We start from the raw sequence: 54,124 nt of genomic DNA, 5'->3' as shown, positions 1-54,124 counted from the left end.
CAGGTCGATCCGCGCAAGGCAGCCGTTGAGGCCGCAATTGCCCGCGCCAAAGCGAAGAAAGCGGCGGCCGCGAAAGCAGCCGCTGCGGACGATATCGAGCAGAGAGTCGAAGAGCACCAGGCGGCCACAACGGCGGAACAGGTCGCGCAGGCGACGACTATCCCTTCGTCAGAACATGACGATCCCCGCAAAGCGGCAGTGGCGGCGGCCATCGCTCGCGTTAAAGCGCGTAAGGCGCAGCATTCTACGCAAGAGGATTAAATGGCTTTTCGCATCGCTAGTTCGCCTTACACCCATAATCGCCGCAGCACCAGCACCATTATGCTGCTGGTGCTGGTGGCTACCCTGCCCGGCATCGCGGCTCAGTGCTGGTTTTTCGGCTGGGGCACCCTCATTCAAATCGCGATTGCCGCGGCGGCGGGCATCGGTGCCGAAGCCGCCATCCTTAAGCTGCGCAAGCAGCCGTTAGGCAAAACGCTGGGCGATAATTCCGCACTGCTGACCGCGCTGCTGCTGGCGATCAGTATTCCGCCGCTGGCGCCGTGGTGGGTGATAATTATCGGCACCCTCTTCGCCGTGGTGATCTCCAAACAGCTGTATGGCGGCCTGGGACAGAATCCTTTCAACCCCGCCATGGTGGGCTATGTGGTGCTGCTGATCTCCTTTCCGGTGCAGATGACCAGCTGGCTACCGCCGGACGCTTTGCAGTCGGTCACGCCCACCTTCTGGGACACGCTGCAGATGATTTTTCACGGGTCGACGCTTGATGGCCACACTATGCAGCAGCTGCAAATCGGCGTAGACGGCGTCAGCCAGGCGACGCCGCTGGATACCTTTAAAACCGGCCTGCGCGCCGGGCACAGCGCGGAGCAGCTGCATGCCCTGCCCATTTACAGCGGCGTTATTGCCGGCCTGGGCTGGCAGTGGGTAAATATCGGCTATCTGGTCGGCGGTCTGTTTCTGCTGCTCACCAACAGCATTCGCTGGCATATCCCGGCCAGTATGCTGCTGTCGCTGGCGCTCTTCTCCACCCTCGGCTGGTTCTTTTCGCCCGAAAGCCTGGTATCGCCTGCGATCCACCTTTTCTCAGGTGCAACCATGCTCGGCGCCTTTTTTATCGCCACCGACCCGGTCACGGCCTCGACCACCAATAAAGGCCGCCTGCTTTACGGCGTGCTGATTGGCCTGCTGGTGTGGCTTATCCGCAGCTTTGGCGGCTATCCTGACGGCGTGGCGTTTGCCGTGCTGCTGGCGAATATCACCGTGCCGCTGATCGACTATTACACGCAGCCGCGCGTTTACGGCCATCGTAAGGAAAAGTAATGCTGGATGCGATTCGTAAAAATGGCGTGACGCTGGCGCTGTTCGCCGCCGTCACTACCGGTCTGACCGCAGTGATCAACAGCGTGACCAAACCGACTATTGACCACCAGACCACGCTACAGCAAAAAAGCCTGCTGGATCAGGTGGTGCCGCCGGAGCTGTATAATAATCCGATTCAGCAGGAGTGTTACAGCGTCACTAATCCGGCGCTGGGCAGCGGTGTACACCGCCTGTACCTGGCGCGCAAAGATGACCGGCCGGTGGCGGCAGCGGTTGAGACTACCGCGCCCGACGGTTATTCTGGTGCCATTCAGATGCTGGTCGGCGCGGACTTCAACGGAAAAGTACTGGGCGTGCGCGTGGTGGAACACCATGAAACGCCGGGCCTGGGGGATAAAATAGAGCTGCGCATCTCCAACTGGATTGAAAGCTTCAGCGGCGTCAGGCTGAGCGGTAAAGATGATAAGCATTTTGCGGTGAAAAAAGACGGCGGCGATTTCGATCAGTTTACCGGCGCCACCATCACACCGCGCGCGGTAGTGAATGCGACAAAACGCACTACGCTATTTGTTGAAACGTTGCCGGGGCAGCTTGCCTCGCTGCCAACCTGTGGAGACTCCAATGAGTGAAGCCAAAACCCTGCTGATCGGCGGGCTGTGGAAAAATAACTCGGCGCTGGTTCAGCTGCTGGGCCTGTGTCCGCTGCTGGCGGTCACCTCTACCGCCACCAATGCGCTGGGCCTCGGCCTGGCCACCACGCTGGTGCTGACCTGCACCAACAGCGCGATTTCCGCCTCGCGCCGCTGGGTGCCGTCCGATATCCGTATTCCGATTTACGTGATGATTATCGCTGCCGTGGTGAGCTGCGTGCAGATGCTGATCAACGCCTATGCCTACGGGCTTTATCAGTCGTTAGGCATCTTTATCCCGCTGATCGTCACCAACTGTATCGTGGTGGGCCGCGCCGAAGCGGTCGCCTCGCGCAGCAGCGTGCCGCTGGCCGCGCTGGACGGCATGGCCATTGGCCTGGGCGCCACCAGCGTGATGTTCGTGCTGGGCTCGCTGCGTGAAATCATCGGTAACGGCACCATTTTCAACGGCGCCGATCAGCTGCTTGGCCCGTGGGCGAAAGTGCTGCGCGTGCAGGTTGTGCATTTTGATTCGCCAATGCTGCTGGCGATGCTGCCGCCGGGCGCGTTTATCGGCCTGGGGATGCTGCTGGCCGCGAAATACCTGATTGATAACAAGATGAAGGCCCGTGCGGCCCGCAGGGCGGCAGAAGCCAGCCTGCCGAAAGGAGCACCGAGCACGCTGTGAACAAGGATAAACGTCAGCAAATTTTAGTGCGGCTGCGTGATAACAATCCGCATCCCACTACGGAACTGGTTTTCACTACGCCTTTTGAACTGCTGATCGCCGTGCTGCTCTCGGCGCAGGCCACCGACGTCAGCGTTAACAAGGCGACCGCAAAGCTCTATCCGGTTGCCAATACGCCCGCCGCCATGCTGGAGCTGGGCGTCGACGGCGTCAAAGCCTATATCAAGACCATCGGCCTGTTTAACAGCAAGGCGGAGAACGTCATTAAAACCTGCCGTATTTTGCTGGAGCAGCACGGCGGCGAAGTGCCGGAAAGCCGCGAGGCGCTGGAAGCGCTGCCGGGCGTGGGCCGCAAAACGGCGAACGTGGTGCTGAATACCGCTTTCGGCTGGCCGACCATTGCCGTGGATACCCATATCTTTCGCGTCTGCAACCGCACGAAATTCGCGCCGGGGAAGAACGTTGAGCAGGTAGAAGAAAAGCTGCTAAAAGTGGTGCCAAAAGAGTTCAAAGTAGACTGTCACCACTGGCTGATCCTGCACGGCCGCTACACCTGCATTGCCCGCAAACCGCGCTGCGGCTCCTGCCTGATTGAGGATCTTTGCGAGTACGGCGAGAAAACCGATATCTGATCCTTTTGCCGGATAAAATACCCGGCAATTTACTGAGATTAAGGAGAAAAAGGTATGCTGTTTAAAGTGGAAATGACCATTGCTATCCCCGACTCGCTGCCGGCCGAGCGCGTTACGGAAATCAAAGCGCAGGAAAAAGCCTATGCGCAACAGCTGCAGCGCTCCGGTAAATGGCGTCACGTCTGGCGCGTGGCCGGCCAGTTCAAAAACGTCAGCATTTTCGATGTGGAAAGCCATGACGAGCTGCACGAGCTGCTTACCGGCCTGCCGCTCTACCCTTATATGACCATGGCTATTGAGCCGCTGTGCCGCCATCCGTCCTCCATTCGGGATGACGACAGCTAATCATCCCGCGTCGTCAGGGAAGACGACCGCCAACGCCCCGCTCATAATCCCCTGGCGCCTGTCAGCCAGCACGACCGCAAACGTCCTACATAACCAGGCATCAGCATTCTGCTGCCAGACGAATAAGACGACCGCCAACGACGTGATTTCGTCTCCGGCCATCTTCTTGCCGCCTGCTTTAGCGCTTCTCCTCGTTTGCCCAATTTCCGCTCTCTGACGGTTGGGCAGTTGTTATTATCGCTAAAGCGGTTTAGCTTTAAGCTTACATTCACAGGAGGCGTAATGAACAGAGTCTGGGTTTTAGGCGATGCGGTAGTCGATCTGCTGCCGGAGGAAAATAATCATTTGCAACAGTGCCCTGGCGGCGCGCCCGCCAACGTGGCGGTAGGCGTGGCTCGTCTGGGCGGCGACAGCGGCTTTATCGGCCGCGTAGGCGACGATCCCTTTGGCGCATTTTTGCAGGACGTCCTGCGTCAGGAAAAGGTTAACACGGATTTTATGCGCCAGCTGCCGCAACAGCGTACCTCTACCGTGGTGGTGGGTCTGGATAATCAGGGCGAACGAACCTTCACTTTTATGGTGCGCCCGGCGGCCGATCTTTTCTTAACGCCGGACGACCTGCCCGATTTTGCGGCAGGCCAGGCGCTACACTTCTGCTCAATAGCCCTCAGCGCCGAACCGTCACGCAGCGCGGTGTTCGCCGCCGTTGAGCGTATTCACGCCGCCGGAGGCTGGGTCAGCTTCGATCCCAATCTGCGAGAAGATTTCTGGCACGACCATCAGGAAATGTGTCAGGTGGTCGAGCGGGCTTTCGTGCTGGCGGATGTGGTTAAACTGTCGCTGGATGAGCTACAGCTGCTGACCGGCGAGCAGGAAACCGAGGCCGCGCTGGCCTTGTTCACCGCCCGCTTCCGTCCCGCCCTGCTGCTGATTACCCTGGGCGAAGAAGGCGTTATCGTCTGGCATGAAGGCGAACAGCGTCGGTTTAGCGCCTCGAAGGTGCAGCCTGTTGATACCACGGGCGCAGGCGACGCTTTTGTTGCAGGTTTGCTGGCAGGACTGATGCGCGAAGCGGATCCTTTACGCCCTCGCGATCTTGAGGCGGCCGTCGGGCTGGCTCAGCAGTGCGGCGCGCTGGCCACCACCGCTAAAGGGGCAATGACCGCGCTGCCCTATGCGAGCCAGCTGCAAAATGCCAGGCCCGTCACAATAACGAAATCGTAACAACAAAATCCTTTGTCACGCTGGTCGCTGTTCTCTACTCTCCTTATCGAACCGGTTTAGCTAAACGGTAAATTCTCTGGAGAATGGCGGATGTTAAAAATAAACCCTGTTGCGCTGGCGGTCACGGCAGCGCTGTTTCTTCCTCAAACAAGCCAGGCCGACAGCGATCTCAGCGCCGTTGAACGACGCCTTAACCAGCTGGAGGCGAGGCTGCAAAAAGCGGAGCGGCGTGCCGATGAGGCTGAACGCCGCGCCCGCCTGGCCGAACAGCGTCTGGCGCAGACCGCTCCGGCAGCCGCCATTCCCGCGACGGCATCCGATGCGCACACGCCTCAGACCCCACCCGCTATTCGTCAAGGCTCGGCGCAGGCGCCTGCCGTCGTAGCTGGCCCGCAGCCGCCGGTTGCGCCGTCGCCTGCCGACCAGCCGCAGGCGGTCAGACCGGCGGAGAAAACGCTGGCGGACGGTTTCGAGTTTCATGCCTATGCCCGCTCAGGCCTGATTATGAACGATTCAGCTTCTTCGACCAAAAGCGGCCCTTACCTGACGCCAGCAGGCGAAACCGGCGGCGCGGTCGGCCGTCTGGGCAACGAAAACAACACCTATGTTGAAATTAACATGGAGCACAAAACGCAGCTGGCTAACGGCGCGACCACCCGCTTTAAGGTCATGCTGGCGGACGGCCAGAGCGACTATAACGACTGGACGGCGGACAGCAGCGATCTCAATATCCGCCAGGCCTTTGTTGAACTGGGCAGCCTGCCGACCTTTAAAGGCATGTTTGCTGACAGCACGCTGTGGGCCGGGAAACGCTTCGATCGCGACAATTTCGATATTCACTGGCTGGATTCTGACGTGGTGTTTCTGGCCGGAACGGGCGGCGGGATTTATGACGTGCGCTGGGCGGACGGCGTGAAAAGCAACCTTTCCGTCTACGGCCGCAACTTTGGCGATATCGAAACTATCGATAACACCATTCAGAACTACATTGTGACCGCCAACACTTTCAGCGGGCCGCTGCAGTTTATGCTCAGCGGCCTGCGCGCCAAAGATAACGATGAGCGCGTCAACACCGCCGTGCGTAGCGATAACGCAGGCGACAGCGGCGTTCACGCCATGCTCGCCTGGCACGGCGACAGCTTTTACGGCCTGCGCGACGGCCAGTCGAAAACGGCGCTGCTTTACGGGCACGGCTTAGGCGCCGAGGTAAAAGGCATCGGCTCCGACGGCAACCTGACCGACAGCGCCAGCACCTGGCGTCTGGCCTCTTACGGCATGACCCCGCTAAACCAAACCTGGAGCCTGGCCCCGGCCCTGCTCGCGCAGCAGAGCAAAGATCGCTACGTTGCCGGCGACAGCTACCGCTGGGTGACCGCTAACGCCCGCCTGCTTCAGAGCATCAACGAAAACTTTATGCTGGCTTACGAGGGCAGCTATCAGTACATGGATCTCGATCCTCAGGGATTCAAAAGCCGTCAGAACGTCAGCGGCGGCTTCTACAAGCTGACTTTTGCGCCCACCTTTAAGCCTGGCGATATCGGCAACTTCCTCAGCCGTCCGGAAATTCGCTTCTTTGCCAGCTGGATGGACTGGGATAACGCGTTAGATCGCTACGCCAGCGACGACGCTTTTGGTACCAGCGGCTTTACCGCCGGCGGTGAATGGAACTTCGGCGTCCAGATGGAAACCTGGTTCTGATCGACCACTTTCAGGGGAAACACATGAATTTTGAACAGATTGCCCGCCAGCTGCTGCCGCTGCTCGGCGGCCGGGAAAACATCGCTTCTGCCGCCCACTGCGCCACCCGCTTAAGGCTGGTGCTGGTAGACGACAGCCTGGCGGATAAAAAAGCGATCGGCGAGCTGGAAGGCGTAAAAGGCTGCTTCCAGAACGCCGGACAGATGCAGGTGATTTTCGGCAGCGGCATTGTGAATAAGGTGCACGCCGCCTTTATCCAGACCGCCGGGATTGGCGAATCAAGCAAAAGCGAGGCGGCTTCCGTCGCGGCCCGCAAGCTCAATCCCGCCCAGCGCATCGCGCGGCTGCTTTCCAATATTTTTGTGCCGATTATCCCGGCCATCGTCGCCTCCGGCGTGCTGATGGGCCTGCTCGGCATGATGAAAACCTACGGCTGGGTCGATGCAGGCAGCGCGCTGTTCATTATGCTGGATATGTTCAGCTCCGCCGCGTTTATTATTTTGCCGATCCTGATTGGCTTTACCGCCGCCCGCGAATTCGGCGGCAACCCTTACCTGGGCGCGACGCTCGGCGGCATCCTCACCCATCCGGCGCTGACCAACGCCTGGGGCGTGGCGGGCGGCGTACAGACCATGAACTTCTTTGGCCTGGATATCGCGATGGTCGGTTATCAGGGCACGGTGTTCCCGGTGCTGCTGGCGGTATGGTTTATGAGCCTGGTTGAGAAGCGGCTGCGGAAAATCATTCCCAACGCGCTGGATATTATCCTGACGCCGTTTTTAACGGTAATTATCGCCGGTTTCGTCGCCATGCTGGTGATTGGCCCGGCAGGCCGCGCGCTGGGCGACGGCATTTCGCTGGTGCTGAGCACGCTGATCGCCCACGCGGGCTGGCTGGCCGGGCTGCTGTTCGGCGGGCTTTACTCAGTGATTGTTATTTCCGGCGTGCATCACAGCTTCCACGCTATCGAAGCGGGCCTGTTGGGCAATCCCGCCATCGGCGTCAACTTTTTGCTGCCGATCTGGTCGATGGCTAACATCGCGCAGGCGGGTGCCTGTCTGGCCGTTTGGTTTAAAACCCGCGACGTGAAGATCCGCAGCATCGTGCTTCCCTCCGCGCTCTCCGGGCTGTTAGGCATTACGGAAGCGGCTATTTTTGGCGTGAACCTGCGCTTTATGAAGCCCTTTATCGCCGGGATCGTCGGCGGCGCGGTCGGCGGCGCTTTTGTGGTGCTGATGCACGTGGGCATGACCGCCGTCGGCCTGACCGCGCTGCCTGGCATGGCTATCGTGCAGGCCAGCTCGCTGGTTTCTTATATCATCGGCATGGCGCTGGCCTTCGGCACCGCTTTTATTCTTTCCCTGCTGCTGAAATACAACGTTGAGGACAAAGCATGAGCGAAGCACAGCTGATCAATCGCGCGCTTAAGGCGGTGATGAACAGGAACGCCAGCGAAGATCCGCATCGTCCCGCCTGGCACCTTTCGCCGCAGACCGGCCTGATGAACGATCCCAACGGCTTTATTCAGTTTCAGGGTGAATGGCATCTTTTTTATCAGTGGAATCCGCTGGCCTGCGCGCACGGCGCCAAATATTGGGGCCACTGGCGCTCGGCTAACCTGCTGGACTGGCAGCATGAGCCGCTGGCGCTGGTCCCGGCCGAAACGTATGAAAGCCACGGCTGCTATTCCGGTTCGGCTGTCGATCACGACGGCACGCTGACCCTGTTTTATACCGGCAACGTGAAATTTTCCGGGGGCCGCACCGCCTGGCAGTGCATGGCAACGGTGAACGATGCGGGCGATGTGACCAAAACCGGCCCGGTTATCGGGCTGCCGCCGGGCTACACCGGCCACGTGCGCGACCCGAAAGTCTGGCACCATCAGGATAGCTGGTATATGGTGCTCGGCGCGCAGGATTTGAAAGAACAAGGGAAAGTGCTGCTTTATCGCAGCGAATCGCTGCATGAATGGACGCTGCTGGGTGAAATTGCCGGATCGCAGCTTAATGGCCTGGGCGACTTTGGCTATATGTGGGAATGCCCTGACCTGTTCGCGCTGGGCGATCGCGATGTGCTGCTGGTTTGCCCGCAGGGCCTGCCCGCGCAGCAGAGAAAATGGCTCAACGCCCACCAGAGCGGCTATTTTATCGGCAGGCTGGATTACGCGGCGGCCCGCTTCCCGCACGGCGAGTTCTGCGAGCTGGACCACGGCTTTGAATTTTATGCGCCGCAAACCACGCTCAGCGATGACGGGCGCAGAGTGCTTATCGGCTGGATGGGCGTGCCGGACGCCGAAGAACTGTTGCAGCCGACCGTAGCCCGCGGCTGGATACATATTATGACCTGCCCGCGCGAGCTGACGCTGGAGCAGGATCGGCTGATGCAGCGTCCGGCGCGCGAGTTACAGCAGCTGCGCCAGCAGCGGTCGCGCTATCAGCAGCGGGCCGCCTCTTTGCCGACGCTGCCGGTTGAACGCGCCGAGCTGGTTATTGGTTCGAGGGGTAGCTGGTCGGCCTGCTTCGGCGAGGCGCTGACGCTGGTTTGCAACGAGGACGGCCTGACGCTGAGCCGCCGCAATCTGCGCAGCGGCGAGACAGAACATCGCTACTGGACGGGCGCGGTTTCTCACCTGCAAATTCTCTGCGATCGCTCCAGCATTGAGATTTTTATCAACGACGGCGAAGGTGTGATGTCGGCGCGCTATTTCCCGAATGCCGTGCCGGAAGTGGTGTGGCAAGGCGAAGCCAGCCTGACCGTCGATTACTGGCAACTCCGTTCAGGCATGGTAGTATAATGCGCTGACTCCCCTGATACGAATGCCTGTGAATAAGCCGAAACGCGTGACCATCAACGATATCGCCAGCCTGGCTGGCGTGTCCAAATCCACCGCCAGCCTGGTGCTGAACGGCCGTGGCAAAGAGCTGCGCGTGGCCGAAGCGACCCGCCAGCGGGTGATGGAGATCGCGCAGATGACGCACTATCAGCCCAGTATTCACGCGCGGGCGCTGAACAACTCGCGCAGCCATACCATCGGGCTGGTGGTGCCGGAAATGACCAACCACGGCTTCGCCACCTTTTCTCACGCGCTGGAAACGCTGTGCCGCGACGCCGGTTTACAGCTCTTAATCGCCTGCACCGACGAAAACAGCAGCCAGGAAACGCTGGCGGTCAACAATCTGATCCAGCGTCAGGTCGACGGGCTGATCGTCGCCTCCAGCCAGCTGAACGACAGCGAGTATCAGCAGCTCAGCCGCCAGCTGCCGGTGCTGCTGTTTGACCGTCATCTGGGCGACTCCACGCTACCGCTGGTGATCTCTGAGTCGATTATCTCTACGGCGACGCTGGTCGAGCCGATCGCCAGGGAAGTTGAGGAATTTTACTTTTTTGGCGGCCAGCCGCGCATTTCGCCGACGCGCGATCGCCTGGCCGGTTTTCGTCAGGGGCTGGAACAGGCCGGTCTGGCGGTGCAACCGGAATGGATCCTGCACGGCCATTACAACGCCAGCTCGGGCTACGAGATGTTTGCCGAGCTGGTTATGCGGCTGGGCCGCGTGCCGCAGGCGCTGTTCTGCGCCGCCTGCGGGCTGCAGGAAGGGGTGCTGCGCTACCTGAGCCAGCATCATTTACTGTCGGCGCCCGTCAGGCTGTGCAGCTTTGACGATCACTACCTTTACGACGCGCTGTCGGTAAAAATCGATACCGTGATGCAGGATAACCGCCAGCTGGCCTGGCGCTGTTTTGAAACGCTGACCGGCCTGATTGACGGCAAGCTGACGGAAACGCCGCACATTTATCTGCCCGCCCGGGTAAGAAGGCGAACGCCATAGGTGCTGCTTCGGATGCTCAGGCAAGCTACGGATGCACCAGTGCGATATTTTTTTCCCTGAAGGCCGCCAGCGTATCCGCCGGCAGATCCGCCTCGACCACCAGCTGCGTAAGCGCCTCGCAGGCCACCACGGTATAACGCGCTACGCCGGGAATTTTTTCTCTGGTCATGGCGACGATAATCTCATCGCTGCGGCCCGTTAGCGCTTTTTTAAACTCCACGTCTTCATAATCAAATCCCGTTAAGCCCTCTTCGCTGTCCAGCGCGCAGCCGCCCAGAAAAAGCTGGTCGAAACGAATGTCGCGGATCTGGGAGAAGGCGGTGATGCCCAGGCTACCGCCCGTTGCCGTGTGCAGCCGACCGCCGATAACGATCGTCTCGCAGCGCGGCAGCTTCATCAGCTCCACCGCGATAATGGGCGAATGGGTGACCACCGTCAGCGCCATTTCCGGCGGCAGCGCGCGGGCAAAAGCCAGGTTGGTAGAGCCTGCGTCGATAAATATCACGCTTTGCGGCTTAACCAGACGGCTACACGCCAGCCCCAGACGCGCTTTTTCCGCACCGTTTTTTTCCGTCCTCGCCAGCAGATCGCCCTGCGAGGCAAGCACGCTGACCGCGCCGCCATACACCTTTTTGCAAATCCCTTCGCGCGCCAGCTCCTGCAGATCCCGGCGTACGGTATGTTCGGAAACGCCCAGCTGTTCGGCCAGCGTCGCGCAGACTACCCGTCCCTTCTCTTGCAACTCCTGGCGGATCAGGGACTGCCGCTGTTGCGGGAAAGCTGCATAATCGAGCATAAAACCTCTTAAACGAGCTTTAAAAAACGCACAATACGGCATACACTATCATCCGTTCAGAGGTTGTCAACTTTCCCTCGTCCCGAAGGAGTCGCCGCATGAAGCTTCCTGATATCGCTTTTCTGCATGAACTGGCCGACGCAGCCGACCAGCAAACGCTGCCGCGCTTTCGCAGCAGTGAAAACCTTGCCATCAGCACTAAACCTAAAGAGGGTTTTCGTTTCGACCCGGTTACCCTTGCCGATCGCGAAGCGGAAAAAGCCATGCGGGATCTTATCGCGCAGCGCTATCCCACGCATGCCGTGATGGGTGAAGAATTTGGCCTCAAAGCGGGCGACAAGCGCGCGCCTTGTTGGGTGCTGGATCCCATAGACGGCACGCGGCCTTTTCTTTGTGGTCTGCCGGTATGGGGCACGTTAATCGGCCTGCTGCATCACGACCGCGCGGTGATGGGAATGATGAGCCAGCCCTTTACCGGCGAACGCTTTTATGCCGACGGCTCGCAGTCATGGGCTGAAGGCCCTTATGGCAAAGTTCGCCTGCAAACCCGCCGGGATACCCCGCTGGATCAGGCTATTTTACATACCACCTCGCCGGAATCGCTGGGGCAGACGTCGTTGAAGTTTGACGCGCTGGATAAGGCCGTGCTGATGACCCGTTACGGCGGCGAATGTTATGCCATGGCGATGCTGGCCGCCGGTAAAATCGATGTTTGCGTTGAGTTCGCCCTTCAGCCTTATGACATTGTGGCGCTGATCCCGCTGATTGAGCTGGCAGGCGGCGTAGTGACTACCCCGGATGGCGGTCGGCCTGAACAGGGCGGCCAGGTTATCGCCAGCGGCTGCCCTCGCCTGCACTCGCAAATTTTGTCTATCTTAAACTGACGCTTAATTTAACCCGGAGTATCACCGCTCATGCCTGACCATGTCGACACGCTGCACCAGTCCGCCGCAGAAACGCCCGCAAGACGCGAGCAGAACGCCACGCGAGCCATGTTTTTTGTGGCGGGTTTCGCCACCGCTGGCTGGTCCGCGCTGGTGCCCTTCGCCAAAATGAATACCGGCGTCAACGACGGCACGCTGGGAATGCTGCTGCTCTGCCTGGGCGTGGGGGCGCTGGTGGCGATGCCGCTGACAGGCCATCTCACCACGCGTTTTGGCTGCCGGGCGGTGATGACCGTTGCCACGCTGGCCTTCTGCCTGATGCTGCCCTTGCTCTCGGTGATCCCCAGCCCTGTACTGCTGGCGCTGGCGCTGCTGGTGTTCGGCATGGGCGTGGGCACCACCGACTGCGCGATGAACGTGCAGGCGATCCTGGTGGAAAAAGCGGCGCCTAAGCCGATGATGTCCGGCTTCCACGGCTTTTACAGCCTGGGCGGCATTGCGGGCGCGGGTGCGGTCAGCGGCCTGATGGCGAGTGGACTGTCGCCCTTTGCCGCCAGCCTGGCGGCCGCCGTGGTTTCGCTGCTGCTGCTGGGTTACAGCTTTCGCGGCCTGCTGACCTACGCTAACCCGCCGGAAGGCCCGGCCTTCGCCCTGCCGCACGGCGCCGTGCTGACCATTGGCGCGATCTGTTTTGCCGTGTTCCTGGCAGAAGGCACGGTGCTGGACTGGAGTGCGGTATTCCTGACCGAACACCGCGATATGCCGGATACGCTGGGCGGCTTAGGCTTTGCCTGCTTTGCTACCGCGATGACCGTGGGCAGGCTGACCGGCGACCGCATCGTGGCGCGTTTCGGCCGCGAAAAAGTGGTGATCCTGGGCGCGCTGACCGCCGCCGTCGGGCTGGCGCTGCCGGTGATCGTCCCCTCCTGGCACGTTGCGCTGGTGGGCTATATGCTGATCGGCATCGGCTGCGCCAATATCGTGCCGGTGATGTTCACCGCTATCGGCAGGCAAAAAAGCATGCCGCAGGCCGCCGCCGTCCCGGCCGTCACCACGCTGGGCTATATCGGCGTGCTGGCCGGGCCTGCCACCATTGGCTTTGTCGCTCACCTTAGCTCGCTGCCGGTAGCCTTTATCATGGTTACGGTGCTGATGCTGCTGGTGGTGGCGCTTTCCCGCCGCGTGCGCATGTAGCAGCTATGCTGTCTGTGCCTCTCGCTAAGCCCGCGACGGTAAAGCGCAGCCGCGAGTGGAACAGCGTTAACGGTGCCTTCCGTTCAGCCCGCGACGGCGAAACGCAGCCCCGTCACGGCGTAAACGGCGCGGCACCAACCAGCTGACGGGCCACCGCTTCGGCATGTTCCGCCACCTGCGGCAGGCCCATCAGTTCGCCAAAGCGTCCGCGCGCCGCTGGCCCGACCACGTGCAGGTGCGCATTGGCCGTGCCCTGACGATTCAGGGTGCGCGACTGCGCGTCGACCAGGATGCCCAGCGCCAGCGGATCGGCCTGGATTATGCCCTCTTCCGCCAGCTGGCTAAGCAGCCTGTCACTGGTCAGCAGCGCATTATGTGCCGGGCCGGTGGTGACGATCAGTTTGTCTGCGATAAGACAGACTTCCGCGCCTTTGCGCGGCCCCAACCTCAGCGCGATTTGTTCTCCCTGCGCCCCAACCCCGGCCAGCCTTGCTGCCAGCACGCGCAGCTGGCCGCTGCGTTGCCAGGTTTGCAAGGCCTGGCTGACCTGCGGCGCAATGCGGTAGCGATGCACATCCCACCAGGATCGTAAATGACGCAGAAAGCGGCGCTGCTCCCTTAGCGGCAATTGCTGCCAGATCTGCTGCGCGTGCGCGCGAATGTCGTCCAGCACCAGCTGCCAGGGCTGGCCTTCTGCCGCAGCCTGAGCCACTTCCTGACGCACCCGCCGCAGCCAGCCGCGCGCGGTGGCGGGCGCCTGCCGATAATCAAGCAATCGGGGCGCATAGTCGCCGCTGACGTTGTCGCGCGGCAGCTGGCCCCGCCTTGAAAAGGCCGTGACCGGGCCACGGTGCCCCCGCGCGGCAAGCGAAGCGACCATATCGGCCATGGTCAGGCCCGTGCCCATAATGACCACCCGCTCGTTTACGCCGACCGCTGCCAGCGCCTGCGGATGCCAGGGATTGGCGATCAGCCCCGGATGCCCGCCCAGCGCCTGCTGTACGCTTTGCGGCACGGCGGGCGGCGGATGGCTGATGGCCAGCACCACCTCATCCGCCCGAAATGTTTTGCCGGAAGCCGTAGTAACCAGCCCGTCACGCAGCGCCACGGCCCGGTCCTGACAGTGCGTCAGCCTGACGCAGGATTGGGCCGCCAGGCGAAACTGGTCCGCCACGTAAGCGCCGAACCAGCCACGCTGCGGATAGACTTTGCCGTCATGCCAGTGAGCGGCAGGATCCTGTCGGTCAGCGCCGGACTGCTGATACCAGCGCGCAAAATCCCCTTCTTCCGCTGCGGAGAGCTGCATTCGGGCGGCGGGGACATTGATACGGTGCGCCGGATCCGGGGTGCTGTAAGCGACACCCTGTCCCGGCTGCGCGCGCGGTTCAATCACCGTTACCGCTAAGCCCGCCTCGCCCAGGCGGGCAAGATGGATAGCCAGCGTTGTGCCGGTAAAGCCGCCGCCAATAATTACAATATGTCGCTCAGCCATGCGCTGTCCCGGTCAAAGAGGTTTCAGGGGCTGCCTTCGCTAACGTTATGGCTTTGCCCACCAGTACGGGCAGACATTGCCGATATAAGAAGAAAAGGCCTGCATGGAGCACACTATAGACAGGATAACCAACCACGACCAGAAAGCACGCGGCGCGGCGGTCGTCTGGTTCTATGATGAAAAGCGGAGAGTAAGGCCGTGCAAACAGCTACGTGTTCAGGGCCGTCAGGCGTTCAGGCAGGCAGTCAGGTACTCAGATACTCAGGCAGTCAGGCAGTCAGGCAATCAGGCAATCAGGCAATCAGGCAATCAGGCAATCAGGCAATCAGGCAATCAGGCAATCAGGCAATCAGGCAATTTTGCCGAAGGCTGGCTGATACAAAAATGCACGCAACGGGCTGCATAGCCGTTACGTGCATTTTTTATTAAGGTACGGCAGACAGCGCCCCGCAGGCTGGTTTGCCAGCTTTCGGGACGCGGCAGCTATCAGGCCACGCCTTCTTCCTGTGCCTGCTCAGCCTCGGCTTTTTCGCGCGCCAGGCGATAGTAATCCGCTTTGGAAGCGGCCAGCGGGGTACGGCCCCGGATCAGATCGGCCATTTTCTCGGCGATCATCACGGTGGGCGCATTCAGGTTGCCGGTGGTGATCTGCGGCATAATCGAAGCATCCACCACGCGCAGCTTCTGCATCCCGTGCACGCGGCCTTCCGCATCCACTACCGCCATCTCGTCATTGCCCATTGCGCAGCTGCCGCAAGGGTGATAGGCCGTTTCGGCATGATCGCGGATAAAGGCGTCAATCTGCTCGTCGGTCTGCACCGACGCGCCCGGCTGGATCTCTTCGCCGCAGTATTCAGCCAGCGCGGGCTGACGCATGATTTCACGCGTGTGGCGCACCGCGCTGCGGAACTCTTCCCAGTCGCGATCTTCCGACATGTAGTTAAAGAAGATCGACGGCGCGGCGTAAGGGTGTTTTGAGGTCAGCCTGACGCGACCACGGCTCATCGAGCGCATCGGGCCAACGTGCGCCTGGAAGCCGTGCTCTTGCACCGGGCTGCTGCCGTTGTAGTTAATGGCGACCGGCAGGAAGTGATACTGCAGATCCGGCCAGTCCGGCTTGTCGTCGCTGCGGATAAAGCCGCCCGCTTCAAACTGGTTGCTGGCGCCGATACCCGTGCCGCTGAACAGCCATTCCGCGCCGATTGCCGGCTGGTTCCACCAGTGCAGCGACGGATAGAGGCTGACCGGCTTTTTGCAGCGGAACTGCATATAAACTTCCAGATGATCCTGTAAGTTGCGGCCTACGCCCGGCAGCGCGTGAACCACCGGGATATCCAGCTCGCGCAGCCACTCTTCCGGGCCGACGCCGGAACGCTGCAGGATCTGCGGCGAGGCGATAGCGCCCGCGCACAACAGCACTTCACGCGTGGCGGTAGCCTGCTCTTGTTTGCCGTTGCGCAGCCAGCAAACGCCGACGGCGGTTTTGCCCTCAAACAGAATACGGTCGGTCTGCGCATGGGTAACAATCGTCAGGTTTGAACGCTGCTTCGCCACGTCCAGATAGCCGCGCGCGGTGCTGGAGCGACGGCCCTGCGGCGTAACGGTGCGATCCATCGGGCCGAAGCCGTCCTGACGGTAGCCGTTCATATCGTCGGTTTCATGATGACCGGCCTGCACCGCCGCATCGATAAAGGCGCGGAACAGCGGATTATTGTCTTTTTTCGGCGTGGTGACGCTCAGGTAGCCGTCACCGCCGTGGTAATCGTTTTCACCGATATCGCGCTTCTCCGCCTTGCGGAAATAAGGCAGGCAGTTCAGATATGACCAGTTCTCCAGGCCCTTTTTGCTGGCCCAGTTGTCATAATCCATCGCGTTGCCGCGCACATAGCACATGCCGTTGATCAGTGAGGAGCCGCCAAGCCCTTTCCCGCGTCCACACTCCATGCGGCGGTTATTCATTTTCGGCTCAGGATCGGTTTCATAAGCCCAGTTATAGCGTTTTCCCTGCAGCGGATAAGCCAAAGCGGCTGGCATTTGGGTACGGAAATCCCAGCGGTGATCCTTGCCGCCTGCTTCCAGTAAAAGTACCGATACGTCAGCATCCTCAGTCAGTCGCGTGGCCAGGACGTTGCCAGCCGAGCCGGCGCCGATAATGATATAATCAAATTTCTGCATTAAACCTCCAAAACGCTGCGGCCTGCGCCGCAGCAAAAAAGTGTTATAAGCGCAAAACCGCCATCAAAACGCGGACGGATAGTCGCCCATTTCAATCAGTACGGATTTGGTGCGGGTATAGTGATGGAGCGTTTCCAGACCGTTCTCACGCCCCACGCCGGACTGCTTATAGCCGCCGACCGGCATTGGCGCAGGCGATTCGCCCCAGCTGTTCACCCAGCAGATGCCCGCTTCCAGCTGATGAATAACGCGGTGCGCGCGATTCAACGAGGTGGTGAACACGCCTGCGGCCAGGCCGTATTCGGTGTTGTTGGCGCGATCGATAACTTCCTGCTCGTCATCAAAGACCAGCACGCTCATAACCGGCCCGAAGATCTCTTCCTGCACGATACGCATTTCGTCGGTGCAGTCGGTGAAGACGGTAGGCTCCACGTAACAGCCTTTCGCCATGTCGCCTTCGGTGATACGGGAACCGCCTGCCAGCACCCGCGCGCCTTCCTGCTTGCCGATTTCCATATAGCTAACCACTTTCTGGCAGTGCTCTTCGCTGACCAGCGGGCCGAAGTTGGTTTCCGGCTTAGTCGGATCGCCGCACTTGATGCCGCGCATTTTTTCCAGCAGACGCTTTTCAAACTCCGCCTTTAAAGAGCGATGAATAAACACGCGCGTGCCGTTGGTGCAGACCTGGCCGGTGCTGTAGAAGTTGGCCATCATGGCGCCGTCTACGGCACGTTCCAGCTCAGCGTCTTCAAAGATAATCAGCGGCGATTTACCGCCCAGCTCCATCGTGACCGACTTGAGGTTAGCCAGCGCCGCATCCGCCATTACGCGTTTGCCGGTGTTGACTTCGCCGGTAAAGGAGACTTTGGCAATTTTCGGATGCTGGCTCAGGCCCTGGCCGACGCTTCCGGCGCCCTGCACCACGTTAAAGACGCCGTCCGGCAGACCAGCCTCGGTGAAGATTTTTGCCAGCTCCAGCGCGGTAAGCGGCGTGACTTCGCTGGGTTTGAAAATCATGGCGTTGCCGGTAGCCAGCGCGGGCGCGCTTTTCCACATGGCGATCTGAATCGGATAGTTCCAGGCGCCAATACCGGCGCAAACGCCCAGCGGCTCGCGGCGAGTGTAGACCAGCGCGCTGTCGCGCAGCGGGATGGATTCGCCTTCAACCGCTACGGCCAGGCCCGCGTAGTATTCCAGCACGTCCGCGCCGGTTACGATGTCCACCGCTTCCGTTTCGCTCAGGGGTTTACCGGTGTCGGCCGTTTCCAGCGCGGCCAGCTCATCGTTGCGCTCGCGCAAGAGCGCCACGGCTTTTAACAGTACGCGGCTACGTTCAACCGGCGTATAGCTACGCCAGATACGCTGACCGGCTTCGGCGGAGGCGACCGCGCGATCGATATCCTGCTGGCTGGCCGAGGTGATTTCCGCCAGCACTTCGCCATTAGCGGGGTTGATGGTGGTGAATGTTTCGCCTTGACCCGCTTCTTCGCGGCCATTGATGTAAAGTCCACGGCGTTGCATATCGGCCATGTCTCCTCCTTTAAGGGTTAGGTTGCCGGGCCGGAAAGCCACAGCGCAAGATTTTGATAGCAAAGCTGACGCGCATCGAGCAGGCCCTGCGCCATCGGCTGGGGCGCCAGCGTCATGCGCAGCCACAGGCCGTCGATCAGCGCCGCCATGCTGGCGCCCGCCGCCCGCGCCGCATCTATCGGCAGCGCTCTGGCGAACTGCGCCGTCAGGTTGGAATGCAGTCGCCGGTCGTTGATTCGCTGCAAACGCTGCAAATCGGGCTGATGCAGGCTGCTGCTCCAGAACGCCAGCCAGGTTTTCAGCACCGGCCCGGCAATCTGCGAATCGTCGAAGTTGCCATCGATAATCGCGCGGATCTGCGCCTGCGGATCGTCGGCCGCGACGCTGCGGTGATGCTCGACCGCCCTGTAGAGATCCAGCAGGATCTGACGCATACAGGCATCCAGCAGGCCGTTTTTATCGCCGAAGTAGTGGCTGACGATCCCCGTGGAGACGCCCGCCTCTCTGGCTATCAGCGCCAGGCTGGCGTCGGCCAGGCCGACCCGGTCTATCACCGTCAGCGTCGCATGAATTAACTGCGCCTGGCGGATGGCTTTCATTCCAACTTTTGGCATCGCTTAATCGGTTTCAGCTATTGAATAAGAGAGATTATAGACTTTTTATATTGAACGTTCAATCAAGAAAAAAATGACAGGCGTGGGGGTGTGAAGAAAGTTAACGAAACAGCAACGCGTGGAATCAGGTTAACCTTCTGTATTTATGCTATTTATTTGCGGATGACGTGTTAATAAATAAGCGAGCAACAACGGGCGCAAATGCGTTGTAAAGAAGCCTTTCTGATGACCTTATGCAACGGTCTGGCCAGGATTTAAGCGCGGTCTGGCAGGCTGGTGTACCGGCTTAACGCCTGCCAAACGCAGTCGGGCGGCCTGTGCTGGCGAACCAGCGTCGGTAAACATGCCAACGGAGCTGGTCGCCCGAGCCCCGGCTTTACCGGGGACGAGCTGTCAGCGCGGATTTTTGGCCGTCAGGCCATCCAGCTTTATAGCTAATTGTTCAAGCACAAAGCCCGCCGGATCCTCAAATCCGCCGTTCTGGGCGACCACCTGCAAACCTTCCAGCAGCAGCGTAATCTCTTTTGCCAGCGCCTCTGGCTCGCCCGCGCCTGCCTGGCGACACAAGGCCGCCAGCCGCTGAAACTGTCGCTGTTTGTGGGCAAAAATAAGCGCTCTGACCTCCGCGAATTGCCCGGTGGTTTCCGCCAGGGTATTGGTAAACGGGCAGCCCCGCTGCAGCGTGCCGGTAAGATTATCTGCCAGGAACCGCCCGAACCCCATAATCTGGGCGGCGGAGTCGTCCGGAAACCGTTCGGCAAGCCGATCGAATACCTGACTGTAATCCTCAACCAGTAACTGTATCCATTCCAGCACCAGCGCTTCTTTGGAAGCAAAATGTCGATAAAGCGTCATCTTGGTGGACTGCGCTTTTTCGGTAATAGCGTCCACGGTCACGCGAGTGATGCCGTCCTGATAAAAAAGCGTTTCCGCCGCCTGGAGCAGGCGATCGCGCGGGGGAAGGCGTGGCTGTGAGAGTCTGGGCATAATTCCTCGTTGCAACGATACTGGATAGTATTATACGATACCAATCGGTATCATAAGATACTAACCAGTATACACCTTCAGGGTGTTGTCGTCTTCTCAGCCACGAATCGGATTTTTATGAATCTTTCAGACTATACATCTTGCGACGCTGTGGGCCTCGCAGCGCTGATTACCCAGGGCGAAGTCAGGCCTGAAGAAGTCAAAGAGGCGGCGAATAAAGCCATAGAAAAAGTGAACGGCGAGGTCAGCGCCGTGATTGAACTCTGGCAGGATGAACACAGCAATCTGCAAGGCCCGTTATACGGCGTGCCGATGCTGGTGAAGGATCTCGGCGTGTCCGTTAGCGGCCGCCGTAATGAGCTGGGGAGTCGGCTGGCGGCGGGATACGTCTCCGCGCAGGATTCTGTCCTTACGCAAAAAATGCGCCAGGCCGGGCTGGTAATGCTGGGCCGAACCACCACGCCGGAGCTGGCCACCAGCACCACCACGGAACCCAGCTTTAACGGCGGCACCCGCAATCCCTGGAATAAGCGCTACAGCGCCGGGGGATCGAGCGGCGGCTCTGCGGCGGCGGTGGCGTCAGGAATGGTGCCCGCCGCCCATGCCACCGACGGCGGCGGCTCGATCCGCGTACCGGCTGCAGTCAACGGGCTGTTCGGCCTGAAGCCCAGCCGTGGCCGCATCAGTATGGGCCCGGAAGTGGATGAAGTCTGGTCGGGCCTTGCCGTGCATGGCTTCGTCAGCCGTACGGTGCGCGACAGCGCGGCTCTGCTGGATGCCGTGCAGGGCAATACGCCCGGCGATCCTTTTATCATTGCCGCTGCGCATCAGACGCTGAGGGAGTGCGCCGCGCAGGAGCCGGGCAAGCTCAAAATCGGCGTGATGACGCATCCTTTAAATGGCCAGCGCAGCGAACCGGAAGTGGTTGCCGCGCTGGAACAGACTATTGGACAGCTTATTGCGCTGGGACATCAGGTAGAGGAAGCCGCGCCCGATATCGGCAGCTGGGACGCTTTTGTAGAAATGAATACGCGGTTCTGGGCATCGAATACCGCGGCCTGGATCGACGCGCTGGCCGCCATGATGAACAGGCCGATTAACGCCGACACGCTTGAGCCTGCAAACCTGGCGCTGTGGCGGCTTGGCCACGAGCTGACCGCAGTGGATATGATTGGCGCAATGCATATGCGCAACGCCGTGACCCAAAAAATGGGTCTGTTTTATCAGCAGTACGATATGTTGCTGACGCCTGCCCTGCCCGCTTTGCCCGTAGAACTGGGCCGCTACAATCTTCATCAGGGCAATCTGGACGGGCGCGGCTGGATGCATCAAGTTTTTGACCAGTCTCCTTTTACCGCCCTGGCTAACGTTTGCGGCACCCCGGCCATGTCGGTGCCGCTGGGGTTCAGCCCGGCGAACCATCTGCCGATCGGTATGCAGTTTTTAGCAGGATTTAATCAGGAGCCGGTATTGTTGCAGCTGGCGGGCCAGCTGGAGCGGGCCTGTCCCTGGGGCGATCGCAAACCCGCCGTCTGGGCCGGTCATTAATCTGCACTGACCGCTTTCTGCTTGTGCAATATGAATAAACAATTAAGGAGGCAGGCCCGCTTTTGACAGAGGCGGGCCTATGCGAAGGGCAAGGAATTTAACGCCAGAACGTTTATCTTACAGCACTTCAATCACCTCAAATTCTTCTGCTATCAGCTCCATATCGTCAGAAAAATGCCCTTCGCGGGTGAAAAACCGCTGATGCTCTTTCTGCCAGTATTCAAGGCTTAAATCGCCTTCACCTTCTTTGCGGGCAAACGCCTCCGTAACATCACAAAAACGCACCAGCCGCATTGAAACCAGTCTGGTCACGCAGACCGGGACGTTCTGACCATCAAGGATGATGTTATAGCTCCCAATCTTCGGGGCAGGCTCTTCCTGCTGGTAAGAGGCAAGAGATCCGCAGGAGGCCGTTTTGATCCCTTTTTTAATCAGGTCAGCAAGCTGGCTGGCCAGTTCCGGACTGTCGCCCATTTGCCAGGCATCTGCGCCTGGATACTTCGCTTTTAATACCTCAACTGTAGCTATTTACAGCCCTTTTTAATCGTCGATGAAAAACGTCATACAGGGTTTTAGCATGAACTGTCCGGACATTAACAGTGAGGCTTTCCCTCTGGTATTGTGGTCCGCTGTTCGCTCACAGTAGACTTTAGCCTGTATATGTCCGCTTTATGCCAACAGCGGACGTTGAGTTGAGTTTTGAGCAAATAAAGCTCAGTAGATCTATGGTGACTTCGCCATACAAAAATACATTAACCGAGAAAATGACAGGCTGGTTTAGCCGGACGGCCTGGCATTAAAGAGTGCTTATTTGCCTAATCGATAACGGGCAATTTTAGTATTGCGAAATGCACTCACCCATAACTCATTGCCGACTTCAAGCCCGGTTGTTGCAGCAGCGTAATTTTCCATCTTTGCATCATCAACCAGAACCCCAAGAGTCGCCAGGGTATCAGGGTCAACTTCAATGATTTTAAAAGGTACTGGACAAATATCTTTTTCAGAAGCAACACAATTAAAAATGCTGCCAGCTGACTGAAGTTGACCTGCAACTATCAGTTTCCCCTTACTGGACCAGCTTAGATTATCAGGCTTCATACCTATATTTACCTGTTGGGGCTTACTCTTCCCTGAAGAGGTAGGTAACCGCAATATACTCTCGTTTCCCCAGCCGGCAATGTAATAAAACTTGCCATCAGAACTTATCTCAAGGCCGTTGTTCAGCGAGAGTTCACTATTAGCAACCCTCCTGAAACCATTTTGCTTATTCCATTCCAACAGATAACCTGTATTGACCTTATTCTCCAGTTGTTGCATAAATTTTTTATTGTCTGTTTCAAAAGAGATCGTCACCGCCATACCATCGTCACCGAGCGGAATAACAGCATTGGGAAAAGCTTTATCAGGCATGACCACACATCCACTCCACGTCAAAGCAGGTTCAGATGTTGAAAGATCAACATTAAAGAATTCAATCGACATTCGTTTCCCCCGATTGACTGCCATAAGCTGTAGAGCACCATCATTTGTATTTCGTATGGCAAGTCCACTCATCGCCAGGTCGCTCAGATTGAGAGGTTTGCAGGCAGGATCGCCAGTCGAGGAGAGAGGTGCGACCTTAGCGTTTGCCAGCTGAGCGACGCCAGTTACTGTATTAATGAGATAGAAATAGCCAGGCTTAGATTTTCCCGGCGTTTTGTCTGTTGATGCAACCACCCATGTAGTCGCTGGAATGACAACCATATCTTCGGGATTGACTGTATTTTCGATATAGCCGATAAATTCCTGAGCATGCAATGTTTCTGTATTGATAGCCATACAAAAGGCAAGTGTAATGCTAACGAACTTACTTATTTTCAGAAATGTCATGATTTTTTTTCAGTTAATGGTCAGAGAGAACATTCTAGATAGCTAACTGAAGTTGATATAGGGGCCTAAAATCATTACATTGATGACTGAAATTCCAGTGAGACAGCATTATGGATCTAGGTGCGATAGCTGCTTTTGTATCTGCAGCGGAAGGTGGCAACTTTACCGCTGCGGCGACAGCGCTGGGTATTAGTGCTTCAGGGGTAAGTAAAGCGGTTTCACGCCTGGAAAATGAATTGCACGTCAGGCTCTTTAACCGCTCAACACGCAGTCTAAGTCTGACTGCTGATGGGGTTGTGCTATACCAACGATGTAAGCAAATACTGATTGATCTGAATGACGCTAAGCTCGCGATGTCTCATGCGCAGGATGTCCCCAAAGGCCGTCTGTACGTCAGCATTCCTGCAGCTTTTGGACGTTCGCATATGATACCAGCGATTTCTGCTTTTATGCGGCATTACCCGCTGATTGAGGTAGATGCTAGCGTAACCGACCGTTTTGTCGATATGGTGGAAGAAGGCTTCGACGCTGTTGTACGTATTGGGGATTTGCCTGACACGCGAATGATTGCCCGATCTCTGGGGGTAACCCGTTTCGTGGTAGCCGCCTCCCCTCATTATTTTCAGCGACAGCCTCGCCCTGAAAAGCCTGAAGATTTACGCGATCATAACTGTGTATCTTTTATTTCTCCTCAGACAAAAAGAATTACCGAATGGGTCTTTTTTAGTAATGATAAAAAAATTGTACATACCCCTGCAGGAACATTATCGCTGGATGATGGCGAAGCAATGGTAGATGCCGCAATTAACCATTCAGGGATAATTTACTGCCAGGATTATATGATTGAAAATGCGGTAAAAGACGGAAAACTGCAAAGGGTGCTTAAGGATTTTATAACGCCAGAAAAACCGGTAGTGGTTATGTATCCGCAAAATCGTCATTTATCACTCAAAGTACGTGTATTCGTTGACTTTATGGTTAATCATTTTTCCTGACGACACCAATCTAATGATCTTCGTTCAGATTCACATGCCCTTAAATTATCATATCCAAATCTACCTTCTTAAGGGGAAATAAAAATAATGCGAAATGCTATCATTAACTTTCACTTTCACGGCCCTTGCAACTGGGGCACTTGCCCTTGCACTCTAAACCGACGAGCGGGAGCAAGGCGTACATAGCAGATATAAAGCTGTCATGCAGGTCTGGTCGGTCCCATTATCCAGCAAACAATAAAATATGTGCTGCTTCAGCATATGCTTCCTGGCCGCGTTATCAAATCCTCTTCAAAGCTTACGCTTATAGCGGATAAAGTCCGCTTCGTGCCATAAGCGGACGTTGGCTTATGCCAGTTAATAGAGCCAGGTCACTTCATCAGCCGGAAAAATACTAATTATCAGTTTCGGTTAGTAACGGATTTTTCAACGAGTACCGTCGTGGCGAACAACCATTGAGTCGTCGAAACGCCGTACTGAACGCAGCTTCTGATTCATAACCTAGTGAGTGCGCGATTGCAGAGACAGATTCAGTGCCACTGGTGAGCCGGTGGCATGCAATCATCATCCGCCATCGTGTCAGATATTCGATTGGCGACGCGCCGGATAGACTTTTAAACCTGAGAGCGAACTTGGATCGAGACATCCCGGCCTCCTGCGCAAGTGCCGGCAAGGTCCATCGTCTGCCCGGGCTGGCATGAATTGCGCCAATGGCAGCCGCGATCCGCTTATCACCAAGTGCAAACAGCCAGCCGACGCCTTTTCCCAAGCCGTGATCCAGATAAAGCCGCAGCGCCTGGACCAGCATCAGATGCGCGAGATGCTGCACGATAAGCCTGGCGCCCGGCTGTACTCCGAACAGTTCCTGGCGCATACGATCGAGGGCCCATCGCAGACCCGCCTTGTCGTCTTCATCGCGGAGCCGAATGATGGCAGGCATTGAGCCGAGAAGCATATCGACATGGTCGCCGGCAAAGCCGAAATGGCCGCCGAGCATTGTCGTTTCTCCCCCGCCGTTCACCGTTGCGATCCCGCCGTTCCAGTCTTCTTCAGGTATGGTGGCAATGCCGATCGGCTCGAAGGCGAGGTCTCGGGCAATCAGGAACCGACGTCCGTTGGGCAGCAGGACGCAATCACCCGCCTTAAGCTTTATCGGATCCTGCCCATCATCGATGGCCAGCCAGGCGCTACCCGATACCAGCGCAAAATACTTGAGGCCAGAATGCTTCCCAAACTGAAGCGCCCATTCCCCCCCGAAGTCAAATCCACCCGCGATGTAGGTTTTCGGCGTCAATAGCGAGATGATATCGGATAAAGGATCAGCAATCATGGGGACAATCTCGAAAGTAATAGGGATATTCAAACATAGTTTGTTTCGACTTCCATGGTTATCCTTATTTCGAAGCAGACGCACCGGCTGCTCCCCGTCAAAGGATATTTTCATGATCAAAGTCGTTATCGCTTTCAGGCGTCGGCAAGGTATGAGCATAGAGGAATTCAGGAATTATCGTCGCGACGTTCATGCTCCACTGCTTTTTGCCATTCCTGAAGCAAAGAAGATCCGCCGCTTTGTTATTTCATACCCCATGGATTATGCGTCTTCAGAGCTACCCCGGTTTGACGCCATGGTGGAGGCATGGTTCGACAACGCTGAAGAGATGGATAAACTCTTTCTGTCAGACAACTTTGCAACCAGGGTGGATCCGGACCACGTAAACTTTATCGACCTGAGCTCCGTAGTCCGGCTCGTGACCGAAGAACTCATCGTCGTTGAATAACGACCCCGCCGGGGACGCAGCACGAAAAGCGTGGTCTGGAACGGCGATCTCCCCGCCCTTATCAGGGATAAATCATGTCCGCCTCGTGCCAAAAGCAGCTATCGGTGCTTTAGGTTAGAACCGAAGTGGAACGCCTCATAGCTGTTTGGCCTTCCACCTCATCGGGCCTGGCTGCCTACCCTTCCTGGCGATCTGCGTCATATGCCACGGCTTTCATTGCTTGCAGCGCGTGCAGACGCATTTTTAACGCGGCTTCAATATTGTCGTAGGCTGTGCTGCCCAGCGGCAGACGTAATGGAGGGCTGGCAGCATCTGCCGCCGCGATCATAGCCGTCACGCATTTTTCAGCATCGCCTTTAATCACAAACTCTCCGGACATCAGTGCCGCCCGCAGTTTCCCCGCTGCCGTATCACGGTAGGCCGGTAAGGCATCAGCAATATCCAGCCCCGCACCAAACCGCGTCGCCGTCGGCCCCGGCTCGACCAGCAAAAAGTCAATGCCAAACGCCGCTACTTCCTGCCGCACCGCTTCGACAAAACCTTCAATTCCCCATTTAGTGGCATGATACAAACTGAAATCAGGATAGGCGACCTGGCCGCCTTCCGACGACACCTGCACAATGCGCCCGCCACCCTGCTGCCGCAAAAAGGGAATCGCCGCGCGGATAAGCTGAATCGACCCGGTAAGATTGGTGGCAATCTGTCGCTCAATTTGCCTATCGCTTAGCTCTTCCGCTGCGCCAAACAGGCCGTAAGCCGCGTTGCTGACCATAATATCAATGCTTCCCGCCTGAGCGAACGCCGCCTCAACGGTGGGTTTTATCGTCGCTGCCATACTGAGATCAAGCACCGTTACCTGCAAACGATCGCCGTATATTGCTGACAGACCGTCTAATACTGCTCGATCGCGGACGCTGGCAAATACTCTGTCGCCTCGGGCCAGCAGCGTTTCACACATCAGGCGGCCCAGGCCGCTGGATGCACCGGTTATTAGCCAGGTTTTCATTAGGGTCTTCTCCATTCAGTGAACCGAAGGACAGCATAAACCGAATAATTGGTGGCATAATCTCCGCAAATCAGCATGAGGTGGTGGGAAATATTCAACAATGAAACGACCTTCCTGGAATGAATTGCAGGCGGTGAAAACCATTGCCGGGCAGCGCAGTTTTCGTCGCGCTGCTGAGGTGCTGGGACTTAAACGCTCGACGCTTAGCCATACTGTCAAAGGACTGGAGGCAACACTTGGCGTGCAGCTGTTCCATCGCACAACGCGCAGCGTTGCGCTGACAGAAGCGGGTGAAATACTGATCGCGCGCCTGGCACCGTTACTGGCGGAAATGGATGACCTGCTGAACGACGTTACCGCCAGCGGTCAGCAGCCTTATGGCACGCTGCGCATCAGTGCCAGCGATGCAGCGATTAGCCTTCTGCTGGAAAAGGTGCTGCCGACATTTATCCAGCAAAAGCCGGGGATTGAAATTGATTTAGTGGCGCAGGGGCAACTCATAGACATCGTGGCGCAAGGGTTTGATGCGGGCATTCGGCTGATTGAAGATGTGCCTAAAGACATGGTTGCCATTGCTCTGAGCGGGCCGCTGCGCTTTATTACCGTGGCCTCGCCCGGTTACTTAGCCGGGCGGCCCAAAATCATGCATCCGCAGGATCTGATGCAGCATACCTGTTTGCGCCAGCGCTTGCCGGGCGGTAAACGGTATCACTGGGAATATCAGCAGCATGAGCAGCAGTTTGCGCTGGATGTGCCGGGCAGCCTGACCCTCGACAGCAGCGCTTTAATGGTGGAAGCGGCTGTCGCCGGGCTGGGTGTGGCCTATGTCCCCGAGCGCTACGCCCGACAGTGGCTGGACACGCAGCGGCTGGTGACGTTGTTGGACGACTGGACCATTGCGTCACAGGGCATCGCGCTCTACTTTCCGCAACATCGCCATATGTCTGTCGCATTACGCCTGTTTATCGACACGGTAAAAGCCGTTATGCGCGACCGGGCATAGCCTAATCGATTTATTTTATTCAGAAAAAAGGCCAGGCACGGGCCAGAGAATAAGAAAGGTGGGTTGAGTAATCGAATTACTCATTTAACGGCCGGTAGAACCACCTTAATTTATGCCTCTGGCCCGTGAATTCAGGGAAATATTTTTTTGCCTGTTCAGATATGATTTTTCATATCTGATGAGTTGGGATGCGGGCAATGACCTTAATTTCAAAGTCGAATCCCGCAAGCCATGTCACGCCAACGGCAGTCCAGTTTGGATAAGGGGGATGGGGAAAAATCGATTTCTTCACCTGCATAATTGTCGAAAACTGATTTTCCGGATCGGTATGATAAGTCGTGACATCAATCAGATCGTCAAAAGTACACCCCGCTGCGGCAAGCGTGGCTGCTAAATTATCAAACGCAAGCTGCACCTGCGCGGCGAAATCAGGCTCCGGCGTACCGTCTGCGCGGCTGCCGACCTGGCCGGAAACAAACAGCATATCACCAGAACGGATTGCGGCAGAATAACCATGTTCCTCATAAAGAGCATGTCGACTAGCTGGGAAAACCGGTTCACGATGGGCGATGGCCATACGATTTCCTTTGATTAGGTCGGGTTGGAATGCGGGATGCGCAGCGCACAGGAATGATTTAATATACGCTGCGTATGTACAATTAATCACACATACGCAGCGTATGTCAAATAACATACGCCGCGTATAGCATAAGGATATCGTATGGCCACCAAGAGCCGCGCCGAACTGATGAAAGAAAACCGCATAAAACTGATTGCGGCGGCACGAAAAGCATTTGCAGAAAAAGGGTTCGCAGGCGCATCAATGGATGAGCTTACTGCCAGCGTGGGCCTGACGCGTGGCGCGCTTTACCCCAATTTTGGCGATAAAAAGGGGCTGCTTGCGGCGGTTGTCGAACAGTTAGATGGTGAAATGGCGCAACGTGCTAAAGCTGCGGCGGCTACGGCTGGCAATGACTGGGAAAAGTTAATAGCTGAGGGCATCGCCTATATCGAAATGGCGATGGACGCAGAAGTACGGCGCATCGTGCTGCTTGATGGTCCGGCCTTTCTTGGCAACCCTTCTCAGTGGCCTGGTCAAAATAGCTGCCTGGAATCCACTCGCCAGAGCATTATAAAAATGAGCGCAAGCGGCGTCATAAAACCCGTCGATGCCGATGCCGCCGCACATCTTTTAAATGGTGCCGCGCTCAATGCGGCCTTGTGGATAGCAGCCAGCGACGATCCGCAGCAGGCGCTGCCAAAAGTTATTGAGGTATTCAGACTACTGGCAAGCAGCTTACTCACCCGCTCGGGCAAAGAGGAGTCTGATTAGAACGCTACTGCCGGTTCAGGCTTTTGCATGCAGAAAGATAGCCGCAGGAGCAAAGCGATAATTTCTCCTGCAGCCCAGAGGTGATATTGAAGCAAACTTCCCGCTTCAGACACTCGCACCCAGCGCTTTATCAACGGCAGCTTCGCAGTGGATCAGCGTGGTATCGAAGACAGGGACGGAAACGTTATCCCTGTTAAGCAACATGCCGACTTCGGTACAGCCAAGGATCACACAGTCAGCGCCGTTGTCAGCTAAACGCTGTGCGATATTTTCATAAACAGCGCGACTGGCCGGGTTTATAACGTCCTGGCACAGCTCCTGATAAATGATGCGATGAACCTCAGCCCGATCGGCATCATTCGGTATAACGGGCTGAAGTTTTACCGCCCTGAGCCGATCAAGATAAAAAGCTTGTTCCATCGTAAATGCGGTTGCCATCAGGCCTGGCGCTTTAAGGCCCGCTGCAAGGATCCGAGCCGCCGTTGCATCAGCAATGTGCAGCAGCGGAATGGAAACGCCGCTCATCATTTGGTCCGCCAGTTTATGCATGGTATTTGTCGCCAGTACGATAAAGTCGGCCCCGCCGCGCGCCAGCGCCAGCGCCTCCTTATTTAAAAGGGTTGCGGCGTCGTCCCATTTTCCGCTGGCCTGCAAATGTTCAATGTTGGCAAAATCCAGCGAACGGATGAGCAGCTCGGGCGAGTGTAAACCGCCCAGACGCTGACGAACCAACTCACACATTTTCCGATAATAAATTTGTGTTGAGGCTGCTGACATCCCTCCCAGGATCCCAATCGTTTGCATTGCGTTTCCTTAAATTTTTTTACCTGTTCAGGGTGGTTACTCCAGCTTATCGCTGATAGCGGCGACGTACGCCAGTTGGTATCTGCTTTGGAACTAAAGCAGGCCTGAGCACGTAAGCCCATCGTTTACTGCCATAGCCTTGGGATCCTTATTTTATTTAAGCCGTAATCCGGGTGATACCAAAACGCAGTAAAGCAATAGCATACTTACCTGAAAATGTATGTCGCCCGGGCCTGTGGCAAATAATCATGCAGGTCTGCCAGAGCGCCTTTCCCGGCATCCTTTTTAAGGCTCAGGCCTTTTCGCCCGGAGCCTGCCCGATATTAAGGGGAAAGTGGCGCACTTTTAGTACGCCACCCGACAGTTATAACAGCGGCAGTTCCAGAAGCTGCCCTCCCTCTTCCGCAAGCCGCGTTAAATAGTGCGACGCTTCCAGAATCTGATAAGGAAAGTAGAGACCCGGCGCCACCGGTGGTTTGCCATCCAGCCCGATCAGTCGTTCAAGAAGCAGGGCAATGCTCATGCCTGTCAACGGTGCTGCTCCCCCCGGATGAACGACCGCATTGCGGGTACGAAGAGCCTGCCCGGCCTGATCCAGGCCTGAAATCTCAATAATGATTTCGGTGGAGAATGTTCCTCCTTTGCGCCGGCTTGAGCTGATACCCATGCCGAGATCGAACAGGACGCTGTGCGCACCCGTAGCAGTTGCCAGCCCAACCACGTCAATCGACGAGAAGCCCGTGGCGGGGATTTTGGTGCCGTCGAGCGCTGAGAAGGTGCCCTTAGCCTCATCGCCCTCGCGCCACAGATAGACGCCGGCCCGCCGCGTGAGCGCTGCGGGCAACAGGTGGTGCAGATGGTCGAAATCAGCGGCGACCGCAGGCCCGCCAACATCCTGTTCATCGACTAACGCCCCAATGCGGATTTCATGAACCTGGCCAAACGCTATGCTCAGATGAAGCGCAGGCACCGTCGTGGCACCGACCAGCCACTCATAGCCGAGCACCACTGCCGACGCGCCCGGAGCGTGCATAAAGCTTGCGATTTCCGGAGCAATCTCGAACACGCCAGAAGAAATACTCAGATGGGGTACGCCTCGTGACTGAGCAAAGCGGAGTGCAGCAAGCGTATGGTCTTTATAGAGGACGACCACCGCACTGATTTTTCGCTCGCCGAGGCCAAGGTCTGCACGGGCAGTGTCAATCGCTATACCTTCCGCACCTCCCATTTTTGCGGCGGCGTGCTGCGCCCTGGCAAGGTCGCGCCCCCCTATCAGCAAGGGAAGATCGGGATAAGCAGCGCGTATTGCCCGGGCAGTCTGACCACCAATAGATCCGGAGCCGCCCAGCAGTAAGACAGGAGCAAATGACATAAGCGAGGTTCCTTGTGTGTGATAAGCTACTATTGGTAGGAAAGATAGCACTCCACAGCAACATAAGCTACTTTTAGTAGGTTTAATGAGAAAGAGAGAATGAAAGAACACAAGGCTCCGGCTACCGGGTCGCCTGCCCGGCGCCTGTCGAAGGCAGAACGGCGACAACAGCTTCTCGATACCGCGCTTCTGATCGTGCGCGAGGAAAATGCGGATCGCCTCACGCTGGGCCATCTGGCCGTGCGTGCAGGCGTCTCGAAACCTGTGGTTTACGATCATTTCGCGACTCGTTCGACGTTACTGATCCAGCTGTACAGGTGGATAGATATGGAACGGGTAAGGACGTTTACTGAGGCCATGAGCGCGACTTCCCGAAGCCAGCAGGAAACGGTACAGATGCTGGCGAGCGCCTATATACACTGCGCCGCAGACAAAACGGACGAGTTTCACGCAGTGGGAGCGGCGCTGGCGGGGAGTGAAGAAAAGGCGGTCGTTTTCCAGGAACTTCTGGACAATTGTGTCGCCATGTTCGCGTCAGTTCTGACACCCCATGTCAATATGACGCCCCAATCACTACAGCAATGCTGCATCGGCCTGGTCGGCGCGGGAGAAGCGCTGTCCGTGGCCCTTACCCGTGGGCGACTGAAGGAAACGGAAGCGGTTACAGCCTTCGCCTCGCTGATTGGCGGACTCATACAGACGGGCGAAAGCTGAAGGTCTGCGCAGATAACAGGCCAGGATATCAGCTTTTCGTCTGTAGCGAACACCGGCCGGTCTCGGAACATCATGCAGCGCATTCCGGTTCTGCTGTCCAGGTTCATGCCAGTATCTCAGGACAGGTGCCCGGTTCTCGCCCTGTCCTGCCTCATCAGGTTTGCCGTTTTGGGAAATGATGGCGGCCACGCGCCCCGGATGCGCGACAGCAAGACGCCAGCCTACCCGGGTGCCGTAGTCGTGAACCCTTATAAATTGCTCCGCCTGCCTGTGCTTTTAGCTGCCGGGCGCTCCTCAGTAAGTAGAATTCCTTCTGATTTCCTTATAAATTCTCTATGGAAAAGTAGAACAGTAAATTCTCACGTTGTTTCCTGATAAGCGCACATATCTGTCAAAAGTAAATGAACATAATATAATAGAAAAAATTATTAAATAATGACGTATAATTAACAATGCATTTAAAAGAGCACTAACTCATGAAAAAATGACTCAGCCATTTCGAGGGAATAAGTGTGCATGTTACCCGTCTTGCATGTGCTCGCTGGACAGCTGCGAAAGCAGGAAAAATCAGGAGCGAGGCCGCTGGGACGTTTTGCTCGCGAGGTGTTACTGTACAGTTTAGAATGCAGATGGATTGGTACCAGGCTGACTCTCGCGCTTAATAAGGAAGGGAAAATAAAGACGGAAACACACTGCCTTTACCCCTATTATAAAGGTAACTTTATGAAACCCAGAAAAAATATTTTTTTTGAAGGCAACATTATCGATAACCGGAAGTTAGGTGGGGAAAATCAGCCTTTCTTCATCCACAGGGTTGTGTTTACTAATGGGAAGTATGCGATAGTTCGGGCTGCATCTGGTGTGTGCTTCAGGCCTGGAGAAAATATTCAACGAAACGATTCCGAATGGCTTTACAACCATGAAAAAATCCGTCTACTCTCTTTCGAATACCTCGAAGAAAAGGAGTCTGTCAGGCAACTGCTTGAATATTGTTAATATAATCGCAAATCTTTCGCCAGGGAAGTTTATTTATTTACTACTGCTACCTCAGGCATTACTGCTTTTACTTTTATTTTTCCTCATCATATAGCCTGCTTTGTTTTTAACACCCCTCCAGAAAAACCACCAATTGCAGCTAAAAAATCTAACGGCCACAGGAGTTTCACGGGCAAGTGCACTATAAATATCAATAACCTGCCTGCCGTTAACCAGAAGTCAGCACGTTAAGATAGGGATTTAACCTGCCTCACCAAAGTTAGTAATGCTTAGCCAGATAACATCACAATCAGGAGATGAATTCAGCGTGGATGTTCTGTTTTAAGGTAAGTCTGCCCTCTTTCAAAGCTGTCATCTCTCCGCGCAATTTTCTGCTCTGTGCCAAAAGTGGACGTTACTCATATTATTGTGTGTCAACCGGTCAATCCGTTCCGAAAATATTTTACTACAAACCCATAAACCTTTATTAGATGTATAAAAAAACCACCAGAGATGGTAGAGTACATCTCATTCATTTTTAAGGCCAAACATCATGTCCTACTTCAATCGAATTATGGACCAAATCACCGAAATAACGTCTTCGTCTACATGTCCTGTATGTCAAAGAAAGTCCCAGCAGTCGATTAAAAAAATAGGCAAAAAGCAAACATTGCTCTGCCCACACTGCAAATCGATATTTGTAAACCCTGACTGATTAACCTGATGATAAAGAATTAAGCCAGGTGGCTTGTTAACACTGCCTGAGCCGATTAATAAGCTCCTGGCGGCAGCTTATTGTGATTATATGGGTTAGAAACCTCTTCAGAGTAAACCTGATTTGTCTGAAGACTTGTGACGCCAGCTGAGACGTCTGTGAGGATGTTAATTTACGCCGGGCATCGGCATCCGTTTACTTTGCGCTGCGTTTACGAAATACAGAACGTTATCAATTCTTTCGTAGCGTTAATCAATCAGCATGCAGGCTTCAGTTCACGGAAAAGTTAACGATTCCTCATCAGGCCACAGTCCGGCCAGTCACCATGAAAAAAAACGTCTATAATTTAGCCATTAATGCTGGCGTGAGGCGCATTTCTTGCAAGGTTAATCACCCTGTCTCTTCCTGGCTATGCAAGGAAGTTGATAAGGAGCACGCCCAGGGTCGTCTGTCCTGCCTGTGATTTGAGTTCAGACCAGCCAGCCTCAAAAGTGCGTCTGAAACAGGCGATGCTTTGTCCTGGGTGTAAAGCCCTGTTTGTCTCACCACGCCAGCCCCTGACTTTGGATCCTGACGCTGCAGTAGGCTGCAGTGAATACCTTGACCAGCAGCTGAAAAATCCCTGATGCCTTATGCACATCCTGAGAGAACGTTTCTGAACTGATTTCTCGACTGCTCCTGCGCGTTAACGTCGCACCAGAGCAATATTATGAATATGAATCCTATGGCATGGTTTCGCCGCTCCCGTCCCCTGACAAAGGCGCCCGGGTACGCTGCGTTTTCTTCGAATGACCCGGCAGCGGAAAACAGTCCGCGCCTGGAGCTGTTCTCGGCCTCTCAGCTTGAGCGTTACGGTCAAACCCTGGCTCACGCTCATAAATTGTCTGCGGATAAAATGCCGTACTATCTGCTCAGACGACTCGGTGACAATGAGGCCGTAATTACCCAAAACTGTTACGCGCTTAACGAGTATAAGAAGTCGAGCATCATGCCTGCAGGCGAGTGGCTGCTGGACAACTACTACCTGATTGAAGAGCAAATTCGCAACGTACGTCAGCATTTACCCCCAAGCTTTGGTAAGGGCCTTCCCTCACTCACCTCGCCGCACCTTTGTCCGCGTATCTATGATATTGCCACGGAGGTCGTTGTGCATGGCGACGGGCGTTGGGATATCGCCAGTCTTACCAGCTTTATTACTGCCTATCAGCAGGTTACGCCGCTGACGTTAGGCGAAGTCTGGGCATTGCCCGGCATGTTACGCCTGGCGCTGATTGAAAATCTCCGTCAGGTCAGTATTGAGGTGGTAGAGGCTCAGCATGAACGTGACCTTGCTGATATATGGGTAACACGGATGACTGAATGCGCAGAAAATGCGCCAGCTGACCTAATCATGGTTATCGCCGACATGGCGCGCTCCCGGCCGCCATTAAGCAGTGCTTTTGTCGCAGAAATGGTTCGTCGGCTGCAAGGACATGGTAATGCGCTGGCATTACCCCTGAGCTGGGTAGAACAACGCCTTGCCGAACAAGGCCTCACTACCCAGGTGCTAATACATCGCTTTAACCAGCAGCTTGCGACCAGTCAACTTTCCGTCAGCAACAGCATTGCCGGATTACGTTTGCTTAATGAAACCAACTGGCCCGATTTCGCTGAGGATATCAGCGTGGTTGAGCAAACGTTACGTCGCGATCCGGCAGGAATATATTCCTGCATGCATTTTGATACCCGCGATCATTATCGCCATGTGATTGAGATTCTGGCCCGGGAAAGTCAGCTCAGTGAGCCGGAAGTGGCGAAACGCATACTGGCGCTTGCGGAAACAACAGCACCCGGCGTGCCACATCGTCACATTGGTTACTATCTGATGGGAGAAGGACGTCGTCAGCTGGAACGCCATCTGTCAGTGAATATCTCCGGCCTCAAACGTCTGCGACACAATTTCAACAGGTTTCCCCTGTTGTCCTGGCTGGGGAGCATGAGCCTGCTAACCACGGCGACAACGGCTGCAATATTATATGACACAGCGAATCCGGTAATGGCCTGGTGGTTGATACCGCTGGCCCTGCCCCTGATTGTGGCGGTGAGTCAGCTGGTCAGCGATATGTTGAGTGAAGCGACGACCCGCTTTCGTTCTCCCCGGCCGCTGCCAAGAATGGATTTTTCTGACGGTATTCCGGTTGCTTCTTCAACCCTGGTTGCAATCCCCTGCATGCTGACAAGTTGCGAAAGCTTCAGCAAACTCCTTACCAGTCTTGAAGTGTGCTGGCTTGGCAATCAAGATGATAACCTCTGTTTCGCGCTGATTACCGATTTTGCTGACGCAGCGACGGAAAGTACGGAAGAACAACGTACGCTGTTAAGTCAGGCAATGTCGGCAATGCACGTGCTTAACCAGCGCTATCCCTGTCGCCGTCAGCGCTTTTATTTGCTTCACCGGTCGCCTGAATGGAACGCTTCTCAGGGGATCTGGATGGGTTATGAACGTAAACGAGGCAAGCTGGCGCTACTGAACAGTTGGTTACGTCATCCAGAAACGCAGTTTTCCAGCGTTGCAGACATACCCGCCAATTGCTTACCTGCAGACATCAGGTATGTCATCACGCTGGACAGTGACACGCTCCTGCCGCGTGATACCGCGCACAAACTGGTCGCAACAATGGCACATCCACTTAACAGACCTGAATACGATCCGCTGCGTCAGAGGGTAGTCAAAGGCTACGGTATTTTACAGCCGGGGCTGGCTGAAGAGATGCCCCGAGACGGTCAGGGGCGTTATGCGGCCATGCGCAGCAGCGTACCGGGTAATAACCCTTATTCAATGATGTCTTCAGATATCTATCAGGATCTTTTTGAAGAGGGATCCTTTGTCGGAAAGGGAATTTATGACGTTGATATTTTTGTGCAGGCCACCGCCAACACCTGCCCGGAAAATCTGGTTCTCAGTCATGACCTTCTTGAAGGATGCTATGCACGCGCCGGGCTGCTGAGCGAGGTCTTACTCTACGAGCAGTACCCGAACAACTACCTGTCCGACGTCGCGCGCCGTACGCGCTGGATCCGTGGCGACTGGCAACTGCTTAACTGGCTTAAGTTCCGCGTCAGAAAAGCGGATGGCAGACAGGATAAAAACCCGTTATCGGCTCTCTCTCGCTGGAAACTGTTTGATAACCTGCGCCGCAGTCTGGTCGCCCCCGCCTTACTGGTGCTGCTATTTAGCTCACTGTTGTTGGTGCCTAATCCAGGGTACTGGCTGGGCGTGCTAATCCTCATCTGGTTGCTGCCTGCCGCGTTCTGTATCACTCTCGATCTGGTCAACAAACCGCTTCGCCGCCCTCTGAGGCAACACCTGGCGCTGGTTACGGCCGGTGCGCTGAAGCGAATTTCGCGAACCGGACTCAACTTTGTTTTATTGCCGCATGAGGCGAGCTATTCACTGTATGCGATCGCCGTTACGCTCTGGCGCCTTGGCATCAGCCAGCGCAATCTCACCCAATGGACCAGCCACATTCCGGACAGTCTTCAGACCAGCGCTTCTGTGTTTCGTTTTTATCGGGCGATGTGGCTGAATGTAGCTTGTGGTGTGGCATTCACCGCGCTGACTCTGCTACTGGCACCACAATGGCTGGCGATAGCTCTGATCATTAGCCTGGCGTGGTGCCTGGCACCGCTGTTGCTGAGTTGGTTGAGCCGCCCGCCAGCGAGCAAGACTTTCCTGCCCAGCCCACAACAGAAACAACTACTGCGTCAGACCAGCAGAGAAATCTGGGCTTTTTTTGAGACATTTGTTACAGCCCAGGAAAACTGGCTTCCCCCCGACAATTATCAGGAAATCCCTGAACCGAAAATAGCTCACCGCACGTCACCCACTAACATCGGCCTTTCCCTGCTGGCTAACCTTACGGCATGGGATTTTGGCTACCTTCCTGCCGGGTCAGTATTGCAGCGCATCACACAAACGCTCGATACTCTGGATAAGATGGAGCACTACCGTGGACATTTATATAACTGGTATGACACCCGCACGCTTGCTCCGCTTAGCCCGCGTTATGTTTCCAGCGTCGACAGCGGCAACATGGCTGGTCATTTACTGACGCTACGCGAAGGACTGTCAGCCATGCGTCATCAGCCCGTCGTCAACGTTGCGCACGTACTGGAGGGGCTGAACGATACCCTGCATGTCCTGGAGAAACACTGGGGTTATAACGCGCCAGCCAGTCTGTATCTGCTGCGTATGCAGTTTATCAGTGCAGCGTCGTTACCCTCAGGACAAATGCCGGATGCCCTCCAAAAAATGCAGGCATACTGCAACGATCTGATCCAGCGATCTAAAGATCAAAGCAGTATTGTAGCGTGCTGGACAGCACGTCTGGACAGTCAGCTGCAGCAGCTCAACGATGAATGGTCGACGCTGCTTGGCTGGTTACCCGTGCAGCATAATGCCCAGCTGCTGCCTACCCTGAGTGAGATCGCAGGCGCGCAATGCATTGAGGAAGTTATCCCTCCGCCAGCCGTGATAGCCCAGGCCCGTCTGCGGCTGGCCATTATCAGTGAACTCGAACAACGGCTGGCTGATAATGCGCGAATGGATTTTGCGTTTCTCTACAATGATGCCACCAGCATGCTGAGTGTGGGTTACAACTGCGATACCAACACCCTGGACAAAAGCCACTACGATCTGCTTCCCTCTGAAATCCGTCTGACCAGCTTTGTCGCTATTGCAATGAATCAGCTACCGCTTAAAAGCTGGTATGCACTTGGCCGACTGTTTACCACTATAAATCGTGAAACCGCCCTGATGTCCTGGAGCGGTTCAATGTTTGAATATCTGATGCCGAATTTGGTGATGCCGACCTGGCGCGGCAGTCTGCTGGATGAAATGAGCAAATCCGCGGTAATAAGACAGATACACTGGGGCAAAGAGCGTGGTGTGCCATGGGGCGTGTCCGAGTCTGGCTATTATGCTTTTGATGTTCAAAACAATTATCAGTACCAGGCTTTTGGCGTACCCGGTCTGGGTCTGCGGCGCGGGCTTGCCGACGATATGGTGGTAGCCCCGTATGCCACGCTCCTGGCGCTGCTGGTTTCACCGCAAAAGGCCTGCGAAAATCTGCTCAGGCTGGAGAAGAATGGCGCGCACGGCGAGTATGGTTTTTATGAAGCGCTGGACTATACGCCATCGCGGCTGGCAACCGGGCAGCTTTTTTTGGTGGTGCAATCCTGGATGGCGCACCATCAGGGCATGGGGTTCCAGGCGCTGGGACATCTGCTGCTTGATGCACCTATGACCGGGCGGTTCATGTCGAGCCCCGCATTCAGATCAGCCAGCCTGCTTTTACAGGAACGCGTTCCCGATGCGGTCGATCTCTACAGCCCGCGCCGCCATTTTGAGTCCCACGAAGGCAGAGTGAAGCCTGTGCGCTATGAGCCGCGAATTTTCACCCATGCGGATAGTCCAACGCCCGAAATACAGTTATTGTCCAACGGACATTACCATCTGATGATAACGCCCGGCGGCGGGGGTTACAGTCGCTGGAAAAACATCGCGCTGACACGCTGGCGCAGCGATACCACCCGGGATAACTGGGGAACATTCTGTTATATCCGCGATCCGCTCACTGACGAAGTGTGGAGTAATACCTGGCAACCTACGGGTGGCGGCAGCGCGGACATCAGCGACGAAATCATCTTTACTGATGCGGGTGCCGAATTCAGACGCGTGCTCGGCTCGCTCAGCGTTAAAACCCAGGTCGTGGTCTCCCCGGAAGATGACATCGAACTACGTCGTGTCACCCTGACGCATCACGGCCGAACACCGCGGGCGTTATCGCTGATGACCTATGCCGAAGTGGTGCTTGCCCCGGATGCGAGCGACCAGTCACATCCGGCGTTCAGCAACCTGTTTATCCAGACTGAAACCGATCCCACGCGAGATGCCATCCTGTGCCACCGGCGTTCACGCTCGCCGGATGAGCAGAGCCCGTACCTGTTTCATATGATGGTAGTTCATGGTGATTATTCAGAGAACGTTTCATTCGAAACCGACAGAGCCAGGTTTATTGGCCGCGGAAAAAGCCCGGCTGACGCCCAGGCGGCCAACACGGACGGGCCGCTTAGCAACACCTCCGGCGCCGTGCTGGATCCGATACTGTCAATACGTCACGCTTTTACACTCCAGCCCGGACAGCCGGTCACCATTGATATCGTTTATGGCATCAGCGAAAACCGTCAGCAAAGCCTCAAACTGATGGAAAAATACCGCGATCATCCTATCGCCGATCGCGTTTTTGAACTTGCCTGGTCCCACAGTCTGGTGGTGTTACGGCAGATGAACGCCAGTGAAGACGACGCGACGCTGTTTAACCGTCTCGCCAGCACCATACTTTATCCCTGCCAGGAATTACGCGGTGACGAACAGGCCATCAGCCGTAACCGGCGCGGTCAGTCTGGCCTGTGGGGCTGGGGTATTTCAGGTGATTTGCCGCTTGTGCTGATCAGCATCACCAGTGAGGAGAGAATCGCCTCTGTGACCACACTGATTCAGGCACATCGATACTGGCGACTGAAAGGGCTGGAGGTGGATCTGGTTATTCTGAATAACAGCCCCGGTGGCTATCAGCATGTGCTGCAGACGCAGATTATGGATTTAATCTATGCGGGTTCAGAAGCCAGCCTGTTAGATGAACCTGGCGGGATTTTTGTCCGTAACGGCGATCATTTGTCCGCCGAAGACAAGCAGTTGCTGATAAGCGTGGCTTGCCTGAGCCTGGACGATCGCGCTGACGGCATCAACGAACAGCTTAACCAGCGTCTTCATACAACAAAAAAAATTGTCAGGCCTTTTGTGCCGTCGGTGACAGCTGAGGAAAGTAACCATACCGACTGGATACCGGATACTGACCTGTTAAGCCATTTCAACGGGTACGGCGGATTTTCTCAGGATGGCCGTGAATATCAGATCCTCTTAAGAGAAAATGCCCCGACGCCGGCACCCTGGTCAAATGTGCTGGCAAACGAGGAGTTTGGCAGCGTGATTTCTGAAGCGGGTCAGGCTTACAGCTGGTTTGAAAATGCACACGAATACCGTTTAACGCCCTGGGAAAATGATCCGGTGAGTGACCGAAGCGGTGAAGCTTTCTATCTGCGCGATGAAGAAAGTGGCGCATGCTGGTCACCCATGGCCTTGCCCATGCGCGGTCACGGGGATTATCTCACCCGCCATGGTTTTGGTTACAGCGTGTTTGCCCACCGTGAATATGGCCTGGACAGTGAAATGACGGTACTGGTGGACGGACAGGCTCCGGTTAAGCTGACAATCCTGAAGCTTACTAACCACTCAGGCCGTACACGTAAATTATCTGTCACCGCCTATGTGGAATGGACACTAGGGGCAACGCGCACTCACTCTGCCGCGCATATCATCACGCATTCGCCCAGCCTTCCTGATGGTAGTGCGGTAATGGCAAATAACTTTTACGGTTCTAACGGCGGTGAACGCACTGCCTTTTTTGCCGTTAACGATCCTCAGAGTACGGTAACGGGCGACCGCCGCGAGTTTATAGGGCGTAATGGCTCACTGCGCGCCCCGGCCGCCATGAAGCTTCGTAGACTCTCGGGCAAAACGGGGGCCGGACTTGATCCCTGTGCCGCACTACAGTCGATAACCTCCATTATTGACGGTGACGAGAAAACCTTTGTTTTTGTCCTCGGCGTGGCGGGTAACCCGACACTGGCTCAGGAGAGGGTTGCCCGTTTTCTGAGTGAGCATAACGCGCGCCAGGCGCTGGACCAGGTTCATCATTTCTGGCACAACGTTCTCGATAAAGTCGTGGTGCGGACACCTGACAGCAGCGTTGATTTGCTGGTGAACGGCTGGCTGCTGTACCAGACATTAGCATGCCGTATTATGGCGCGCAGCGGGTATTACCAGTCTGGCGGGGCATTTGGTTTCCGCGACCAGCTGCAGGATACGCTGGCGCTGAGCAACGTTGCACCGGAGCGGCTGCGCAGTCAGATTGTGCTGTGTGCCTCACGACAGTTTATTGAAGGGGATGTTCAGCACTGGTGGCATCCTCCACATGGAAATGGCGTGCGCACCCGCTGTTCGGATGACTACCTGTGGCTCCCGCTTGCGGTCTGTCACTATGTGGACACAACGGGGGATACCGGGGTGCTCGAGCAGCATATTCCCTATCTTGAAGGACGTCCGCTTATGCCCGGCGAAGAATCTGTCTACGATACGCCGGTTATCAGCCACATTGAAGAGACGCTGTGGCAGCACTGTGTAAAAGCTATTAAGCGGGGACTACACTTCGGCCAGCATGGCCTGCCGCTGATGGGGGCTGGCGACTGGAATGACGGGATGAATCTGGTCGGCATTAAAGGCAAGGGTGAAAGCGTCTGGCTCGGTTTTTTCCTCTACGATATTTTGCAGCGTTTCGCAGCGCTGGCTGAACAGCGCCAGGATACATGCGTGGCGACATTATGTCAGTCAGAAGCGCTGCGCCTGAAAGAAAATCTTGCCTCTTCGGCCTGGGATGGTGCGTGGTACCTGCGCGGCTATTTTGACGATGGTACGCCGCTGGGTTCAGAGGCATCGCAGGAGTGCAGGATCGATGCGATTGCACAAAGCTGGTCCGTTCTGTCCGGCGCAGCTGATCCTGTGCGCAGTGCCCAGGCGATGCAGTCACTGGACAGCTATCTGGTGGATAACGATGCGGGACTGATCAAGCTGCTAACGCCCCCGTTTAATGGTCACGGTACTAACCCGGGTTACATACAGGGTTATCTACCAGGCGTGCGGGAAAACGGGGGCCAGTACACGCATGGTGCCATCTGGGCGGTAATGGCGTTTGCCAGGATGGGGCAGAAAGCACGAGCGTGGCAACTGTGGTCAATGATCAATCCGGTAAACCACGCGCTTCAGGCTGAGGGCGTCAATACCTATAAAGCAGAGCCTTATGTCATGAGTGCAGATGTGTACAGCGTTACGCCCCATACCGGACGCGCCGGGTGGAGCTGGTACACCGGGTCCGCTGGCTGGGCCTACCGTCTGGTCACTGAAGAGTTACTCGGGATAAAACGTTACGGTGAAACGCTGGTTATTCGCACACAATTACCTGATGACTGGCCTTCCTTTAGCATGACCTATCAACACGGGCAGAGTCAGTATTGCATCAGTATTGCACGTGGTGAAAGTCCGTATCAGGTCACAATGGATGGTATTCAGTTGCCGGACGACAGAATTCTTTTAGTTGATGACGGACAAAACCACAGGATTGATATTATTCAGCAATAAGAAAAGGAGGCGATGAGCATAAAGTAGAAATAACAGGTGTGGATGACACACTGCAACGTTAAGTTGGTAGCCGTGTGCAAAAGATATGTTGTTATGCGAAGTCCGCTTTTCGCTCATAGCGCACCTTGTCCCGCACACATGTCCGCTTTGTGCCAGAAGCAGACCTTTCATACTTCATGGTATATTCAGGCAAATAAGCCTTAATGCGATGAAACAAATATTGACGCTTGCTGTACAGGCGGAACGGCGAAGTAACGCTGCATGCGTTTAATCTCCTCTGCGGGTGGCAGACCAAACAGGCGTTTAAACTCGCGATTAAATTGCGACGGACTTTCATAGCCGACGGCGTAACTCGCGGCGGCGGCAGTGATCTGCTGACGTACCATTAACATCCGCGCCTGGTGCAGGCGTACCGATTTTACATACTGCATCGGCGGCATCCGGGTTATTGCTTTAAAATGGCCGTGAAACGTCGGCACACTCATTCCGGCTTCCATCGCCAGTTGCGTCAGCGTTAGCGGCTCAGGGTAAGTGGCATGGATGCGCTGTAGCACTTTACCGATTTTGCCGAACTGCCCTTGCAAGGTCAGCGCGGCGCGCATTGCATTTCCCTGTGCGCCCGTTAATACGCGGAAATAGAGCTCACGTACCCGCGCAGGACCGAGGATCGCCGATTCAAGCGGATTGTTCAGGACTTCAAGCAAGCGCAGCACGGCCGTTTTTACCGCGTCGTCCATTGGGCTCGACATCATGCTTTGCGGCGCGGCTGGAGGATGTCGGGCGTCATGCTGTTCAATCTGCAACATCAGTTCAGCGGCCAACTGAAAATCCAGATGCATATAAATCGCCAGTAACGGATGTTCTGCGGAAGCGTCGGTTTCCATCACAAACGGCACCGGCACCGAAACCGCCAGGTAGTGCTGTTCATCATATAAATAGGTCTGCTGACCAAAATAGCCGCGTTTGCTACCCTGGCAGACAATCACAATCCCCGGATCGTAAAGCACAGGCGTTCTGGCAAGTGGGCGATCGGCACGCAAAATTCGCACATCAGGCAACGCAGTAAGGTTGTACCCCTCCTGCGCCGCAAGTGCTTTAACTAAGGTAATCATCCCGGGCATCACAGCACCTCATAAAATCAGGCAAGAAAAAGAGAAGATACGGCCTAAAAATGTGGCAGAACGTAGAATACCATGCAAACTTCACTGTTCATGGGAGTTCTTTTTATGACATCTGCAAAAACGATTTTAATCACCGGCGTCAGCAGTGGCTTTGGCCGTGCACTGGCGCAGGAAGCCCTCGCCACAGGCCATCGGGTCATCGGTACCGTGCGCAGCCGCGAAGCACAGCAGGCTTTCGAGGCACTTAATTCGCAGCGGGCTTTCGGCCGTCTGCTTGATATCACGGACTTTGAGCGTATTGATGAGGTGGTTGCGGAGATTGAGTCTACCGTCGGTCCGGTTGATGTGCTGGTGAACAATGCCGGTTACGGCCATGAAGGCATAATGGAAGAATCGTCGCTCGCAGAGATGCGCCGCCAGTTTGAAGTCAATGTGTTTGGCGCAGTGGCGATGATCAAAGCCATGCTACCGGGCATGCGCCAGCGCCGTCACGGCCATATTATTAATATCACCTCGATGGGCAGTTTCATTACCATGCCCGGCATCAGTTATTACTGCGGCAGCAAATTTGCACTAGAAGGAATATCAGAAACGTTAAGCAAAGAACTTGCCCTGTTCAACATATATGTGACCGCCGTGGCACCTGGCTCGTTTCGCACCGACTGGGCCGGACGATCGATGGTACGCAGCGCTCGCAGCATCTCGGACTACGACGCTTTATTTGATCCGATTCGTCAGGCACGTGAGGAAAAAAGCGGTAACCAACCCGGCGATCCCGTTAAGGCCGCACACGCCATGCTGGCAATAATTGAGAGTCAGAACCCACCAACGCATTTATTGTTAGGCAGTGATGCATTAAGTTTAGTGCGACAAAAGCTCGCGGCATTAGGTAAGGAAATAGAACAATGGGAAGAAATAACACGTTCAACGGACGGCTGATCAGCTGCTGAGACAGAGAGCATACTGGATAATGGATTATGGTGGGTCGCACAAGCGCTCATTTCGCTCGGGCATCGTGCTGATGCCCTTGCAGTTCAGCTTTTTTACTTTCAGAGCTTCCAGGCTTGCGGTGAAATCAATTTCCGCTCTTCGCTCATAGCAGACATTAATCTGAAGTTAATCCGCTTTGTGCCAAAAGCGGACGTTTGTGAATCGAGATGGTGTGATAGATGTTGTGTTTAATTCCGGGGACAGCTAACCAGTGTTAATGGCAGCGTATGCTGTCAGTTGATAAAAACTTCTGCCACCATGAAAATCCACATCAAAGTACCCACCATCAAAAATAACTTTAATGTATTATCGCTCAAAGGAAAATGATAGGTCGCAGCCACGCCTTTTTTTCGGGCGACAAGAAGTAAAACCGGCGGGAGTAACACTGCCCATATAACAAGTGCTATGCCAGCATAGGAAATGGCAAGCAGAAAACCATCAGGCTTGATAATACAAAACAGAGCCGGAGGTAAATACGTCAAAAGAACAGGTAACATTTCATTTTTCTTTACCATCCGGTTTTTCAATAAGTCACGAAAGTAATCACACAAACCTAACGAAGCTGAGAGCAAAGAAGATAATATGGCAAACATTGCGAAAAAAACCAGTATCACTTCCATTGATGCTACCGCTTTCGCGCCTTCAATCATTCTGATGAAAGGACCTATATTACCGCCGGAACGCTTGATTTCTGCAAAGGTGGCCTTATCAACCACACCCATAGATAGGGTTAACCAGTAATAGTAGATGAATGCCGAAATAAATACCCCTGCACATAAGCTTCCAACAACCTTTTTATAATTAGTCCGACCATAAATTTTGATGAGCGAGGGAATACTTCCATGAAACCCAAAGGATATAATGCAGACTGGAATGATTAAAATAAACGAAGAGACGCCATTTAATTCGGGGTTGTCAGTTAAATATTGAAGTTTGACACTTTCAAGCAAACTACCGGTGGCTAGGAAAAAAGTTATAAATTTTGCTGCAACGAAAAATGAAATAACGTAATTTGCTGTCGACCCACCCATGTAAATCAGAGATGAAACCAGAAAAGTGATTAACAAAACAGACCATGTCGCTCCATTAATGCCAAATAATTTATTAATCACCCCGGAAAAGGCAGACGATGCGCCAGAGATATAAGCATAAGTGATTACATAGAGAACAAACAGAAAGCTTGCATTAACGATCACGCTGATCCTGTGGCCCAGAAGATCCTTTGTAAAAGTATGAAAGCTTGTCCCGGAAGGAAATCGCAAATTTACATCAACCAGCATTAATCCGGTTAGAAGCATGAAAAATGCTGAGATCGATAGCGTGATTACCCCTTTTGTAAACCATACATTTTCAAGAGCCAGAGGAAGCGCAAACATGCCTCCACCCACTATCGTTGCAACCACTAAGGTTGTTCCATGGCTGAGCCCGGCAATATTTTTCATCATATTCCATTTCTCATAATGCCCGGCAAAGGCCGGGCAAAAGACAGACTACATTACTTCGTTATAGGCTAGTTTAAAACAGTTGTGAAAACGATCGATATGTTCTTTTTCATGTAATGCTGAAATAGCACACCTCAGTATGGCATTCCCCTCTGCGACCGTAGGGAACATCGCCACAGTAGTAGCGAATCCATGTTGGTGCATCTTCTTACACATCGTGATTGCGGTATCTTCATTACCGATGAGAATACCTCGTATCGGCATTCTTGTCCCTCTGTTGATGACGTCAGTATCAGCAAATTTTTCATCAAAATATGCGATAACGTCCTGCAACTGCACCTGTCTCCTGGCAACGGTGCCATCAAGGTGTAGGTCAGCAGCGGCCAGGCATGCCGCCATTCCCGGCAAGCTAGGAGGACCGCCAAATGCGTACGTGGTCCCGTAGGTTTTAATGAATTTAATCGTTTCCTCGAAGTTGCATGCAATAAATCCTCCATGCGAACCAAAAGCTTTAGACAGCGATCCCGCAATAATAATCCTGTCGTCCAGCTTATTGTCGAGGCATTCCATTACATAACCGGAGCCGTTTTCACCGAAGATAGAGGTTCCATGAGCGTCATCAATATAAGCATAACCATTATACTGACTAATTAACTTCGTCAGAAACTTAACCGGCGCCACGCCGCCCATAGAGCCTACACTGTCAGAGATAGATATCGGCGTAAGGCCATTATCATAGGCAAACTTAAATGCCTCTTCAATTTTTTTGTGATCCTGGAAATCTATACGCGCCACATCGCCAAATTGCTGCAACAGCCCCCGATTAATTTGCAAGGTAGCGTGCGCTGTTTTTTCAAGTATGAAATAAGGTTTATTGCTAAAAGTGTATTTTGGCAATGCCCCTGATGCCAGTAATGGCAAAACCGCGATATGACATGGCGTCACCGCATTGAAAGTAAGGGTGCATGCACCTTTCATGATGGCGCTTAGTTTACTTTCAATATCCCTAAAAATGTCTGGCTTAATTCGCGTTCTTGCCACCGAAAGTTGTACGCCAAAACGCTCCATTGCTTCATATACAGCCACTTTAAGTTTTTTGTGCGTTTCGATACCAAGATAAGAGCAGGACACAAACTCGATCATTTCCCTTCCATCATCGAGTCTGATTTTTTTTCCCTCTCTTTCAGTGACAATCAACTCATTGATGTTTTCCGAAAAAACACGTGTTTGATATTTTACAGATTTCTCAATTTTGTTTCTTTGCCAGTTCTGCACTTCGCTCTCCTTAAATAGCTAACTACCAGTAATGACAAAATCGCCAAGGATAATCCACTTAACCCCATCACTTTTTCAAATCCAATCCCTAAAGAAGTAGATTTTGTTACACAATAACTAATAACACCTGCACAGACAGTTTGCGTAAATCCGGTCAATGATGAAGCTACTCCCGTTTTATTACCTTTAATCTGCAATGCGGTGAAATGAGCGACTGGGTAATATGCACCTAATGTAAAATTGAACACAATGGCAGAGAGTAAATATAAAACTGGATCAGGATTTCCGATAATCAAAGGAACTAATGACAGTGCATTGATTCCAAAAAGTAAAAATGGATTTGTGAATGCGTTAAGCTTTGAAGCCTGATTTCCTGCTATGAAAAAAAGAACAGAAAGTGAAAAGACCAGTGAGTATTGAAAAGGCGTAAACTTTAAATTTTCAATAAAAATTACAGGCGTCAACGTAATAAAACAAAAAAGCGAACTCAGAATCAAGGAAACCAAAGCTGTCCCCGAAAAAAATTCGGTTGTCATAAAGCTGCCGTTATATTCTTCAGGCTTCTCTCCTGAACCAGGTAAACTTTTCGGAGCAAGAATGACCGTGATTATTCCAAAAATGAACATCGTTAAAAATATGTAGTTCCAGCTTACATAACCCAGCATTGCTCCGCCCGCGAGCGGTGCGAGCAGAGGAACTATAGCACTGGCAGAGGAAATGTCAGATAGGGCTTTTTTTAAGCTTTCAGCTGGAAAACTATCTTTTGCGATAGCTCTGGATAATACCGGTCCTGCGCCAGCACCCACGGCCTGTATAAATCTTCCTGCCATAAGTAAATAGATATTTTCAGCCATATAGCACAGCAGGCTACCTGCTGAAAAAACGATAAAACCTGCCGTTATCGTTTTTATTTTTCCTAACCTTTCACTTACAAAGCCTACACATAACTGGCTGATAGCATAAATGATAAGAAACCCGCTGACCGAAAGCTGAATAAGCGAATAATCAACCTGAAAAACTTTTTGCAGATCTGGCAGAGCCGGAACAATCATGTCGGTAGCCAGAGCTGACACAGATGCAGCCATTACAAGATATAAATACACTCGGTTCATAATCAAAATTAGCTTAAGCTCTAAAGAGCAACCAAGCTATCAAAACAACTTATAAATATCAATTTATCTTATGTAATCATAGTGCTATACAGCGTTCAGCTAAAAAAAACCTCCTTTAAATAAAAATAATATTAAAATCAATAACATATTAATTAACTGTACGATTAATGATCAGCTATTTAAGGTATTCTGTTCACGAAAAAAACAATTTAATTCCGGTTAGAAATCTATTTGTAAAATAATGATTACACAGATAGTGCTACTGAAAGGAAAGAATTAAGAATCATTCACCGCAAACCCAGCAATAACGATAGATGATAAAATCGTGATCGGTTTTTAACCACATGACAGATAGGAATCTGCTAAAAAAGTGATTTGTTAACTTTACACTTTTATGTGACATTTTTATAACAAATGAAGATGGAACTGTTGACTGGTAGCGCCTCATATATTAAATGAGGTTATCTGATGCGGTGCGCCTGAATGATGAGGCAGGTCGTTTCGCCGGCATCGCGCTGGCTATGGTAAGGGTTGACTACTTCCGGCAGTTCTACAGTTACTATACGCTGCATGAACGCGACGTCCTGGCGCTGATACTGGTTGACACCTCCGTGTTGTATATACGCCCTTTTCCGGACACGGCCATTAACCGCAGCCTTTCCTCCAGCCCGCTGTTCACAACGGTCCTGAAAACGTCAGCCAGTGGCAGCGCTACGTGGCGTTCAGCACTGGACGGCGTCGAGCGGGTATATGGCTACGCCCGTCTTGAGCAGTATCCCCTGATAGTCACGGCGGGATATGACCGTGATGCAATCAGGACGGCGTGGTTCTCTGCCAACGCTGCCGACGTTGTGCTGAACCTCGTGTTGCTTGTAATGATTACCGGCATGGGTATGTTTGTGCTCCGGCAGGTAAAGGCTAACGTCAGAAACCAGCTTGAACTTTCTGACGGCCAGGCAGACCAGGCTGACCGTCTTAAGCAGCAGGCTGACAGGGCGCTTTATAAGGCGAAAAGCAACGACCGTAACCGCATTCATGACATGAGTTAAAATGGTTTTCCGGGTAAGGGCATGCTGTCCGGCGCTGGGAAGATTTGTCCCCACTTATTGAGACCTGTCTTTCATTATTGCCGATTCTGTTCGCATACTTATCGCTGGTAAATGCGCTACCGGCACAGAGCTGACTGCTGCATAAGACGATGTCCGCTTTCTGCCAGAAGCGGAAGTAGCGCATGAACTGTTATGGTAAATTTGAACGTCCGGCTTAATCACTTGAGGATAAGCAGAATGCTTCTGGAGAAGCTCAGATTGCTTGAGTGCAGCCTTCACGGCGACAGGCGCAATGATCCGGAGTGGCTGGAACTGATTCTTCATCCTGAATTCCGTGAAATCACCCGGTCAGGTGTGACGGTCGACCGGTCAGAGACCATTGCGTCGCTTCTAAGTGAAAAGGCTGCACCGTATATTCTCAGCAGCGATTTCCGTCTTACGGAGATGGGCTGCGGTTACGCTCTGCTTCGCTATCGGACGTTTTACGCTGATGGCAGCCATCATGCATTACGTTCCTCTTGCTGGATTTGTTCGGATGAGGGCCAGTGGACCCTGTTTTTTCACCAGGGAACGCCAGCTGCAGGCAATGCCGGGGTTCAGGGTTGAGTTGCACACTTAGGACAGAGAGAATGTGTTTATGCGGAAGATTATTGTTGTGCCATACGATGATAGATGGCCTGAGATGTTTGAAGCTGAAAGTTTACTGATAAAAACATTGCTCGGTGGAATGGCTAAGGATATCCATCATATTGGAAGCACGTCAGTTCCTGGTCTCTCAGCAAAGCCCGTAATTGATATGCTACTTGAAGTTTCCGACATCAATGAACTGGATAAGTACCATTCAGCAATGGCCCACGCCGGGTATGTTGCTCGCGGTGAGAACGGGATTGCGGGGCGCAGATATTTCATTAAAGGTGGTGATCAGCGTAGTCATCAAGTCCATGCGTTTGCAGTCGGAGATATGCAGGTATTGAGACATCTTGCTTTCCGTGATTATCTTCGAAGAAACAACGACATTGCAGAAGAGTATGCTGAGATAAAACACGCAGCTGTATTACTCAGCAGGAACGATGCTCATCGCTATAGCGCCCTCAAAGCGAAATTTATAGAGCGTCATCAACAACTAGCGCTAGCTGTCTGAGAACGATTGAGATTGAGTTCGTTGCCGGGAGGGTATGTTCAATAACGATGAATTCACTGAGTAGTCATCAGTCAACGTCTGCTGTGATCCTACCCACGTAATGTGGACACGGCCCTAAGCGAGGTTTTGGTTTTCAAACTGTTCCGGGCTAAGACCGCCACAGGCACTGTAACGACGCCAGCGATTGTAATCGCACTCGATATAATTAAACACTGCCGTTCGCATTATTTCCCGGCTGGCAAAGTTCTCTCCGTGGATACATTCCACCTTCAGTGAGTGAAAGAAGCTTTCCGCACAGGCATTGTCGTAACAACAGCCTTTAGCGCTCATACTGCCCTGCAGATTATGCCGTTTCAGTAAGCTCTGGTAATTCGTTGAACAGTACTGACCACCCCGGTCTGTGTGCACGATGACATTTTCCGGGCGTTTACGCCGCCATAACGCCATCTGCAGTGCATCGCAGGCAAGCTGTGCCGTCATCCGTGAGGACATCGACCAGCCAATGACTGACCGCGACCACAGGTCAATCACCACCGCCAGATACAGCCAGCCTTCACCGGTGCGCAGATACGTGATGTCACCCACCCACTTCTGATTCGGGCCGCTGGCGTAAAAGTCCTGATTCAACAGATTCTCGGATACTGGCAGACCATGCTCACGGTAACTGACCGGGCTGAACCGGCGCGAGGCTTTCGCCCGCAGCCCCTGACGACGCAGACTGGCGGCGATAGTCTTGATGTTGTACTCCGGCAGTTCATCAGCAAGACGAGGTGCTCCATAACGCTGTTTTGCCCTGGCAAAGGTCTGTCGAACCGCATCATCGCAGACAAGTCGGAACTGTTGACGTCGGTTTATCTGGTGACGACGCTGACGCCAGGCATACCAGCCACTGCGGGCGACCTGCAGTACCCGGCACATGGCTTTAATACTGAACTCAGCCTGATGCTTTTCGATAAAGACATACTTCATTTCAGGCGTCTGGCGAAGTATGTCGCGGCCTTTTGGAGAATGGCCAGCTCCTCGCCCCGTTCAGCCAGTTGGCGTTTGAGGCGGGCATTCTCAGCGGCGAGTTCGCTCTCACGTTCAGAGGACGTTGCCTGTTGCTGCCGCTTGCTACGCCAGGTGTAAATTTGCGACTCATAAAGGCTGAGTTCGCGGGCGGCTGCGGCCACACCAATGCGCTCGGCCAGTTTCATGGCTTCGTTGCGGAATTCAGGTGTATGTTGCTTGCGTGGCTTTTTGGTGGTTGATACTGATTTTGTCATGTGAGTCACCTCTTGCTTGAGAGTTTACTCACTTAGTCGCGTGTCCACTATTGCTGGGTAAGATCATAGCGTTTTTTCATGATGACAAGCACTATTTTTAGTAGGGACGATTCATTATTTATTCATTTTTTTTCAGCTATCTGTTTGGCCTTAATCTTAAGGTGGACACACTGCAAGTGATGAAAGCTGGTGCCTGGTCAGTTTTTTGTAATAAATTCACCAACTCCATATCTTTTCATTCAGTAAAATTGAACAAAAAGACCAATAATTTACATTATGTTACTTTTATTGACTTAAAATAAACTTAATAATGACATACCTTACAAAGCATTGATGACCGCCGCTTTTCCGGAAAATTAATTATATATCAGAGAGAAAATGATTAACCCTTTTCTTTTGCAGAAAAAAAACCTTAAAAAAGTAATAAAAATTTTTATTTCCGTTAGTAGCATTTTTATAAGTTCGGGCGTTTTACCGGCCAGTCAAAAGATAGACATCCAGGATGAACGGGTTTTGAATAATCCTCCTGAAATAGTTAAGAAAGGGGATGTTCTTTACTTTGACGGCCAAATAACAAATGAGGCCTATGTATTATTCTTAAAAGAAATCGGCAACTCCAGAATCAAAACCGTCTCTGTTAACAGCATTGGTGGAGATGTGGAAAATGCTTTATCCATAGCCAGTTACATTAAAAAAAATAATATGGATATAGAAGTTCGCAGCGTCTGTGCCTCTGCGTGTGCTAACTATCTATTTGTGGCAGGTAACCGTAAATTAATTAATAATGATTCATACATCCTGTGGCACGGTGGCGCCAACGGACCAGAGCAAGAAGTTGAAATTTCTGGGGATATAACCCGCGCAGAATTTTTCAGGCTTGAATCCGTTCAACAGATAAAGAAAAAGGAAGCACTCTTTTACAAGGAGGCAGGGGTAAGAAATGAGATATGTTATTGCCCACAGCTAAAAAATAACTATCACGATACTTTCCCGGAAAAATGGTTTTCATATTCTCCGGAAGATATGAACAGATTTGGCATAAAGAATATCTCTTTTGCCACTACACCTTCTCAATGGCTTATGTCAATGAGAAAAAAACACGTCATCTTTGCCCATTATTGTAATCAGGAGTGAATCGCCACGGATAATCTAGACACTTCCGAGCCGTTGATAATACTGGTTTTCATATTCTGTCGGTGACATTTGATCGCTAGAACCATGCCGACGCTTACTGTTATAAAACATTTCGATGTAATCAAAAATATCGCTGCGGGCTTCTTCCCG

General features: G+C 54.0%; 46 protein-coding genes and 2 pseudogenes. 29 read left to right on the top strand and 19 right to left on the bottom strand.

Translation table 11 applies throughout. The annotated features are described in order from the left end of the window. From AB3U87_RS20275 to AB3U87_RS20220, 12 genes and pseudogenes are all read left to right on the top strand, one after another. Nucleotides 1–261: pseudogene (locus AB3U87_RS20275) on the top strand (electron transport complex subunit RsxC); the annotation flags it as partial. Then, nucleotides 262–1,323 carry an electron transport complex subunit RsxD gene (gene rsxD / locus AB3U87_RS20270; RefSeq protein ID WP_253454361.1) on the top strand — a complete coding sequence of 354 codons (1,062 nt, stop codon included), beginning with the start codon at nucleotides 262–264 and terminating at the stop codon, nucleotides 1,321–1,323. It begins immediately after the preceding pseudogene. After that, nucleotides 1,323–1,952, top strand: a complete 630-nt coding sequence (gene rsxG / locus AB3U87_RS20265) for an electron transport complex subunit RsxG (protein ID WP_301253434.1) — start codon at nucleotides 1,323–1,325, stop codon at nucleotides 1,950–1,952. Before rsxD ends, rsxG begins: the two co-directional genes overlap by 1 nt. Then, entirely contained in the window at nucleotides 1,945–2,640 is a 696-nt protein-coding gene (locus tag AB3U87_RS20260) for an electron transport complex subunit E (RefSeq protein WP_253454363.1), read from the top strand. Before rsxG ends, AB3U87_RS20260 begins: the two co-directional genes overlap by 8 nt. Further along, nucleotides 2,637–3,272 carry an endonuclease III gene (gene nth, locus AB3U87_RS20255; RefSeq protein WP_253454364.1) on the top strand — a complete coding sequence of 212 codons (636 nt, stop codon included), beginning with the start codon at nucleotides 2,637–2,639 and terminating at the stop codon, nucleotides 3,270–3,272. Before AB3U87_RS20260 ends, nth begins: the two co-directional genes overlap by 4 nt. Before the next feature lie 54 nt (nucleotides 3,273–3,326). Beyond that, nucleotides 3,327–3,617, top strand: coding sequence for a muconolactone Delta-isomerase (gene catC, locus AB3U87_RS20250; RefSeq protein WP_253454365.1), 291 nt, complete (start codon nucleotides 3,327–3,329; stop codon nucleotides 3,615–3,617). Nucleotides 3,618–3,899: 282 nt separating this feature from the next. Beyond that, nucleotides 3,900–4,841: an aminoimidazole riboside kinase gene (locus AB3U87_RS20245; RefSeq protein WP_394150286.1), complete on the top strand. Its 942-nt coding sequence runs from the start codon at nucleotides 3,900–3,902 to the stop codon at nucleotides 4,839–4,841. A gap of 90 nt (nucleotides 4,842–4,931) precedes the next feature. After that, nucleotides 4,932–6,539 (top strand): carbohydrate porin, encoded by a 1,608-nt coding sequence (locus AB3U87_RS20240; RefSeq protein WP_253454367.1) that lies wholly within the window; start codon nucleotides 4,932–4,934, stop codon nucleotides 6,537–6,539. 23 nt (nucleotides 6,540–6,562) lie between these two features. Then, a complete protein-coding gene (locus AB3U87_RS20235) occupies nucleotides 6,563–7,936 on the top strand; it encodes a sucrose-specific PTS transporter subunit IIBC (protein ID WP_253454368.1) in 1,374 nt (457 codons plus the stop codon). Next, nucleotides 7,933–9,333, top strand: coding sequence for a sucrose-6-phosphate hydrolase (locus AB3U87_RS20230; RefSeq protein ID WP_394150284.1), 1,401 nt, complete (start codon nucleotides 7,933–7,935; stop codon nucleotides 9,331–9,333). Before AB3U87_RS20235 ends, AB3U87_RS20230 begins: the two co-directional genes overlap by 4 nt. Nucleotides 9,334–9,361: 28 nt before the next feature. Continuing rightward, complete coding sequence (locus AB3U87_RS20225) at nucleotides 9,362–10,366, top strand: LacI family DNA-binding transcriptional regulator (RefSeq protein WP_301253439.1); 1,005 nt, start codon at nucleotides 9,362–9,364, stop codon at nucleotides 10,364–10,366. Next, nucleotides 10,363–10,410 (top strand): annotated as a pseudogene (locus AB3U87_RS20220) (hypothetical protein); the annotation flags it as partial. The gene AB3U87_RS20225 and the pseudogene AB3U87_RS20220, both read left to right, overlap by 4 nt. Here the strand turns inward: AB3U87_RS20220 and AB3U87_RS20215 are convergent. Continuing rightward, nucleotides 10,392–11,162, bottom strand: coding sequence for a DeoR/GlpR family DNA-binding transcription regulator (locus tag AB3U87_RS20215; RefSeq protein ID WP_253454371.1), 771 nt, complete (start codon nucleotides 11,160–11,162; stop codon nucleotides 10,392–10,394). The pseudogene AB3U87_RS20220 and the gene AB3U87_RS20215 sit on opposite strands and share 19 nt — an antisense overlap. A gap of 98 nt (nucleotides 11,163–11,260) precedes the next feature. On the opposite strand from AB3U87_RS20215, the gene AB3U87_RS20210 reads away from it, so the two are divergent. Next, entirely contained in the window at nucleotides 11,261–12,046 is a 786-nt protein-coding gene (locus AB3U87_RS20210) for an inositol monophosphatase family protein (RefSeq protein WP_394150281.1), read from the top strand. 30 nt (nucleotides 12,047–12,076) lie between these two features. Next, nucleotides 12,077–13,240, top strand: a complete 1,164-nt coding sequence (locus AB3U87_RS20205) for an MFS transporter (RefSeq protein WP_370733985.1) — start codon at nucleotides 12,077–12,079, stop codon at nucleotides 13,238–13,240. 112 nt (nucleotides 13,241–13,352) lie between these two features. Here AB3U87_RS20205 and AB3U87_RS20200 read toward each other — a convergent pair whose 3' ends face one another. From AB3U87_RS20200 to AB3U87_RS20180, 5 genes are all read right to left on the bottom strand, one after another. Continuing rightward, the gene (locus AB3U87_RS20200; RefSeq protein WP_394150279.1) at nucleotides 13,353–14,732 is read right to left on the bottom strand and encodes an FAD/NAD(P)-binding protein; all 1,380 of its coding nucleotides are present in this window, start codon (nucleotides 14,730–14,732) and stop codon (nucleotides 13,353–13,355) included. Nucleotides 14,733–15,218: 486 nt separating this feature from the next. Continuing rightward, nucleotides 15,219–16,907: a choline dehydrogenase gene (gene betA / locus AB3U87_RS20195; protein ID WP_394150277.1), complete on the bottom strand. Its 1,689-nt coding sequence runs from the start codon at nucleotides 16,905–16,907 to the stop codon at nucleotides 15,219–15,221. A 63-nt stretch (nucleotides 16,908–16,970) separates the two neighbouring features. Next, entirely contained in the window at nucleotides 16,971–18,428 is a 1,458-nt protein-coding gene (gene betB, locus AB3U87_RS20190; RefSeq protein WP_253460990.1) for a betaine-aldehyde dehydrogenase, read from the bottom strand. A gap of 26 nt (nucleotides 18,429–18,454) precedes the next feature. After that, complete coding sequence (gene betI, locus AB3U87_RS20185) at nucleotides 18,455–19,051, bottom strand: transcriptional regulator BetI (RefSeq protein ID WP_253454376.1); 597 nt, start codon at nucleotides 19,049–19,051, stop codon at nucleotides 18,455–18,457. Between the two features lie 393 nt (nucleotides 19,052–19,444). Further along, on the bottom strand, nucleotides 19,445–20,038 hold the full coding sequence (locus AB3U87_RS20180) for a TetR/AcrR family transcriptional regulator (protein ID WP_394150275.1): 594 nt from the start codon (nucleotides 20,036–20,038) through the stop codon (nucleotides 19,445–19,447). 150 nt (nucleotides 20,039–20,188) lie between these two features. Here AB3U87_RS20180 and AB3U87_RS20175 point away from each other — a divergent pair, with 150 nt between their 5' ends. Beyond that, entirely contained in the window at nucleotides 20,189–21,586 is a 1,398-nt protein-coding gene (locus AB3U87_RS20175; protein WP_253454378.1) for an amidase, read from the top strand. Between the two features lie 117 nt (nucleotides 21,587–21,703). Here AB3U87_RS20175 and AB3U87_RS20170 read toward each other — a convergent pair whose 3' ends face one another. After that, nucleotides 21,704–22,060, bottom strand: coding sequence for an ASCH domain-containing protein (locus tag AB3U87_RS20170; protein ID WP_301289494.1), 357 nt, complete (start codon nucleotides 22,058–22,060; stop codon nucleotides 21,704–21,706). A 333-nt stretch (nucleotides 22,061–22,393) separates the two neighbouring features. Beyond that, on the bottom strand, nucleotides 22,394–23,455 hold the full coding sequence (locus AB3U87_RS20165) for a hypothetical protein (RefSeq protein WP_394150272.1): 1,062 nt from the start codon (nucleotides 23,453–23,455) through the stop codon (nucleotides 22,394–22,396). Nucleotides 23,456–23,565: 110 nt separating this feature from the next. On the opposite strand from AB3U87_RS20165, the gene AB3U87_RS20160 reads away from it, so the two are divergent. Continuing rightward, nucleotides 23,566–24,450 carry a LysR family transcriptional regulator gene (locus AB3U87_RS20160; RefSeq protein ID WP_253454380.1) on the top strand — a complete coding sequence of 295 codons (885 nt, stop codon included), beginning with the start codon at nucleotides 23,566–23,568 and terminating at the stop codon, nucleotides 24,448–24,450. Nucleotides 24,451–24,844: 394 nt separating this feature from the next. Here the strand turns inward: AB3U87_RS20160 and AB3U87_RS20155 are convergent, their stop codons facing one another. Next, nucleotides 24,845–25,894, bottom strand: coding sequence for an AraC family transcriptional regulator (locus tag AB3U87_RS20155; protein WP_394150270.1), 1,050 nt, complete (start codon nucleotides 25,892–25,894; stop codon nucleotides 24,845–24,847). On the opposite strand from AB3U87_RS20155, the gene AB3U87_RS20150 reads away from it, so the two are divergent. Beyond that, complete coding sequence (locus AB3U87_RS20150) at nucleotides 25,893–26,228, top strand: EthD domain-containing protein (protein WP_301729634.1); 336 nt, start codon at nucleotides 25,893–25,895, stop codon at nucleotides 26,226–26,228. The two genes, AB3U87_RS20155 and AB3U87_RS20150, sit on opposite strands and share 2 nt — an antisense overlap. 175 nt (nucleotides 26,229–26,403) lie before the next feature. On the opposite strand, the gene AB3U87_RS20145 is transcribed toward AB3U87_RS20150, so the two are convergent. Beyond that, nucleotides 26,404–27,234 (bottom strand): SDR family oxidoreductase, encoded by an 831-nt coding sequence (locus AB3U87_RS20145; RefSeq protein ID WP_394150268.1) that lies wholly within the window; start codon nucleotides 27,232–27,234, stop codon nucleotides 26,404–26,406. Between the two features lie 100 nt (nucleotides 27,235–27,334). Between AB3U87_RS20145 and AB3U87_RS20140 the strand changes: the two genes are divergently transcribed. Then, nucleotides 27,335–28,237 carry a LysR family transcriptional regulator gene (locus AB3U87_RS20140; protein WP_253454384.1) on the top strand — a complete coding sequence of 301 codons (903 nt, stop codon included), beginning with the start codon at nucleotides 27,335–27,337 and terminating at the stop codon, nucleotides 28,235–28,237. A 169-nt stretch (nucleotides 28,238–28,406) separates the two neighbouring features. On the opposite strand, the gene AB3U87_RS20135 is transcribed toward AB3U87_RS20140, so the two are convergent. Continuing rightward, entirely contained in the window at nucleotides 28,407–28,808 is a 402-nt protein-coding gene (locus AB3U87_RS20135; RefSeq protein ID WP_301253262.1) for a RidA family protein, read from the bottom strand. Between the two features lie 150 nt (nucleotides 28,809–28,958). Between AB3U87_RS20135 and AB3U87_RS20130 the strand changes: the two genes are divergently transcribed. Further along, complete coding sequence (locus AB3U87_RS20130) at nucleotides 28,959–29,570, top strand: TetR/AcrR family transcriptional regulator (protein ID WP_253454385.1); 612 nt, start codon at nucleotides 28,959–28,961, stop codon at nucleotides 29,568–29,570. A 105-nt stretch (nucleotides 29,571–29,675) separates the two neighbouring features. Here the strand turns inward: AB3U87_RS20130 and AB3U87_RS20125 are convergent, their stop codons facing one another. Both AB3U87_RS20125 and AB3U87_RS20120 read right to left on the bottom strand, forming a co-directional pair. Next, nucleotides 29,676–30,374 (bottom strand): aspartate/glutamate racemase family protein, encoded by a 699-nt coding sequence (locus AB3U87_RS20125; RefSeq protein WP_301729636.1) that lies wholly within the window; start codon nucleotides 30,372–30,374, stop codon nucleotides 29,676–29,678. A gap of 364 nt (nucleotides 30,375–30,738) precedes the next feature. Continuing rightward, entirely contained in the window at nucleotides 30,739–31,746 is a 1,008-nt protein-coding gene (locus AB3U87_RS20120) for an NAD(P)-dependent oxidoreductase (protein WP_394150267.1), read from the bottom strand. Between the two features lie 99 nt (nucleotides 31,747–31,845). Between AB3U87_RS20120 and AB3U87_RS20115 the strand changes: the two genes are divergently transcribed. The 5 genes from AB3U87_RS20115 (at nucleotide 31,846) to AB3U87_RS20095 (ending at nucleotide 43,445) form a co-directional block, all read left to right on the top strand. Further along, on the top strand, nucleotides 31,846–32,460 hold the full coding sequence (locus AB3U87_RS20115; RefSeq protein WP_253454389.1) for a TetR/AcrR family transcriptional regulator: 615 nt from the start codon (nucleotides 31,846–31,848) through the stop codon (nucleotides 32,458–32,460). Between the two features lie 516 nt (nucleotides 32,461–32,976). Next, a complete protein-coding gene (locus AB3U87_RS20110) occupies nucleotides 32,977–33,456 on the top strand; it encodes a hypothetical protein (protein WP_394150266.1) in 480 nt (159 codons plus the stop codon). A gap of 532 nt (nucleotides 33,457–33,988) precedes the next feature. Continuing rightward, nucleotides 33,989–34,150, top strand: a complete 162-nt coding sequence (locus AB3U87_RS20105) for a YnfU family zinc-binding protein (protein ID WP_301289502.1) — start codon at nucleotides 33,989–33,991, stop codon at nucleotides 34,148–34,150. A gap of 422 nt (nucleotides 34,151–34,572) precedes the next feature. Further along, the gene (locus AB3U87_RS20100) at nucleotides 34,573–34,776 is read left to right on the top strand and encodes a YnfU family zinc-binding protein (protein WP_301289504.1); all 204 of its coding nucleotides are present in this window, start codon (nucleotides 34,573–34,575) and stop codon (nucleotides 34,774–34,776) included. A gap of 83 nt (nucleotides 34,777–34,859) precedes the next feature. Beyond that, nucleotides 34,860–43,445 (top strand): glycoside hydrolase family 94 protein, encoded by an 8,586-nt coding sequence (locus AB3U87_RS20095; protein WP_394150264.1) that lies wholly within the window; start codon nucleotides 34,860–34,862, stop codon nucleotides 43,443–43,445. Between the two features lie 200 nt (nucleotides 43,446–43,645). Here AB3U87_RS20095 and AB3U87_RS20090 read toward each other — a convergent pair whose 3' ends face one another. After that, nucleotides 43,646–44,566, bottom strand: coding sequence for an AraC family transcriptional regulator (locus AB3U87_RS20090; RefSeq protein ID WP_253454405.1), 921 nt, complete (start codon nucleotides 44,564–44,566; stop codon nucleotides 43,646–43,648). Between the two features lie 105 nt (nucleotides 44,567–44,671). On the opposite strand from AB3U87_RS20090, the gene AB3U87_RS20085 reads away from it, so the two are divergent. Next, on the top strand, nucleotides 44,672–45,505 hold the full coding sequence (locus AB3U87_RS20085) for an oxidoreductase (RefSeq protein WP_394150289.1): 834 nt from the start codon (nucleotides 44,672–44,674) through the stop codon (nucleotides 45,503–45,505). Nucleotides 45,506–45,789: 284 nt separating this feature from the next. Here the strand turns inward: AB3U87_RS20085 and AB3U87_RS20080 are convergent, their stop codons facing one another. From AB3U87_RS20080 to AB3U87_RS20070, 3 genes are read right to left on the bottom strand one after another with little or no spacing between them, the layout of a single operon-like run. Further along, a complete protein-coding gene (locus tag AB3U87_RS20080) occupies nucleotides 45,790–47,001 on the bottom strand; it encodes an aromatic amino acid transport family protein (RefSeq protein WP_394150262.1) in 1,212 nt (403 codons plus the stop codon). Nucleotides 47,002–47,046: 45 nt separating this feature from the next. Next, nucleotides 47,047–48,273, bottom strand: coding sequence for an aminotransferase class I/II-fold pyridoxal phosphate-dependent enzyme (locus tag AB3U87_RS20075; RefSeq protein WP_301253447.1), 1,227 nt, complete (start codon nucleotides 48,271–48,273; stop codon nucleotides 47,047–47,049). After that, on the bottom strand, nucleotides 48,234–49,385 hold the full coding sequence (locus AB3U87_RS20070) for an MFS transporter (protein ID WP_301253448.1): 1,152 nt from the start codon (nucleotides 49,383–49,385) through the stop codon (nucleotides 48,234–48,236). Before AB3U87_RS20070 ends, AB3U87_RS20075 begins: the two co-directional genes overlap by 40 nt. Before the next feature lie 455 nt (nucleotides 49,386–49,840). On the opposite strand from AB3U87_RS20070, the gene AB3U87_RS20065 reads away from it, so the two are divergent. From AB3U87_RS20065 to AB3U87_RS20055, 3 genes are all read left to right on the top strand, one after another. Continuing rightward, the gene (locus AB3U87_RS20065) at nucleotides 49,841–50,434 is read left to right on the top strand and encodes a PDC sensor domain-containing protein (RefSeq protein WP_301729644.1); all 594 of its coding nucleotides are present in this window, start codon (nucleotides 49,841–49,843) and stop codon (nucleotides 50,432–50,434) included. Between the two features lie 237 nt (nucleotides 50,435–50,671). Further along, nucleotides 50,672–51,040, top strand: coding sequence for a nuclear transport factor 2 family protein (locus tag AB3U87_RS20060; protein ID WP_253454393.1), 369 nt, complete (start codon nucleotides 50,672–50,674; stop codon nucleotides 51,038–51,040). Nucleotides 51,041–51,071: 31 nt separating this feature from the next. Continuing rightward, nucleotides 51,072–51,575, top strand: coding sequence for a GrpB family protein (locus AB3U87_RS20055; RefSeq protein WP_301729649.1), 504 nt, complete (start codon nucleotides 51,072–51,074; stop codon nucleotides 51,573–51,575). 114 nt (nucleotides 51,576–51,689) lie between these two features. Here the strand turns inward: AB3U87_RS20055 and AB3U87_RS20050 are convergent. Continuing rightward, a protein-coding gene (locus tag AB3U87_RS20050) for an IS3 family transposase (RefSeq protein WP_394150258.1) occupies nucleotides 51,690–52,840 on the bottom strand; the annotation gives its coding sequence in 2 pieces (ribosomal slippage) (nucleotides 51,690–52,582 and nucleotides 52,582–52,840; 1,152 coding nt in all). A 378-nt stretch (nucleotides 52,841–53,218) separates the two neighbouring features. On the opposite strand from AB3U87_RS20050, the gene AB3U87_RS20045 reads away from it, so the two are divergent. Further along, nucleotides 53,219–53,974 carry a hypothetical protein gene (locus tag AB3U87_RS20045; RefSeq protein ID WP_394150256.1) on the top strand — a complete coding sequence of 252 codons (756 nt, stop codon included), beginning with the start codon at nucleotides 53,219–53,221 and terminating at the stop codon, nucleotides 53,972–53,974. 15 nt (nucleotides 53,975–53,989) lie between these two features. On the opposite strand, the gene AB3U87_RS20040 is transcribed toward AB3U87_RS20045, so the two are convergent. Beyond that, nucleotides 53,990–54,124, bottom strand: a 135-nt coding sequence (locus tag AB3U87_RS20040) for an IS3 family transposase (RefSeq protein ID WP_143362036.1), incomplete at its 5' end; no start/stop codon positions are given.

This window comes from Erwinia plantamica, from assembly GCF_043420595.1.
Classification (GTDB): domain Bacteria; phylum Pseudomonadota; class Gammaproteobacteria; order Enterobacterales; family Enterobacteriaceae; genus Erwinia; species Erwinia aeris.
The sequence above is the reverse complement of the archived record's forward strand: the minus strand, read 5'-3'. Positions and strand labels throughout refer to the sequence as shown.

Bases quoted from the DNA above. Each gene is read 5' to 3' on its own strand.
- rsxD (WP_253454361.1), top strand. From the start codon at position 262: ATGGCTTTTCGCATCGCTAGTTCGCCTTACACCCATAATCGCCGCAGC.
- rsxG (WP_301253434.1), top strand. From the start codon at position 1,323: ATGCTGGATGCGATTCGTAAAAATGGCGTGACGCTGGCGCTGTTCGCC.
- AB3U87_RS20260 (WP_253454363.1), top strand. From the start codon at position 1,945: ATGAGTGAAGCCAAAACCCTGCTGATCGGCGGGCTGTGGAAAAATAAC.
- catC (WP_253454365.1), top strand. From the start codon at position 3,327: ATGCTGTTTAAAGTGGAAATGACCATTGCTATCCCCGACTCGCTGCCG.
- AB3U87_RS20245 (WP_394150286.1), top strand. From the start codon at position 3,900: ATGAACAGAGTCTGGGTTTTAGGCGATGCGGTAGTCGATCTGCTGCCG.
- AB3U87_RS20240 (WP_253454367.1), top strand. From the start codon at position 4,932: ATGTTAAAAATAAACCCTGTTGCGCTGGCGGTCACGGCAGCGCTGTTT.
- AB3U87_RS20235 (WP_253454368.1), top strand. From the start codon at position 6,563: ATGAATTTTGAACAGATTGCCCGCCAGCTGCTGCCGCTGCTCGGCGGC.
- AB3U87_RS20230 (WP_394150284.1), top strand. From the start codon at position 7,933: ATGAGCGAAGCACAGCTGATCAATCGCGCGCTTAAGGCGGTGATGAAC.
- AB3U87_RS20215 (WP_253454371.1), bottom strand. From the start codon at position 11,162: ATGCTCGATTATGCAGCTTTCCCGCAACAGCGGCAGTCCCTGATCCGC.
- AB3U87_RS20210 (WP_394150281.1), top strand. From the start codon at position 11,261: ATGAAGCTTCCTGATATCGCTTTTCTGCATGAACTGGCCGACGCAGCC.
- AB3U87_RS20205 (WP_370733985.1), top strand. From the start codon at position 12,077: ATGCCTGACCATGTCGACACGCTGCACCAGTCCGCCGCAGAAACGCCC.
- AB3U87_RS20200 (WP_394150279.1), bottom strand. From the start codon at position 14,732: ATGGCTGAGCGACATATTGTAATTATTGGCGGCGGCTTTACCGGCACA.
- betA (WP_394150277.1), bottom strand. From the start codon at position 16,907: ATGCAGAAATTTGATTATATCATTATCGGCGCCGGCTCGGCTGGCAAC.
- betB (WP_253460990.1), bottom strand. From the start codon at position 18,428: ATGCAACGCCGTGGACTTTACATCAATGGCCGCGAAGAAGCGGGTCAA.
- betI (WP_253454376.1), bottom strand. From the start codon at position 19,051: ATGCCAAAAGTTGGAATGAAAGCCATCCGCCAGGCGCAGTTAATTCAT.
- AB3U87_RS20180 (WP_394150275.1), bottom strand. From the start codon at position 20,038: ATGCCCAGACTCTCACAGCCACGCCTTCCCCCGCGCGATCGCCTGCTC.
- AB3U87_RS20170 (WP_301289494.1), bottom strand. From the start codon at position 22,060: ATGGGCGACAGTCCGGAACTGGCCAGCCAGCTTGCTGACCTGATTAAA.
- AB3U87_RS20165 (WP_394150272.1), bottom strand. From the start codon at position 23,455: ATGACATTTCTGAAAATAAGTAAGTTCGTTAGCATTACACTTGCCTTT.
- AB3U87_RS20160 (WP_253454380.1), top strand. From the start codon at position 23,566: ATGGATCTAGGTGCGATAGCTGCTTTTGTATCTGCAGCGGAAGGTGGC.
- AB3U87_RS20150 (WP_301729634.1), top strand. From the start codon at position 25,893: ATGATCAAAGTCGTTATCGCTTTCAGGCGTCGGCAAGGTATGAGCATA.
- AB3U87_RS20155 (WP_394150270.1), bottom strand. From the start codon at position 25,894: ATGAAAATATCCTTTGACGGGGAGCAGCCGGTGCGTCTGCTTCGAAAT.
- AB3U87_RS20145 (WP_394150268.1), bottom strand. From the start codon at position 27,234: ATGAAAACCTGGCTAATAACCGGTGCATCCAGCGGCCTGGGCCGCCTG.
- AB3U87_RS20140 (WP_253454384.1), top strand. From the start codon at position 27,335: ATGAAACGACCTTCCTGGAATGAATTGCAGGCGGTGAAAACCATTGCC.
- AB3U87_RS20130 (WP_253454385.1), top strand. From the start codon at position 28,959: ATGGCCACCAAGAGCCGCGCCGAACTGATGAAAGAAAACCGCATAAAA.
- AB3U87_RS20125 (WP_301729636.1), bottom strand. From the start codon at position 30,374: ATGCAAACGATTGGGATCCTGGGAGGGATGTCAGCAGCCTCAACACAA.
- AB3U87_RS20120 (WP_394150267.1), bottom strand. From the start codon at position 31,746: ATGTCATTTGCTCCTGTCTTACTGCTGGGCGGCTCCGGATCTATTGGT.
- AB3U87_RS20115 (WP_253454389.1), top strand. From the start codon at position 31,846: ATGAAAGAACACAAGGCTCCGGCTACCGGGTCGCCTGCCCGGCGCCTG.
- AB3U87_RS20110 (WP_394150266.1), top strand. From the start codon at position 32,977: ATGTTACCCGTCTTGCATGTGCTCGCTGGACAGCTGCGAAAGCAGGAA.
- AB3U87_RS20105 (WP_301289502.1), top strand. From the start codon at position 33,989: ATGTCCTACTTCAATCGAATTATGGACCAAATCACCGAAATAACGTCT.
- AB3U87_RS20095 (WP_394150264.1), top strand. From the start codon at position 34,860: ATGAATATGAATCCTATGGCATGGTTTCGCCGCTCCCGTCCCCTGACA.
- AB3U87_RS20090 (WP_253454405.1), bottom strand. From the start codon at position 44,566: ATGCCCGGGATGATTACCTTAGTTAAAGCACTTGCGGCGCAGGAGGGG.
- AB3U87_RS20085 (WP_394150289.1), top strand. From the start codon at position 44,672: ATGACATCTGCAAAAACGATTTTAATCACCGGCGTCAGCAGTGGCTTT.
- AB3U87_RS20080 (WP_394150262.1), bottom strand. From the start codon at position 47,001: ATGATGAAAAATATTGCCGGGCTCAGCCATGGAACAACCTTAGTGGTT.
- AB3U87_RS20070 (WP_301253448.1), bottom strand. From the start codon at position 49,385: ATGAACCGAGTGTATTTATATCTTGTAATGGCTGCATCTGTGTCAGCT.
- AB3U87_RS20065 (WP_301729644.1), top strand. From the start codon at position 49,841: ATGAGGTTATCTGATGCGGTGCGCCTGAATGATGAGGCAGGTCGTTTC.
- AB3U87_RS20060 (WP_253454393.1), top strand. From the start codon at position 50,672: ATGCTTCTGGAGAAGCTCAGATTGCTTGAGTGCAGCCTTCACGGCGAC.
- AB3U87_RS20055 (WP_301729649.1), top strand. From the start codon at position 51,072: ATGCGGAAGATTATTGTTGTGCCATACGATGATAGATGGCCTGAGATG.
- AB3U87_RS20045 (WP_394150256.1), top strand. From the start codon at position 53,219: ATGATTAACCCTTTTCTTTTGCAGAAAAAAAACCTTAAAAAAGTAATA.